This window comes from Entomohabitans teleogrylli, from assembly GCF_001484765.1.
Taxonomy (GTDB): Bacteria; Pseudomonadota; Gammaproteobacteria; order Enterobacterales; family Enterobacteriaceae; genus Entomohabitans; species Entomohabitans teleogrylli.
Map to the genome: position 1 here is coordinate 1 of NZ_KQ947379.1, position 57671 is coordinate 57671.

Annotated in this window: 53 protein-coding genes (1 of these 53 running past the window's edge); 16 read left to right on the plus strand and 37 right to left on the minus strand. The window is 56.0% G+C overall.

Features of this window, described 5'->3' with window-relative positions; translation table 11 throughout:
• Positions 1 to 102 precede the first annotated feature (102 nt).
• The 3 genes from lpxM to znuA all read right to left on the minus strand — a co-directional run bounded on the left by lpxM (position 103) and on the right by znuA (position 3653).
• Entirely contained in the window at positions 103 to 1077 is a 975-nt protein-coding gene (gene lpxM, locus AQ981_RS07225; protein ID WP_058911093.1) for a lauroyl-Kdo(2)-lipid IV(A) myristoyltransferase, read from the minus strand.
• A gap of 287 nt (positions 1078 to 1364) precedes the next feature.
• Positions 1365 to 2693 (minus strand): murein DD-endopeptidase MepM, encoded by a 1329-nt coding sequence (mepM, locus tag AQ981_RS07230; protein WP_071608828.1) that lies wholly within the window; start codon positions 2691 to 2693, stop codon positions 1365 to 1367.
• Positions 2694 to 2708: 15 nt separating this feature from the next.
• On the minus strand, positions 2709 to 3653 hold the full coding sequence (gene znuA, locus AQ981_RS07235; protein ID WP_058911358.1) for a zinc ABC transporter substrate-binding protein ZnuA: 945 nt from the start codon (positions 3651 to 3653) through the stop codon (positions 2709 to 2711).
• A 79-nt stretch (positions 3654 to 3732) separates the two neighbouring features.
• On the opposite strand from znuA, the gene znuC reads away from it, so the two are divergent.
• Positions 3733 to 4485 carry a zinc ABC transporter ATP-binding protein ZnuC gene (gene znuC, locus AQ981_RS07240; protein ID WP_058911359.1) on the plus strand — a complete coding sequence of 251 codons (753 nt, stop codon included), beginning with the start codon at positions 3733 to 3735 and terminating at the stop codon, positions 4483 to 4485.
• Positions 4485 to 5270: a zinc ABC transporter permease subunit ZnuB gene (znuB, locus tag AQ981_RS07245; RefSeq protein WP_058911095.1), complete on the plus strand. Its 786-nt coding sequence runs from the start codon at positions 4485 to 4487 to the stop codon at positions 5268 to 5270. The genes znuC and znuB overlap by 1 nt, the downstream gene beginning before the upstream one ends.
• Positions 5271 to 5400: 130 nt before the next feature.
• On the opposite strand, the gene ruvB is transcribed toward znuB, so the two are convergent.
• The 6 genes from ruvB to aspS form a co-directional block, all read right to left on the minus strand.
• A complete protein-coding gene (ruvB, locus tag AQ981_RS07250) occupies positions 5401 to 6411 on the minus strand; it encodes a Holliday junction branch migration DNA helicase RuvB (protein ID WP_058911096.1) in 1011 nt (336 codons plus the stop codon).
• Positions 6412 to 6419: 8 nt separating this feature from the next.
• Complete coding sequence (ruvA, locus tag AQ981_RS07255) at positions 6420 to 7031, minus strand: Holliday junction branch migration protein RuvA (protein ID WP_058911097.1); 612 nt, start codon at positions 7029 to 7031, stop codon at positions 6420 to 6422.
• Positions 7032 to 7251: 220 nt separating this feature from the next.
• Positions 7252 to 7773: a crossover junction endodeoxyribonuclease RuvC gene (gene ruvC / locus AQ981_RS07260; protein ID WP_058911098.1), complete on the minus strand. Its 522-nt coding sequence runs from the start codon at positions 7771 to 7773 to the stop codon at positions 7252 to 7254.
• A 40-nt stretch (positions 7774 to 7813) separates the two neighbouring features.
• The gene (locus AQ981_RS07265; RefSeq protein WP_058911099.1) at positions 7814 to 8554 is read right to left on the minus strand and encodes a YebC/PmpR family DNA-binding transcriptional regulator; all 741 of its coding nucleotides are present in this window, start codon (positions 8552 to 8554) and stop codon (positions 7814 to 7816) included.
• The gene (gene nudB / locus AQ981_RS07270) at positions 8541 to 9020 is read right to left on the minus strand and encodes a dihydroneopterin triphosphate diphosphatase (protein WP_058911100.1); all 480 of its coding nucleotides are present in this window, start codon (positions 9018 to 9020) and stop codon (positions 8541 to 8543) included. The genes AQ981_RS07265 and nudB overlap by 14 nt, the downstream gene beginning before the upstream one ends.
• A gap of 1 nt (position 9021) precedes the next feature.
• Positions 9022 to 10794, minus strand: a complete 1773-nt coding sequence (gene aspS / locus AQ981_RS07275) for an aspartate--tRNA ligase (RefSeq protein ID WP_058911101.1) — start codon at positions 10792 to 10794, stop codon at positions 9022 to 9024.
• A gap of 361 nt (positions 10795 to 11155) precedes the next feature.
• Here aspS and AQ981_RS07280 point away from each other — a divergent pair, with 361 nt between their 5' ends.
• The 5 genes from AQ981_RS07280 (at position 11156) to cmoB (ending at position 14768) form a co-directional block, all read left to right on the plus strand.
• On the plus strand, positions 11156 to 11722 hold the full coding sequence (locus AQ981_RS07280) for a hydrolase (protein WP_058911102.1): 567 nt from the start codon (positions 11156 to 11158) through the stop codon (positions 11720 to 11722).
• A gap of 10 nt (positions 11723 to 11732) precedes the next feature.
• Entirely contained in the window at positions 11733 to 12554 is an 822-nt protein-coding gene (locus AQ981_RS07285) for a DUF72 domain-containing protein (RefSeq protein WP_058911103.1), read from the plus strand.
• A 67-nt stretch (positions 12555 to 12621) separates the two neighbouring features.
• Positions 12622 to 13017 carry an MAPEG family protein gene (locus tag AQ981_RS07290; protein ID WP_058911104.1) on the plus strand — a complete coding sequence of 132 codons (396 nt, stop codon included), beginning with the start codon at positions 12622 to 12624 and terminating at the stop codon, positions 13015 to 13017.
• Positions 13018 to 13059: 42 nt separating this feature from the next.
• Positions 13060 to 13797: a carboxy-S-adenosyl-L-methionine synthase CmoA gene (gene cmoA, locus AQ981_RS07295; RefSeq protein ID WP_058911105.1), complete on the plus strand. Its 738-nt coding sequence runs from the start codon at positions 13060 to 13062 to the stop codon at positions 13795 to 13797.
• Entirely contained in the window at positions 13797 to 14768 is a 972-nt protein-coding gene (gene cmoB, locus AQ981_RS07300) for a tRNA 5-methoxyuridine(34)/uridine 5-oxyacetic acid(34) synthase CmoB (protein WP_058911106.1), read from the plus strand. The genes cmoA and cmoB overlap by 1 nt, the downstream gene beginning before the upstream one ends.
• 98 nt (positions 14769 to 14866) lie before the next feature.
• On the opposite strand, the gene cutC is transcribed toward cmoB, so the two are convergent.
• Complete coding sequence (gene cutC, locus AQ981_RS07305; RefSeq protein ID WP_058911107.1) at positions 14867 to 15601, minus strand: copper homeostasis protein CutC; 735 nt, start codon at positions 15599 to 15601, stop codon at positions 14867 to 14869.
• Between the two features lie 78 nt (positions 15602 to 15679).
• Entirely contained in the window at positions 15680 to 16249 is a 570-nt protein-coding gene (locus AQ981_RS07310; protein WP_058911108.1) for a VOC family protein, read from the minus strand.
• Positions 16250 to 16417: 168 nt separating this feature from the next.
• On the opposite strand from AQ981_RS07310, the gene argS reads away from it, so the two are divergent.
• Positions 16418 to 18151, plus strand: coding sequence for an arginine--tRNA ligase (gene argS / locus AQ981_RS07315; protein WP_058911109.1), 1734 nt, complete (start codon positions 16418 to 16420; stop codon positions 18149 to 18151).
• A gap of 165 nt (positions 18152 to 18316) precedes the next feature.
• Here the strand turns inward: argS and AQ981_RS07320 are convergent, their stop codons facing one another.
• Positions 18317 to 20458 (minus strand): TonB-dependent receptor domain-containing protein, encoded by a 2142-nt coding sequence (locus tag AQ981_RS07320; protein WP_249226283.1) that lies wholly within the window; start codon positions 20456 to 20458, stop codon positions 18317 to 18319.
• A gap of 173 nt (positions 20459 to 20631) precedes the next feature.
• Between AQ981_RS07320 and AQ981_RS27590 the strand changes: the two genes are divergently transcribed.
• Positions 20632 to 20886 (plus strand): hypothetical protein, encoded by a 255-nt coding sequence (locus tag AQ981_RS27590; protein WP_154675913.1) that lies wholly within the window; start codon positions 20632 to 20634, stop codon positions 20884 to 20886.
• Here AQ981_RS27590 and AQ981_RS07325 read toward each other — a convergent pair.
• From AQ981_RS07325 to flhD, 14 genes are all read right to left on the minus strand, one after another.
• Complete coding sequence (locus AQ981_RS07325; RefSeq protein WP_071608829.1) at positions 20848 to 21306, minus strand: flagellar protein FlhE; 459 nt, start codon at positions 21304 to 21306, stop codon at positions 20848 to 20850. The two genes, AQ981_RS27590 and AQ981_RS07325, sit on opposite strands and share 39 nt — an antisense overlap.
• Positions 21306 to 23384, minus strand: coding sequence for a flagellar biosynthesis protein FlhA (gene flhA / locus AQ981_RS07330; protein WP_058911111.1), 2079 nt, complete (start codon positions 23382 to 23384; stop codon positions 21306 to 21308). The genes AQ981_RS07325 and flhA overlap by 1 nt, the downstream gene beginning before the upstream one ends.
• Complete coding sequence (flhB, locus tag AQ981_RS07335) at positions 23377 to 24528, minus strand: flagellar biosynthesis protein FlhB (RefSeq protein WP_058911360.1); 1152 nt, start codon at positions 24526 to 24528, stop codon at positions 23377 to 23379. The genes flhA and flhB overlap by 8 nt, the downstream gene beginning before the upstream one ends.
• Before the next feature lie 98 nt (positions 24529 to 24626).
• Positions 24627 to 25271 (minus strand): protein phosphatase CheZ, encoded by a 645-nt coding sequence (cheZ, locus tag AQ981_RS07340; RefSeq protein ID WP_058911112.1) that lies wholly within the window; start codon positions 25269 to 25271, stop codon positions 24627 to 24629.
• A gap of 10 nt (positions 25272 to 25281) precedes the next feature.
• Positions 25282 to 25671, minus strand: coding sequence for a chemotaxis response regulator CheY (cheY, locus tag AQ981_RS07345; protein ID WP_058911113.1), 390 nt, complete (start codon positions 25669 to 25671; stop codon positions 25282 to 25284).
• 13 nt (positions 25672 to 25684) lie between these two features.
• Positions 25685 to 26731 carry a protein-glutamate methylesterase/protein-glutamine glutaminase gene (locus tag AQ981_RS07350; RefSeq protein ID WP_058911114.1) on the minus strand — a complete coding sequence of 349 codons (1047 nt, stop codon included), beginning with the start codon at positions 26729 to 26731 and terminating at the stop codon, positions 25685 to 25687.
• The gene (cheR, locus tag AQ981_RS07355) at positions 26728 to 27573 is read right to left on the minus strand and encodes a protein-glutamate O-methyltransferase CheR (RefSeq protein WP_058911115.1); all 846 of its coding nucleotides are present in this window, start codon (positions 27571 to 27573) and stop codon (positions 26728 to 26730) included. The genes AQ981_RS07350 and cheR overlap by 4 nt, the downstream gene beginning before the upstream one ends.
• A gap of 54 nt (positions 27574 to 27627) precedes the next feature.
• Complete coding sequence (locus tag AQ981_RS07360) at positions 27628 to 29286, minus strand: methyl-accepting chemotaxis protein (protein ID WP_058911116.1); 1659 nt, start codon at positions 29284 to 29286, stop codon at positions 27628 to 27630.
• A gap of 187 nt (positions 29287 to 29473) precedes the next feature.
• Complete coding sequence (gene cheW / locus AQ981_RS07365) at positions 29474 to 29980, minus strand: chemotaxis protein CheW (RefSeq protein ID WP_058911117.1); 507 nt, start codon at positions 29978 to 29980, stop codon at positions 29474 to 29476.
• Positions 29981 to 29983: 3 nt separating this feature from the next.
• Positions 29984 to 31939: a chemotaxis protein CheA gene (gene cheA / locus AQ981_RS07370; RefSeq protein WP_058911361.1), complete on the minus strand. Its 1956-nt coding sequence runs from the start codon at positions 31937 to 31939 to the stop codon at positions 29984 to 29986.
• A gap of 10 nt (positions 31940 to 31949) precedes the next feature.
• On the minus strand, positions 31950 to 32882 hold the full coding sequence (gene motB / locus AQ981_RS07375) for a flagellar motor protein MotB (RefSeq protein ID WP_058911118.1): 933 nt from the start codon (positions 32880 to 32882) through the stop codon (positions 31950 to 31952).
• The gene (gene motA, locus AQ981_RS07380) at positions 32879 to 33766 is read right to left on the minus strand and encodes a flagellar motor stator protein MotA (protein ID WP_058911119.1); all 888 of its coding nucleotides are present in this window, start codon (positions 33764 to 33766) and stop codon (positions 32879 to 32881) included. Before motA ends, motB begins: the two co-directional genes overlap by 4 nt.
• Before the next feature lie 113 nt (positions 33767 to 33879).
• Positions 33880 to 34464 (minus strand): flagellar transcriptional regulator FlhC, encoded by a 585-nt coding sequence (gene flhC, locus AQ981_RS07385; protein WP_058911120.1) that lies wholly within the window; start codon positions 34462 to 34464, stop codon positions 33880 to 33882.
• 3 nt (positions 34465 to 34467) lie between these two features.
• The gene (gene flhD, locus AQ981_RS07390) at positions 34468 to 34815 is read right to left on the minus strand and encodes a flagellar transcriptional regulator FlhD (RefSeq protein WP_249226284.1); all 348 of its coding nucleotides are present in this window, start codon (positions 34813 to 34815) and stop codon (positions 34468 to 34470) included.
• A gap of 906 nt (positions 34816 to 35721) precedes the next feature.
• Between flhD and uspC the strand changes: the two genes are divergently transcribed.
• The gene (uspC, locus tag AQ981_RS07395) at positions 35722 to 36153 is read left to right on the plus strand and encodes a universal stress protein UspC (RefSeq protein ID WP_058911122.1); all 432 of its coding nucleotides are present in this window, start codon (positions 35722 to 35724) and stop codon (positions 36151 to 36153) included.
• A gap of 29 nt (positions 36154 to 36182) precedes the next feature.
• Here uspC and otsA read toward each other — a convergent pair whose 3' ends face one another.
• From otsA to araF, 5 genes are all read right to left on the minus strand, one after another.
• Positions 36183 to 37607: an alpha,alpha-trehalose-phosphate synthase gene (gene otsA / locus AQ981_RS07400; protein WP_058911123.1), complete on the minus strand. Its 1425-nt coding sequence runs from the start codon at positions 37605 to 37607 to the stop codon at positions 36183 to 36185.
• Positions 37582 to 38388, minus strand: coding sequence for a trehalose-phosphatase (otsB, locus tag AQ981_RS07405; RefSeq protein WP_058911362.1), 807 nt, complete (start codon positions 38386 to 38388; stop codon positions 37582 to 37584). Before otsB ends, otsA begins: the two co-directional genes overlap by 26 nt.
• A 349-nt stretch (positions 38389 to 38737) precedes the next feature.
• The gene (gene araH / locus AQ981_RS07410; RefSeq protein WP_058911124.1) at positions 38738 to 39718 is read right to left on the minus strand and encodes an L-arabinose ABC transporter permease AraH; all 981 of its coding nucleotides are present in this window, start codon (positions 39716 to 39718) and stop codon (positions 38738 to 38740) included.
• A gap of 16 nt (positions 39719 to 39734) precedes the next feature.
• Positions 39735 to 41246 (minus strand): L-arabinose ABC transporter ATP-binding protein AraG, encoded by a 1512-nt coding sequence (araG, locus tag AQ981_RS07415; protein WP_058911125.1) that lies wholly within the window; start codon positions 41244 to 41246, stop codon positions 39735 to 39737.
• Positions 41247 to 41308: 62 nt separating this feature from the next.
• Positions 41309 to 42298 carry an arabinose ABC transporter substrate-binding protein AraF gene (araF, locus tag AQ981_RS07420; protein ID WP_058911126.1) on the minus strand — a complete coding sequence of 330 codons (990 nt, stop codon included), beginning with the start codon at positions 42296 to 42298 and terminating at the stop codon, positions 41309 to 41311.
• Positions 42299 to 43406: 1108 nt separating this feature from the next.
• Between araF and AQ981_RS07425 the strand changes: the two genes are divergently transcribed.
• The gene (locus tag AQ981_RS07425; RefSeq protein ID WP_058911127.1) at positions 43407 to 43898 is read left to right on the plus strand and encodes a non-heme ferritin-like protein; all 492 of its coding nucleotides are present in this window, start codon (positions 43407 to 43409) and stop codon (positions 43896 to 43898) included.
• A gap of 359 nt (positions 43899 to 44257) precedes the next feature.
• Positions 44258 to 45601 carry an anaerobic C4-dicarboxylate transporter gene (locus tag AQ981_RS07430; protein ID WP_058911128.1) on the plus strand — a complete coding sequence of 448 codons (1344 nt, stop codon included), beginning with the start codon at positions 44258 to 44260 and terminating at the stop codon, positions 45599 to 45601.
• A gap of 43 nt (positions 45602 to 45644) precedes the next feature.
• Here the strand turns inward: AQ981_RS07430 and AQ981_RS07435 are convergent, their stop codons facing one another.
• From AQ981_RS07435 to AQ981_RS07450, 5 genes are all read right to left on the minus strand, one after another.
• Positions 45645 to 45896 (minus strand): DUF2766 family protein, encoded by a 252-nt coding sequence (locus AQ981_RS07435; protein ID WP_058911129.1) that lies wholly within the window; start codon positions 45894 to 45896, stop codon positions 45645 to 45647.
• A gap of 65 nt (positions 45897 to 45961) precedes the next feature.
• The gene (locus tag AQ981_RS07440) at positions 45962 to 46822 is read right to left on the minus strand and encodes a D-amino-acid transaminase (protein ID WP_058911130.1); all 861 of its coding nucleotides are present in this window, start codon (positions 46820 to 46822) and stop codon (positions 45962 to 45964) included.
• A 396-nt stretch (positions 46823 to 47218) separates the two neighbouring features.
• The gene (azuC, locus tag AQ981_RS28500; RefSeq protein ID WP_121500628.1) at positions 47219 to 47302 is read right to left on the minus strand and encodes a stress response protein AzuC; all 84 of its coding nucleotides are present in this window, start codon (positions 47300 to 47302) and stop codon (positions 47219 to 47221) included.
• Between the two features lie 89 nt (positions 47303 to 47391).
• On the minus strand, positions 47392 to 47829 hold the full coding sequence (locus AQ981_RS07445; protein WP_058911131.1) for a GNAT family N-acetyltransferase: 438 nt from the start codon (positions 47827 to 47829) through the stop codon (positions 47392 to 47394).
• Positions 47830 to 48047: 218 nt separating this feature from the next.
• Complete coding sequence (locus tag AQ981_RS07450) at positions 48048 to 48686, minus strand: RpiB/LacA/LacB family sugar-phosphate isomerase (protein WP_058911132.1); 639 nt, start codon at positions 48684 to 48686, stop codon at positions 48048 to 48050.
• 262 nt (positions 48687 to 48948) lie between these two features.
• On the opposite strand from AQ981_RS07450, the gene AQ981_RS07455 reads away from it, so the two are divergent.
• From AQ981_RS07455 to AQ981_RS28505, 4 genes are all read left to right on the plus strand, one after another.
• Positions 48949 to 51144 carry an HD domain-containing phosphohydrolase gene (locus tag AQ981_RS07455; protein ID WP_249226285.1) on the plus strand — a complete coding sequence of 732 codons (2196 nt, stop codon included), beginning with the start codon at positions 48949 to 48951 and terminating at the stop codon, positions 51142 to 51144.
• Positions 51145 to 51229: 85 nt separating this feature from the next.
• Positions 51230 to 51553, plus strand: coding sequence for a YecR family lipoprotein (yecR, locus tag AQ981_RS07460; RefSeq protein WP_058911364.1), 324 nt, complete (start codon positions 51230 to 51232; stop codon positions 51551 to 51553).
• Positions 51554 to 51717: 164 nt separating this feature from the next.
• Complete coding sequence (tyrP, locus tag AQ981_RS07465) at positions 51718 to 52929, plus strand: tyrosine transporter TyrP (RefSeq protein WP_058911133.1); 1212 nt, start codon at positions 51718 to 51720, stop codon at positions 52927 to 52929.
• Between the two features lie 549 nt (positions 52930 to 53478).
• Entirely contained in the window at positions 53479 to 53691 is a 213-nt protein-coding gene (locus AQ981_RS28505) for a HEAT repeat domain-containing protein (RefSeq protein WP_058911134.1), read from the plus strand.
• A 101-nt stretch (positions 53692 to 53792) separates the two neighbouring features.
• On the opposite strand, the gene gpJ is transcribed toward AQ981_RS28505, so the two are convergent.
• A protein-coding gene (gpJ, locus tag AQ981_RS07475; protein WP_058911135.1) for a TipJ family phage tail tip protein crosses the window boundary here: on the minus strand, positions 53793 to 57671 show its final stretch. It continues 6858 nt past the right edge of the window; only the last 3879 of its 10737 coding nucleotides appear in the window; the start codon falls outside the window, past its right edge — the gene reads right to left on this strand; its stop codon occupies positions 53793 to 53795.

Below are 57671 nucleotides of genomic sequence, written 5' to 3' on the forward strand. Positions count from 1 at the left end.
TTCCGGAACCCCCAGCCTAGCTGGGGGTTTTCTGTGCACAAAAAACTGGCGCAATGAATATTGCGCCAGCGATTTTTTGCTAAAAACAAGTTATACAATCAGTTATGACTTGCGGTAGAGATCTTTTCGCTTGTAAGGCTCTGTCTCCCCGTCCCGGCGCGTCTTCAGTAGCTTGAGTATCCACGTATACTGCTCAGGATGTGGGCGTACAAAAATCTCGACTTCTTCATTCATACGCCGGGCGATTGTGCGATCGTCGGCGTCCAGCAGATCGTCCATGGGCGGACGAATGTAGATATCCAGGCGATGCGTCCTGGCATTATACACCGGGAATAGCGGGACCACCCGGGCGCGACAGACCTTCATCAGCCGACCAATCGCCGGCAATGTCGCTTTATAAGTGGCAAAAAAATCGACAAACTCGCTGTGCTCAGCGCCATGATCCTGGTCGGGCAAATAGTATCCCCAGTACCCCTGGCGCACCGAACTGATGAACGGCTTAATACCATCATTGCGAGCGTGCATACGGCCACCAAAACGCCGCCGTACAGTATTCCAGATATAATCAAAAACCGGATTTCCCTGATTATGAAACATTGCCGCCATCTTCTGGCCGCCGGAGGCCATCAGCATCGCCGGGATATCCACAGCCCAGCCATGGGGTACCAGAAAGATGACTTTTTCATCCCGGGCTTTCATCTCGTCAATAATGTCTTTGCCATGCCAGTCCACTCTGGCCATCACTTTCCGCGGGTCCCGTAACCCCAGCTCCGCCATCAGCACCATCGACTGGGGCGCAGTGGCGAACATCTCATCAATTATCACTTCCCGCTGCTGCTCCGACAGTTCAGGAAAACAGTACAGCAAATTAATCTGCGCCCGGCGCCGGGCGCTCTTCGCCAGCTTGCCGGTAAGCCGCCCCAGTTTGCCTAACAGCGGATCGCGCACCGCCGGCGGCGTTAGCGCCAGACCAATAAAAGCCGCGACCCCGAACCAGGCCCCCCAGTAACGGGGATGCAAAAATTCCCGCTTAAACTGCGGAATAAACTCAATATTTGATTTTTTCTCTTTTTCCATGCCTGCTCTCGGGCCCGTAGTACTTTATAAATCGAGTCATATAAGGCCTATTCTAACGGCCCTGTTGACCGCAGACAAAACAAAAAGCCGGCGTAGTCACACCGGATCAACCTGCTGACTAAGGAAGAATAAACGTGGTTTTTTCTCCTCAGGGGTGATTAGCAGAAAATCAATAAATTGATTTTCCTTATTTTTCAACGGGAGATTCAGGTACCCTGGCAATGAAATGAGATTTGCCATCAAACTTAGCCGGCGCAGTGTCACACCGGCTCTCTCATCAGAACAAATCAATCAAAGCGCAATTGCGGGACCACCTCTTTCACCTGCGCGAGGTAACTGCGGCGATCGTCGCCCATCAAACCTTCACTGCGCGGCAATCTGGCGGTCAGCGGGTTAACCGCCTGCTGGTTAATCCATACTTCATAATGCAGGTGCGGACCAGTAGAGCGGCCGGTATTCCCCGACAGCGCGATACGCTCACCACGTTTCACCTTTTGCCCCGGTTTAACCAACAGCTTTTTCAGATGCATATAACGCGTGGTGTAGGAGCGGCCATGGCGAATCGCGATGTAGTACCCGGCAGCGCCGCTGCGCGTCGCCGTCACCACTTCGCCATCCCCGACGGCCAGTACCGGCGTCCCCTGCGGCATGGCGAAGTCGACGCCTTTATGCGGCGCGACGCGACCAGTCACCGGGTTCACCCGCCGCGGGTTGAAATTAGAAGAGATGCGGAATTGCTTAACGGTCGGGAAACGCATAAACCCTTTCGCCAGCCCGGAGCCGCTCTTGTCGTAAAATTTCCCGTCCTCGGCGCGAATCGCATAGTAATCCTTACCGCCGGAACGAATTCGCACCCCGACCAGTTGGCTCTGCTCCCGTTTACCGTTGAGCATTTCGCGGGACATCAGCACTGAAAATTCGTCGCCTTTTTTCAGCTTGCGAAAATCCATCTGCCACTGCATCGCTTTGATAACCGAGCTCACTTCGTTACTGGTTAACCCTGCGGAACGGGCGCTGGCGACAAAGCTGCCGCCCACGGTTCCCTTCAGCACGCTGTTAACCCAGTCGCCCTGCTGGGTTTCACTGCTCATTTTAAAACCGTTGCCAGACCGGTCGTAAGTGCGGGTTTCGCGGCGCGACATCTCCCAGACCATCTGTTGCAGTTCGCCGTCGGCGTTCAGCGTCCAGGAGATCTGCTGGCCGATTTTCAGATTACGCAATTCTTTGTCGGACTGAGCGAGCAGCGAAATGTCGCTCATATCAATACCGTACTGGTTCAGGACGCTGCTCAGCGTATCGCCGGTAGAGACCACATATTCATGAATACCGTCGGCGCCGGTGGTTTTGTCATCCAGTTCGTCCTGAGGCAAATTCAGACTTTCGTCTTCTTCCGGCGTCGTCTGGTCGATAGGCTCACTGGCTTCCGGCAATAGCGAACGGCTTTCCAGCTTTTCCGGTTCAATCACTTTTACCAGCGGGACGCTGTTCGGGTGGTAAACATAGGGTCGCCAGACGGCGACCGCAAGAGTAAGAACTGTAAGGGACCCCAGCATCACACGGTGAGGGCGGGGCAAATTATTAAATGTCCTGGCGACAGAGCGGGCTATCTGTTGCACGTATCCACTTCCTCATTAATCTCCTTTCAGGCAGCTCGAATATTGGTCTGATAGCTGGGTCAGAAACTGCGTGTAGCTATCCGGACCCAGCTTAATGGCGGTGCCGAGAGGATCCAGCGTTCCCATTCGAACCTGCGTACCTCTGGCAACGGCTTCGATGACCGCTGGCCTGAATTGTGGCTCAGCAAATACGCACACGGCTTTTTGCTCAACCAACTGTGTTCTGATGTCATGCAGACGCTGCGCGCCGGGTTGGATCTCCGGGTTGACGGTAAAATGGCCGAGCGGCGTTAGACCGTAATGTTTTTCGAAGTACCCGTAAGCATCGTGGAAAACGAAATAACCTTTTCCTTTAAGTGGCGCGAGCGTGCTCGTCAACTGCTTATCTGCTGCGGCTAATTGTGCCTCAAAATGCTGCAGGTTGGCGTCTAGTTTGGCTTTACTTTGCGGCATAAGTTCCACTAATTTTTCGTGGATTGCAACAGCGGAGAGCCGCGCCACCTCTGGCGAGAGCCAAAGATGCATGTTGTATTCCCCATGATGGTGATCTTCGTCACGTTTTCCGCTATCGTGGTGATGCTCGTGATCATCATGTTCATCAGCATCGCTCCCCTTCATCAACAGAGGTTTAACGGCGCTAAGCTCTGCCAGCGCAATCTGCTTTTGGGAAGCGAACTGCGTGACGGGTTTGTGCATAAAAGCTTCCATTTCCGGGCCTATCCATACCACTAAGTCCGCGCTCTGTAAGCGTTTTATATCAGAAGGACGCAGCGAATAGTCATGCTCAGAGGCGCCGTCGGGAAGTAATACCTGAGTATCGGTCACCCCATCGGTAATGGCGGAGGCGATAAAACCGAGCGGTTTCAGGGAGGCCACCACGGCGGCTTGGGCGCTGGCACAGGATCCAAACAGCAGTGCTACGGACGTGGCAGCGCAAAGAAGCGTTTTTTTATGTAACATAATGCAACTTATCATCGTGAGGTTTGCAGGAATTGTGATATTATAACATTCGCCATTTCTTGCAATGTTTAATTTATTTATGACGAATCTGGTTTCCCTGGAGCATATCTCCGTTTCCTTTGGCCAGCGCCGCGTCCTGTCAGACATCTCGCTAATGCTGAAACCCGGGCGTATTCTCACGCTACTGGGGCCAAATGGAGCGGGTAAATCGACCCTGGTGCGCATCGTTCTGGGTCTGATCGCGCCTGATGAAGGCGTCATTACCCGCGAACCAAAACTGCGTATCGGCTATGTGCCGCAAAAATTACATCTCGATCCGACTCTACCGCTGACGGTAAGCCGTTTTATGCGCCTGCGCCCCGGGGTACGCAAAGCGGATCTCCTGCCGGCGCTCAGGCGCGTCCAGGCGACGCACTTGCTTGACGCGCCGATGCAGAAGCTGTCCGGAGGCGAAAACCAGCGCGTCTTGCTGGCTCGCGCCCTGCTCAATCAGCCTCAGTTGCTGGTGCTGGACGAGCCCACTCAGGGTGTGGACGTCAACGGCCAACTGGCGCTGTACGATCTCATCGATCAGCTACGCCACGAGTTACAGTGCGCGGTGCTAATGGTGTCGCATGACCTGCATCTGGTGATGGCCAAAACCGATGAAGTATTGTGCCTGAATCACCATATCTGCTGTTCCGGCGCGCCGGAAGTGGTCTCCACCCACCCGGAATTCATCTCCATGTTTGGCTCCCGCGGCGCCGAGCAACTGGGTATCTATCGCCATCGTCATAACCATCGCCACGATCTGCAGGGGCGAATTATTTTGCGCAAAGGAAATGGTCAGTAATGCTTGAACTTCTGTTTCCCGGCTGGCTGGCCGGCGTTTTGCTTTCCTGCGCGGCAGGCCCGCTCGGCTCATTCGTGGTCTGGCGCCGGATGTCCTATTTTGGCGATACCCTGGCCCATGCCTCTTTGCTGGGGGTCGCCTTCGGTCTGCTGCTGAACGTTAACCCCTTTTACGCGGTTATCGCCGTTACGTTGCTGCTGGCGCTCGGGCTGGTGTGGCTGGAGAAACGTCCCCATCTGGCCATCGACACACTGCTGGGCATTATGGCCCACAGCGCCCTGTCGCTGGGTCTGGTGGTGGTCAGTCTGATGTCCAATATTCGTATCGATCTGATGGCCTACCTGTTTGGCGACCTGCTGGCCGTCACTCCGGACGATTTGATCGCCATTACCATCGGCGTTGTCATCGTGGTCGGGGTTTTGTGCTGGCAGTGGCGCAATCTTCTGGCAATGACCATCAGCCCGGATCTGGCCTTCGTCGATGGCGTTGCGTTGCAGCGCACCAAATTATTGCTGATGCTGGTCACGGCACTGACCATTGGCGTGGCGATGAAATTTGTCGGGGCGCTGATCATCACTTCGCTGTTGATTATTCCTGCCGCCACCGCCCGCCGTTTCGCCACCACTCCGGAGCAGATGGCAGGGATCGCCGTGGTCGCCGGCATGGTTGCCGTCACTGGCGGGATGGCGTTTTCCGCAGGCTATGACACCCCAGCCGGCCCTTCCGTGGTACTGGCGGCAGCGCTGCTGTTTATCTTAAGCATGATGAAAAAGCAGCCTCAGTAATACGCATTACGGCCGGGCCAGGCAGTGCCCGGCTGGCATCGATGTCTTCAGCAGATTTTCAGGTAATCGATCGCGTCGCGCAACGGCGTTCTGGCGCCGCAGCAGGCCGCCAGAACACGCCATCAGGACATCAGGGCTGTTGCGGAGGGGTAATGCCGAAGTGGCTCCACGCGCGCGGCGTGGCGATACGCCCACGCGGTGTACGCTGCAGAAAACCCTGCTGGATCAGATACGGCTCAAGCACATCTTCAATGGTTTCCCGCTCTTCGCCGATCGCCGCGGCGAGGTTATCCAGCCCTACCGGGCCGCCGAGGAACTTATCAATCACCGCCAGCAGCAGCTTGCGGTCCATATAATCAAACCCTTCGGCGTCGACATTAAGCATATCCAGCGCCTGCGCCGCGATCTGCTGGCTGATATCGCCATCGTGACGTACTTCGGCAAAATCGCGCACCCGGCGCAGCAGGCGGTTGGCGATACGCGGTGTTCCGCGCGAACGACGCGCCACTTCCAGCGCCCCGGCATCATCCATCACCAGTCCCATATAGGCGGCGCTGCGGCCAACGATATGCTGCAGATCGGCCACCTGGTAAAACTCCAGCCGCTGCACAATACCAAAGCGATCGCGCAGTGGCGACGTCAAAGAACCGGCGCGCGTGGTGGCGCCAATCAGCGTAAAGGGAGGAAGATCGATTTTAATAGAACGCGCCGCTGGGCCTTCGCCGATCATAATATCCAGTTGATAGTCCTCCATCGCCGGGTAGAGGACCTCCTCCACCACCGGCGACAGACGATGGATCTCATCGATAAACAACACATCGTGGGGTTCAAGGTTGGTGAGCATCGCCGCCAGATCGCCGGCTTTTTCCAGCACCGGGCCGGAGGTGGTACGCAAATTCACCCCCATTTCATTAGCCACAATGTTGGCCAGAGTGGTTTTCCCCAGCCCCGGCGGGCCAAAAATCAGCAGGTGATCCAGCGCGTCGCCGCGTAGCTTCGCCGCCTTGATAAAGATCTCCATCTGCTCCCGCACCTGGGGCTGGCCGACATACTCACTCAGTAATTTCGGGCGAATCGCCCTGTCGACCTGCTCATCAATGGGCAGGTTTTCCGGGGATACCAGACGGTCTGCTTCAATCATCCTTTACCTCACAGCGCCGCACGCAGCGCTTCACGAATCAGGGTTTCACTATTGGCGTCCGTTCTGGCGACCTTACTGACCATGCGGCTCGCTTCCTGAGGTTTATAGCCCAGCGCCACCAGGGCGGCAACCGCTTCCTGCTCTGCGTCATCCGCCGTCGGCGCGCTCGGTGAAGTGAGCACCAGTTCGGCAGCCGGGGTGAACAAATCGCCGTGCAGGCCTTTAAAGCGGTCTTTCATTTCCACAATCAGGCGCTCGGCGGTTTTCTTGCCAATACCCGGCAGTTTCACCAGCGCGGCAGGCTCTTCGCGCTCCACGGCATTCACAAACTGCTGCGCCGACATGCCGGAAAGGATCGCCAGCGCCAGTTTCGGCCCCACGCCGTTAGTCTTGATCAGCTCGCGGAACAGAGTTCGCTCCTGCTTATTATTAAAACCGAACAGCAGTTGCGCGTCTTCGCGCACCACAAAGTGGGTGAACACCACCGCCTCTTTTCCGACATCCGGCAGTTCATAAAAACAGGTCATCGGCATATGGACTTCATAACCCACGCCGCCCGCCTCCAGCAACACCAGCGGTGGCTGTTTTTCCAGAACAATGCCTCTGAGTCTGCCTATCACATCGCACCCCCGGGTTTAAAGAATCAAAAGTGTGTTCATTATGATATAAAAAAGGCTGGATGCATATCCAGCCCGATAAAGAGATTAAACGTCGCCCGGTCGCAGGACGGACCCGGGCTGCCAGAAAAGCAACCGGAAAAACCATTTACTGATTTTCACCCTTTAACCACAACGCCCAAAAACCCTGCTTTCTGGACCTTGTCAGCCTCCTGCCGATGCCTCAGCCCAGCCGTCCACGGGCCAGATTCAGCCGCTTATCGCTAATCTGTACGGCGTTCTGGCTGACATGACAGTGCGTGATTGCAATGGCCAGCGCGTCCGCGGCGTCCGCCTGTGGGTTGGCGGACAATTTAAGCAAGGTACGCACCATATGCTGCACCTGGCTCTTTTCCGCGCTGCCAATGCCGACCACCGTCTGCTTCACCTGGCGCGCCGCGTACTCAAACACCGGCAGCGCATTATTCACCGCGGCGACAATCGCCGCGCCGCGCGCCTGCCCCAGCTTAAGGGCCGAGTCGGCGTTTTTGGCCATAAACACCCGCTCAATGGCGAAGTAATCCGGCTGAAACTGAGTGATTATTTCCGAAACACCGGCGTAAATCAGCTTCAGCCGGGTGGGTAAATCATCAACGCTGGTGCGAATACAGCCGCTGCCCAGGTAGGTTAACTGCCTACCGGTCTGGCGAATCACCCCGTAACCGGTGATGCGTGACCCCGGGTCAACGCCGAGAATAATCGCCATCACACACCTCCGGCAGGGTTAAGAGCGCGGAAACACCCCATCAGAGTGTTGCTGCCACCTCATCAGAGATCTCACCGTTGTGGTAAACCTCCTGGACATCATCACAGTCTTCCAGCATGTCGATAAGACGCAGCAGCTTCGGCGCGGTTTCCGCATCCATATCCGCTTTGGTGGAAGGGATCATCGATACTTCAGCGCTATCGGCTTTCAGGCCAGCCGCTTCCAGCGCGTCGCGTACCGCGCCCAGCTCTTCCCAGGCGGTATAAACGTCGATGGCGCCGTCATCGTAAGTCACCACATCTTCAGCGCCGGCTTCCAGCGCCGCTTCCATAATGGTGTCTTCATCGCCCGCTTCATAGGAGATAATGCCTTTCTTGCTGAACAGATAGGCGACGGAACCATCCGTACCCAGGTTGCCGCCGCATTTGGTAAAGGCGTGGCGAACTTCGGCAACGGTACGGTTGCGGTTATCGCTCAGACATTCCACCATCACGGCGGTACCGCCCGGACCATACCCCTCATAAATGATGGTTTCCATGTTGGCGTCGTCGTCACCGCCAACCCCGCGGGCGATAGCGCGATTAAGGGTATCGCGGGTCATGTTGTTGGACAGCGCTTTATCAATCGCCGCGCGCAGACGCGGGTTAGACGCCGCGTCGCCGCCGCCCAGACGGGCCGCCGTAACCAGCTCGCGAATAATTTTGGTAAAGATTTTACCGCGTTTAGCATCCTGTGCCGCTTTGCGGTGCTTTGTATTGGCCCATTTACTATGACCTGCCATAACTCTCTCCAAAAGCGCCTGTATCAGGCGCAGCAATAACAAATTCTTCAATCGCCTGCCGGTTGCTCCACGACTTGGTGAGGGACGCCGCCTGAGGGGCCTCTACCCACCGCCAGTCCAGATGTTCACTAATAACCACCTGGCGTTCATGGGGCAACGCAAGACAGAACCAGTATTCCGTGTTGCGCACCACTCCCGGCGCATAGCGATGACGCAAATGTGAAAAAATCTCAAACTCCACGCGGCGCTGGCAGTCCACCAGAGCCAACCGCTCAGCGGCCACATCAATGGCTATCTCTTCCATGACTTCACGCCGCGCAGCCTGCAGTGCGCTCTCTCCGGCTTCCAGACTGCCGGTGACCGACTGCCAGAAGTCCGGATCATCGCGCCGCTGCAGCATCAGCACCCGCTTCGTGTCCTGCGCGTAAATCACCACCAGCACCGAAACGGGTTGCTTCCAGGCCATCTCAGCTATTCTCGCCTTTTTTGACCACCGCGATGCCCAGTTCATTCAGTGCCGTCGGGTTCGCGAAGCTTGGCGCTTCGGTCATCAGACAGGCCGCCGCCGTGGTTTTCGGGAACGCGATAACATCGCGAATATTGTCAGTGCCAGTCAGCAGCATAGTCAGGCGATCCAGACCAAATGCCAGACCAGCGTGCGGCGGGGTGCCGAACTTCAGGGCATCAAGCAGGAAGCCAAACTTCTCGCGCTGCTCCTGCTCATTAATGCCCAGGATGCCGAACACTGTCTGCTGCATTTCACCGCTGTAAATACGCACTGAACCACCGCCCACTTCATAACCGTTAATCACCATATCATAGGCGTTAGCGATGGCCGTTTCCGGCGCGGCTTTCAGCTCCGCCGGGCTCATGTCGCGCGGCGAAGTGAACGGATGGTGCATCGCCGCCAGACCGCCTTCGCCGTCGTCTTCAAACATCGGGAAGTCTACCACCCACAGCGGCGCCCACTTTGTCTCATCCGTCAGGCTGAGATCTTTGCCCAGCCTGAGGCGCAGCGCCCCCAGCGCGTCGGCCACCACTTTTTTACTGTCAGCGCCGAAGAAAATCATATCGCCGTCGGCCGCGCCGGTGCGCTCAAGGATTTCGGCAACAATATCGGCATTGAGGAATTTAGCGACCGGACTGGTTATCCCTTCCAGCCCCTGCGCGCGCTCATTAACTTTAATGTACGCCAGACCTTTGGCGCCGTAGATTTCAACGAACTTGCCGTACTCATCGATCTGTTTACGACTCAGTTGCGCGCCGCCCGGCACCCGCAGCGCCGCCACACGCCCTTTCGGATCGTTGGCCGGGCCGGAGAACACTTTAAACTCAACGTTTTTCAGCAGGTCGGCGACATCCACCAGCTCCATCGGGTTACGCAGATCCGGTTTATCGGAACCAAAACGGCGCTCCGCTTCGGCAAAGGTCATCACCGGGAAATCCCCGAGATCGACGCCTTTAATCTCCAGCCACAGATTGCGGATCAGCGCCTCCATCACTTCACGCACCTGCGGCGCGGTCATAAAAGAGGTCTCAACGTCGATCTGGGTAAATTCCGGCTGGCGGTCGGCGCGCAGATCTTCGTCGCGGAAGCATTTCACAATCTGATAATAGCGGTCAAAGCCGGACATCATCAGCAGTTGTTTGAACAACTGCGGCGACTGCGGCAGCGCGTAAAATTTGCCTTTATGAACCCGGCTGGGCACCAGATAGTCGCGCGCCCCTTCCGGCGTGGCTTTCGTCAGCATCGGGGTCTCAATGTCCAGAAAGCCGTGATCGTCCATAAAGCGACGCACAAAGCTGGTGATTCTGGCGCGGGTTTTCAGACGCTGGGCCATTTCCGGGCGACGCAGGTCGAGGTAGCGGTACTTGAGGCGCGCCTCTTCGGTGTTAACCTGATTGGCATCCAGCGGCAGTGGTTCGGCGCGGTTGATAATGGTCAGTTCGGTGGCGAACAGCTCGACCTCGCCGGTGGCCATGTCGCGATTGACGTTACGCTCCTCGCGGGCGCGTACGGTACCGGTCACCTGAATACAAAATTCATTCCGCAGCTCAGAGGCCAGTTTGAATGCCTCCTGACGGTCGGGGTCGAAGAACACCTGAACGATGCCTTCGCGGTCACGCATATCAATAAAAATCAGGCTACCGAGGTCACGCCGACGATTGACCCAGCCACACAGCGTCACTTGCTGCCCTTCATGGGACAGGTTGAGCTGCCCGCAATATTTTGTACGCATGAGATATCCCTTAACTTAGCCGCAGGCCGCTGGCTACCTGATTCCAGGAGTCACTGTCGCAGCTATTTCTGAATGTCATAACTGAATGAAAAAAAGGCGGCTAGTATACTGGATATTCCCCGCATAGATAAGCCCACTGCCGTCTTCCTGTGCGTTTACTGAGCACTCCGGCCTCTATTACACAAAATCCTTTCGGCCGCGTCGAGGCGGCGCAGCAAAAAATTCCCCAACGGGCTGAATAGCCGGGCGGCATCGCGACGAATTCTCACAAAAACTAACAATAAAGAATACGCCACTGCGCCGGGGATATGCTTATGGTGTACAACCTGAGCCAGGATTTCCGTGATGAGAGGTACTCTTTATGCTACAACTAAACGCCGCTACGACAGCGCTGGTGATCATCGATCTTCAGGAAGGGATTCTGCCGTACGCCGGCGGCCCGTACAGCGCCGATAAAGTTGTGTCGCGCGCGGCGCTGCTGGCGGAAAAGTTTCGCGCCAGCGGTTCTGCGGTGGTGATGGTGCGGGTGGGCTGGTCCGCGGATTACGCCGATGCGCTGAAACAGCCGGTCGATGCCCCGGCGCCGACCGGCGGATTGCCGGCGCAATGGTGGCACTATCCGCTGGCGCTCGGTAAGCGGGACAGCGACATTGAAGTGATAAAGCGCCAGTGGGGCGCTTTTTATGGCACCGACCTGGAGCTCCAGTTGCGCCGCCGCGGTATTGAGACCATTGTGTTGTGCGGCATCGCGACCAATATTGGCGTCGAATCCACCGCCCGCAACGCCTGGGAGCTGGGTTTCGGGGTGGTGATCGCCGAAGACGCCTGTAGCGCCGCCAGCGGCGAGCAGCACCGCCACAGTATCGAACATATTTTCCCGCGTATCAGCCGGGTACGCAGCACAGAGGAGATCCTCGCGGCACTGTAGCCGCGGCGTTATGATTTACATAGGACTGCCGCAATGGTCGCACCCGAAATGGACGCGGTTAGGGATTTCCACCCTTGAGGATTATGCCCGCCACTTTAACTGTGTGGAGGGCAATACCACGCTGTACGCGCTGCCCGGCGCGGAAACCGTGCTGCGCTGGCGGGCCATGACCAGTGATGATTTCCGCTTCTGCTTTAAATTTCCGGCCACCATTTCCCATCAGGCCGCCCTGCGCCACTGCGACGATTTGACGCAGGAGTTCTTCACACGCATGGCGCCGCTGGCGGCGCGCATCGGTCAGTACTGGCTCCAGCTTCCCGCCGCCTTTGGGCCACGCGATCTCCCGGCGCTGTGGCAGTTCCTCGACGCCCTGCCCGACGACTTCACTTATGGCGTTGAAGTCCGTCACCGGCAATTTTTCGCCAAAGGGGACGATGAGCGCGACCTTAATCGCGGCCTGCATCAGCGCGGCGTCAATCGGGTGATTCTTGACAGCCGCCCGGTGCACGCGGCTATTCCATCCACCGCCGCCATCCGCGAGGCCCAGCGTAAAAAGCCGGTCGTGCCGGTACACGCGCTGATAACCGGTAAGTCGCCAATGGTACGCTTTATCGGCAGTGATAATATGGCGCAAAATGAGGCGTTGTTCGCGCCGTGGCTGGAAAAGTTGCCGCTCTGGGAACAACAGAGCGTGCCGTGGCTGTTTTTGCATACGCCGGATATCGCCCAGGCGCCGGAGCTGGTGCGCACCCTCTGGCCGGCGCTACAGCGCGTTTTTCCGACGCTCGGCGCGGCTCCGGCCATCCCCCACCAGGATTCGTTGTTTCTGTAATAGCGACACTGGCGCCAGAGCAGGCTATCATAAGCAGTGCCATCAAACAGGTTGACACGGAGTTCCTATGGTAAGCGCGCTTTATGCCGTGCTGGGTGCGTTGTTATTGATTAAGTTTTCTTTTGATGTCGCGCGTTTACGGATGCAGTACCGCGTCTCCTATGGGGACGGCGGATTCAGTGAATTACAAAGCGCGATCCGCATTCACGGCAACGCGGTGGAATATATTCCCATCGGCCTGTTGTTATTACTGTTGATGGAGATGAACGGCGCCGAAACCTGGATGGTGCATCTCTGCGGCCTGCTGCTGATTGCCGGGCGGTTGATGCACTATCACGGTTATCATCAGCGGCTGGTGCGCTGGCGGCGTTCCGGTATGAGCGCCACCTGGTGCGCGCTGTTGCTGATGGTACTGGCGAATTTGTGGTATATGCCGTGGGAGTTGGTTTTCGCGCTCCATTAACGCACAATACGCCCCTCTCGTTTTCCCCGGATTTAAAGAGTTATGTCTGACCGCGATACGCTGTTTTCCGCCCCGATAGCCAAACTGGGCGACTGGACCTTCGATGAACGTGTGGCTGAAGTCTTCCCGGACATGATCCAGCGTTCTGTGCCCGGTTACTCCAACATCATCTCCATGATTGGTATGCTGGCCGAACGCTTTGTCACCCCGGCCAGCCAGGTGTATGACCTCGGCTGTTCGCTGGGCGCCGCCACCCTGTCGGTACGGCGCAATATTCATCACGATGGGTGCCGGATTATCGCGGTGGACAACTCACCGGCAATGGTCGAACGCTGTCGGCGGCATATCACCGCGTTTCGCGGCCATACCCCGGTCGAGGTACTGGAAGACGATATCCGCCATATCGCCATCGAAAACGCCTCCATGGTGGTGCTCAATTTCACCATTCAGTTCCTCGACCCCGACGATCGCCAGCAATTGCTCAATAAGATCTACCGGGGTCTGAATCCCGGCGGCGCGCTGGTACTGTCGGAAAAATTCAGCTTTGAAGATGCCACCGTCGGCGAACTGCTGTTCAACATGCACCACGATTTCAAGCGCGCCAACGGCTACAGCGAACTGGAAATCAGCCAGAAGCGCAGCATGCTGGAAAACGTGATGCTTACCGATTCGGTGGAAACCCATAAAGCGCGGCTGCGCCAGGCCGGCTTCAGCCACAGCGAGCTGTGGTTCCAGTGCTTTAATTTCGGCTCCCTGATCGCACTCAAGGAGGGAGCGTAATGGTCGATTTCGGCAATTTTTATCAGTTGATCGCTAAAGGTCCGCTGGCCCCGTGGCTGGAAACCCTGCCGGCTCAGGTGGCGCAGTGGCAGCGCGAATCGCTGCACGGGCAGTTTAAGCAGTGGATGAATAGCGTCGAATTTCTGCCGGCCCTGCTGCCCTGGCGGCTCGATCTGTTACACAGCGTCACCGCTGAAGCGCAAACTCCGCTCGGGGAGGGCCAGAAAATCGGTATCGAAAAACTGCTGCGCAATCTGATGCCGTGGCGTAAAGGTCCCTTTGATCTCTACGGCATCCATATCGATACCGAATGGCGCTCGGATCTCAAATGGGAGCGGGTATTGCCCCATCTTTCGCCGCTCGCCGGACGAACTATCCTCGACGTGGGCTGCGGTAGCGGCTATCACCTGTGGCGCATGGTGGGAGCCGGCGCCCATCTGGCAGTCGGTATCGATCCGACACAGCTATTTCTCTGCCAGTTCGAAGCGGTGCGTAAACTGCTCGGCAACGATCAGCGCGCCCACCTGCTGCCGCTGGGCATTGAGCAGCTTCCGGCGCTTAACGCCTTCGATACGGTATTCTCCATGGGGGTGCTTTATCACCGCCGCTCGCCCCTTGATCACCTCTGGCAGTTAAAAGATCAACTGGTAAAGGACGGCGAACTGGTGCTGGAAACCCTGGTGGTGGAAGGCGATGCCAGTACCGTGCTGGTGCCCGGCGAGCGCTATGCGCAGATGCGCAACGTCTATTTTATTCCTTCCGCGCTGGCATTGAAGAACTGGCTGGAAAAATGCGGTTTCGTTGATGTGCGCATTGTCGATAGCTGCCCGACCACCAGCGAAGAGCAGCGCCGCACCACCTGGATGACCTCGGAATCGCTGGCGGATTTTCTCGACCCCGCCGACAGCCGCCGCACTTGCGAAGGTTACCCGGCGCCGCTGCGCGCCATCCTGATTGCCCGCAAACCCTGAACCATAAAAAAAGCCCCGGCAAAGCGACCGGGGCCTGGTACATGCAAACATCATATTGGGCGACATGATGCGCGGCAAAAAAGTTGATGGCGGGCAAACTATCGGGAAAGCATCGCTTTCATTGCCGCTACCGTGGGGCCATCCACACAATAGCGACTGAACTCATCGGCGCCAGTATCGGCTGACATAGAGACGCCGGATTTACGATAGCGCATCGGCGATGGCGCCAGACATCCCGCGGAGCTGTGCAGCTCTTCCACCCCTTGCGCTATAAAGCGCCCGAGGTTCGCCAGACGCACTCCGGCACCAGCCATAATAATTGGAGCACCGCAATGCGCTTTTAGTTCCGTAATTAATCTTAATCCTTGCTCCGCCGTTTGCTGTTGACCGGAAGTCAATATCCGCGCCACCCCTAAATCGGCCAATTGATCAACGGCCTGAAACGGGTCGCGACACATATCAAACGCCCGGTGAAACGTCACCTGCAACCCGCCGCAGCGCGCCATTAGCTGGCCCATACGCGCGACGTCAATATTGCCGTCTTCATCCAGCACGCCGACAACCAGCCCCGGGAAACCCAGGTCTCGCACGGTATCAATATCGTCGAGCATGGTCTGAAACTCGTTGGCGCTGTAGCAAAAATCCCCGCCGCGCGGACGCACAATCGGGTGAACGGGAATGGAAACCCGCTCTGTGACTTTTTTCAGCACCCCCAGCGACGGCGTTAACCCCCCCTCTGCCGGAGCGCTGCACAGCTCGATGCGATCGGCCCCGAACTGCTCAGCGGTAAGCGCTGCGTCCAGCCCATAACAACAAATTTCTAATAACGCCACACTGGCCTCCTGATATTTCGCTTTGCCATTGCGCTGTGTCCCGGGTTCGCCGCCAGCGCAGATATTGTCACTCGCCCCTCACGGCTGCTCGCTGGCGACAATCTCTTCAATTGAGTATGGATGAAATTTGATGGTCACCTTGCCGTCGGTCACCGCCAGCGTCGGGTTGGGCAGCCGCTCGGCCTCCCCTTTTGGGGCGCTGGTTTTCACAAAGATCCCCGGCTGCGCCAGCCCGTCATCCGACAGTAGCGCCAGCGCCCGGGCGCTAAGGGTTTGCGGATCCCCGGGCAGGACAATTTCGATATGCTCCCAGCCCTCATGGGGATAGCGTTTTTCACCCGGCCACGGCAGTTCGACCACCAGAAACCGCCAGTGACCGACAATCACCGGCTCGCGCAGGCGAAACAGGCAAATCGGGCGGCCATTAATCATCGTTTCCGACAACAGCGAGCCGCACTGTTCCAGGCCGCGCCGCCAGCGCTGCGCCGTGGCATTCTGATGACAGCGCAGAGAAATATGGTCGGCGGATAGCGGCGCGATATTCAGCCCCAGCCGTTCAGCCAGGGCGCTCAGGTCGGCAGAGAATCGCCCCAGGTCAGCCACTAAATCCGCCAGTTGATCACACGTTTGCCAGTTCACTCTCGCCATTCCTCGCTACCACAAAAGCGCCTAATCTACCCTGTCGCGCCGCGGGCCGCCAGCGCGGCGACAAGGGCTGACGACCCCGGGCAAATGCAGTATACTTCTCCTCTTATTTTTTCCACACCCGATACGCCGCCCGCCTTCGCGCCGCGGCGTTTTAATGTAAGGTAACCCGTGAATATTCAGGCTCTTCTCTCAGATAAAGTCAGTCAGGCACTGATTGCCGCAGGTGCCCCTGCGGATTGCGAACCTCAGGTTCGCCAGTCAGCAAAAGTGCAGTTTGGCGACTATCAGGCCAATGGCGTGATGGCTATCGCGAAAAAACTGGGCATGCCCCCGCGACAATTAGCTGAACAGGCGGTAGCTCACCTCGATCTCGCGGGAATTGCCGGCAAAGTCGAAATTGCGGGTCCGGGCTTTATCAATATTTTCCTCGATCCGGCCTTTCTGGCGCAGCACATCGATCGCGCGGTGCAATCCGATCGCGTCGGTATTGCCCCGGTCGCCCGGCCGCAGACCATTGTTATCGACTACTCCGCCCCCAACGTAGCCAAAGAGATGCACGTCGGCCACCTGCGTTCGACCATTATCGGCGATGCGTCGGTGCGTACCCAGGAGTTTCTCGGCCATAAAGTGATTCGCGCCAACCACGTTGGCGACTGGGGCACCCAGTTCGGTATGCTGATCGCTTACCTCGAAAAGCAGCAAAATGAAAACGCCGGCGACATGGCGCTGGCCGATCTGGAAGGCTTCTATCGCGAAGCGAAGAAAACCTATGATGAAGACCAATCCTTCGCTGAGCGCGCGCGCAGTTATGTCGTAAAACTGCAGGGCGGCGATGAGTACTGCCGCCAGATGTGGCGCAAACTGGTAGACATCACCATGTCCCAGAACCAAATCTCCTATCAGCGTCTGAATGTGACCCTGACCCGTGACGATGTTATGGGTGAAAGCCTCTACAACCCAATGTTGCCGGGGATTGTCGCCGACCTGAAAGCCAAAGGGCTGGCCGAGGAGAGCGAAGGCGCCATCGTGGTGTTCCTTGACGAGTTTAAAAACAAGGAAGGGGAACCGATGGGCGTCATCATCCAGAAAAAGGATGGCGGCTACCTCTATACCACCACCGATATTGCCTGCGCCAAATACCGTTATGAAACTCTGCATGCCGACCGGGTGCTCTACTACATCGATTCACGTCAGCATCAGCACCTGATGCAGGCGTGGACCATCGTACGTAAAGCCGGTTATGTGCCGGAATCCGTCGCGCTGGAGCACCATATGTTCGGTATGATGCTCGGCAAAGACGGTAAACCGTTTAAAACCCGCGCCGGCGGTACGGTTAAACTCGCCGACTTGCTGGATGAAGCGCTGGAACGCGCCCGCCGTCTGGTTAGTGAAAAAAACCCGGATATGGACCCGGCCGAGCTGGAAAAACTGGCCAATGCCGTGGGTATCGGGGCGGTGAAATATGCCGACCTGTCGAAGAACCGCACCACTGACTATGTCTTCGACTGGGATAATATGCTGGCCTTCGAAGGCAATACCGCGCCCTATATGCAGTACGCCTATACCCGGGTGCTGTCGGTATTCCGCAAAGCCGGCATTGCCGAAGCGGATCTGAGCGCAGTACCGGTGCTGGAAGCCAGCCATGAAATTCAACTTGCGGTACGCCTGCTGCAGTTTGAAGAGACGCTGGCCGTTGTCGCCCGGGACGGCACGCCGCACGTGATGTGCAGCTATCTCTACGACCTGGCCGGTCTGTTCTCCGGCTTTTATGAGCACTGTCCGATCCTTAATGCCGACAGCGATGCACAGCGCCAGAGCCGTCTGAAGCTGGCGCTACTGACCGCGAAAACCCTCAAACTGGGGCTGGATACTCTGGGGATTGAAACGGTTGAGCGGATGTAATTCACATCCCCTGACAAGGCCCGTCCATCGCGACGGGCTTTTTTATATCGCCATGCTGGCGATGGTCAGAGCGCAGCGCAGAGACAAAAAAAAGCCTGCGGCGCAGGCCACAGGCAACACAGCGACGGCAGAGAAATTACCCCCGTCGCCCAAAACGCGTCGCGATTAGAACGAGGCGGTCATTGAGGCATAGAAGGTACGCCCCGGCACATAATAGTTATTACCGCTGGTCGCACTGCCGGAAGGCTCCGACGACACCGGATCTTTATCGAACAGGTTATCGACCCCGACGTTGAACTTCAGGTTCTTTGTCGCTTTGTACTGCCCGGAGACCCCGTAAATGGTATAGGCATTACGGATCCGCGCCGTTGCGGTATTGCCGCGCGATTCCTGATCCGCTTTGCTGTTCAGCCCAAGCATTTTCCCGTAGTACTGGGCGGTCAATGACATGCTGACATCCTTATTAACCTGCCAGTCGAGCGAGGACCAGGTCGCCAGCTTCGGCGTGGTCACCAGCATCACCCCCAGCGAATCCTCGGCTTTAATCATCCGGGTAAAGTTGTTGCTCAGCGACAGGCGCTGCATCCACGGCCCCATCGGCTCCTGAATGAGCGGGATCGTCAGGTTACCTTCCACCCCCTGGGTACGTGCGGAGTCGAGGTTAACCCGTTCCAGCCAGAACGATCCTGAAGCATCGCCTGGAATATAGCCAATCGGCGCGGTGGCGATTTTATCTTTGAAGCGGCTGTCGAAGAAGGTCAGCCCGGCGCCCCAGCCCTCGTAGTCAAAGATCGCGCCGATTTCCCAGTTTTCCGACTTCTCCGGCTTCAGGTTATCGTTGCCCATGGTATAGCAGCCGCCGCCGGTATATTCCGCATAGCCGTTGCAGCCAGCGCCGCGGGAACTTTCAATAAAGCCGGTACTGGCCTGGCGAACGCTCGGGGCTTTGAACCCTTCGGAGTAGCCGCCTTTCAAAGTCAGATAATCGGTGGCCTGCCATACCAGATAGGCGCGCGGCGTGGTGCGATTACCGTAGTCAGTATGATCGCGACGCAGACCGAGCGTCAGGGTTAAGTCATCCACCAGGGTAATCTGATCTTCAATAAATACCCCTTTGCTGGTGGCTTTGGCGTAGTGGTTACCGTAAGTATCCGGAGAGTTGGCTTCAACGCCCAGCGAGCGCGGATTATCCAGCTCTTCTTTCTTCCACTGCCCGCCGAGAGTCAGGTTTTGCGCCAGCAGCAGGTCGAACGGCAGATTAATATCGCCTTCCACAATCCGCTCCCGACTCCACAATTTGGTGTCATGGTTACCAATGGCCACCCCGTTGGCAATCAGCGGCACATCTTTTACCGCGTTTTTATATTTGTTCTGGTAAGCGCTCAACTTCGCGCTGCCGAAATCGAAAATTCCCCGGTAATCCATGGCGTAGTTTTCGCGTTCCAGCTTACTGACGCCGCGCAGGTTAATAGTGTCGCCGTCAACGCTGCTGCCCTGGATACCTTCCTCGGTCCCCTGCTGGGTTGAAAGAGAGACCCGGTGGTTGCTGTTAATATCCCAGCCCAGTTCCGCCCCATAGCTGTAAACTTTTTTCCCTTCCAGACCGCTTCCCCAGCGCAGCGCGCTGGTATCACTCTTATCCGCGTTGCGCTTGTTCCAGGAACCGTTCATGCGCAGATCGAATCCGTAGCCCAGCGGACCGCCAATACTCCCGGTCCAGGTATTGGTATCGCCGCGATCGGAATCCTGCGGCTGGCGGGTGCCGGCGGTTAACGACCCGTGCCAGGCATCGCTATTCTTTTTGGTGATGATATTCACCACCCCGCCCATGGCATCAGAGCCATACAGCGCCGACATCGGTCCCCTGACAACTTCGATACGCTCAATGGTCTCTACCGGTATCCAGTTGATATCATCAAAATAGTTCTGCTGGGTACTCTTGATCCCGTTACTGGAGCCGACGCGTTTACCGTCCACCAGTAACAGCGTATAGGCTGCTGGCATGCCGCGGATCTGAATACCGGAACTGACGTCAGTGCCGATCGCTTTTGACACCCCGGCGACCCGCTCCAGCACATCGGCCAGATCGGTGGCAGATTTGCCAATGTTCTTCTCCAGTTCTGCGGCGGTAATCACCGATACGCTGGCCGGCGCGTCTTTCAGGCGTTGTTCAATTGCCGACGCCGTAACCACCATGACATCTTCATTGCTGTCGGTTATTTCTTCCGCCATTACCGGAGCAGCCATCCCGAGAGCCGGGATCATCAGACCCATTCTCATTCGGCGGGTTATTGTATTTAATTTCATCCATGTCTCCTGGAATTTGACGGCACTATCGCTGCGCATAAAGGAAATGAGAAACAACATCGTTATGAGGATGAGAATTTAACTTAATATGATAATTATTATCAATTCCTTACATAGACAAAACGCGATGGAGATCACTTTCATGGCAAAGGTTGTTAAGTAAATGAAAATAAATGGATAATAAAAATAACACCGCGGAGGCAAAAACAGAGCTGAAAATTCCGCAAGGCGCTATAAAACGCGGCAGGCACTTATTCGTTCAGAACTCCGCCAGGGCAGAAAAATTAAGCGTTCACTTTCAACCCGGAGAAATAATGATGACGATGGGTTATTTCCGTTACTCAACGGGATTATTTCGTCAGACAGGACGCGAGATAGTTCTTAAGGGGTTATTTCCTGCCATACCGCTCTTTACCGTCACGCCATAAACCGGATGCCGCCAGTTCCGGTCGCGGGGCATAATTAACAATCACCTGAATGCCGGTGATGCGCCACGGCTTTACCAGCCGCCCTGCCCCCGGCAAATACCAGACCAGCCGTAGAGGCTCCCCGGCCTCGGCGCCGGCCAGCTCACGGGTGGCGCCTGATGCGCCGTCGAGAGCAATACAGCGCCCAGCGGCGCACAGTTTTACTTCTCCTGCAACAGGCATAGGTGCGCTGCTACTGTATCGCCATGCCACCAGAGTAATGCTGCCACTCACCTTCTCCCGGGGTTTCAGCAGCGGCGATAGCACGCGAACACCGCGCTGCGCAACCACCGGCCCTACGGCGCTGGCGGTCCACATTGCCTGTCCACCCGCTGACGCATTACCGGCCCACATCGCCAGCAGTATTAACAGCAGCGGCATCACTGCCCGCCAATCATTGCCGTCATCCGCACCTGACGGTTATCCGGCAGTTCCAGATTAGACAACACCGCCATCTGTGGAATCGAGCGGCGCAGGAAGCGCGACAGCAGCGGGCGCAGGGCATGAGTGACCAGTAGTACCGGCGGCGCCCCAACCATCTCCTGGCGGGTGATAGCCTCGCGGGTCTGTTGCAGAAGTTTATCCGCCAACCCCGGCTCCAGCGCCCCACCGCTCTGCAGCGCCTGGAGCAGCAGCCGCTCCAGCGCCGCCTCAAGGCCAATAACCTGAATTTCGCCGTCGCCGGGGAACCACTGATGGGTAATCGCGCGCCCCAGTTTGACCCGCACCACCGCGGTCAGTTCATGGGCGTCGCTCTGAAGCGGGGCATGTTCGGCGAGAGTCTCAAGAATGGTGCGCATATCGCGAATCGCCACGTTTTCCGCCAGTAAATTCTGCAACACCTTGTGCAGCGTGGTGAGGGAAACAACGCCGGGCACCAGCTCTTCGGTCAACTTTGGCTGTTCACTGCTGATGCGATCGAGCAATTGCTGGGTCTCCTGGCGGCCAAACAGTTCGGCGGCATTCTGGCCGATCAGATGGTTCAGGTGAGTCGCCACCACCGTGCTGGCTTCCACCACCGTGAATCCCTGAATTTGCGCCTGCTCCTTGAGAGCATTGTCAATCCACACCGCCTCAAGACCAAACGCAGGATCGACGGTTTTCTCGCCAGGCAGTTCGCCGGCGGCGGTTCCCGGGTTAATCGCCAGCCAGCGTCCAGGCCAGGCCTCGCCGCCGCCAATCTCCACGCCTTTCATCAGAATACGGTAGCGCGCCGCCGCTAACTCGAGGTTGTCGCGAATATGCACCACCGGCGGCAGGAAACCCATCTCCTGGGCAAATTTCTTGCGGATACTGCGGATACGTCCGAGCAGCTCGCCATTTTGCTGAACGTCGACCATCGGGATCAGCCGATAGCCGACCTCCATGCCGAGTACATCTTCCATTTGAACATCATTCCACGACGCCTCCTGAACCGGCGGGCTTTCCACAGTTTTCGGCGCCGCCCGGGCCGCTGCCGGCTGCATCTGGCGACCGCGCAGCCACCAGGCCAGCGCCAGTAGCGCGGCGGTAAACAGCAGAAACACCAGGTTCGGCATCCCGGGGACCAGTCCCAGCAATCCGAGCACCGTGGCGCTCAGCAGCATAACTCGCGGATTATTAAACAGCTGAGTCACCATCTGCTCGCCAACGTCCTGTTCGGTACTAACCCGGGTCACGATCACCCCGGCGGCAGTGGAGATAACCAGCGCCGGGATCTGCGCCACCAGCCCATCGCCAATGGTCAGTAAGGTGTAGCTTTCCGCCGCCTGGCTAAGGGGCATGGCATGCTGAATCACCCCCACCAGCAGCCCGCCGACAATATTGATAACCATAATCATCAGCCCGGCCACCGCATCGCCGCGCACAAATTTACTGGCACCGTCCATCGAGCCGTAAAAATCAGCTTCCTGCGTCACTTCGGCGCGGCGCTTTTTCGCCTCTTCTTCGCCAATCAACCCGGCGTTAAGATCGGCATCGATGGCCATTTGCTTACCCGGCATCCCGTCCAGCACAAAGCGCGCGCCGACCTCGGCGATACGCCCGGCGCCTTTGGTAATCACCATGAAGTTGATGATCACCAGAATCACAAACACCACGATACCAATAGCGAAGTTGCCTCCCACCAGGAAGTGGCCAAACGCCTCTACCACCCGCCCCGCCGCCGCCGCGCCGGTATGGCCGTCCATCAGGATAATCCGCGTCGAGGCGACGTTAAGGGCCAGCCGCAGCAGCGTGGTGAACAGCAAAATCGTCGGAAAAGCGGCAAATTCGAGGGTACGCTGGGTAAACATCGCCACCAGCAGCACCATAATTGACAACGCAATATTAAAGGTAAACAGCAGATCCAGTACAAATGCCGGCAGCGGCAGTACCATCATCGACAGTATCAGCAGGATCAGAATCGGTCCGGCGAGTATCTGCCACTGGGTGGATTTCAGGTTGCCGGGCAGTCGCAGGCGTGCCGCCAGGTTAGTCATCAGTGTCCTTCTCCGTTAAAAAATCCAGCGCCGCCGGTACCGGAAGGTTAGCCGGCTTCGGCGGCTGCATTCCCCCCACCTGGCGCCAGCGGCGCAATTGCCAGACCCAGGCCAGTACCTCCGCCACCGCGGCATACAGTTGCGTGGGGATCTGCTGGCCGATTTCCGCATGGCGGTACAGCGCCCTGGCCAGCGCCGGCGCTTCCAGTTGCGCCACCCGGTGCCGGACGGCAAGTTCGCGGATATGCAATGCCACCAGGCCGGCGCCTTTCGCCACGACCTGCGGGGCGCTCATCTGGTTTTCCCGGTAGCGCAGCGCCACCGCATAATGGGTAGGGTTAGTCACGATCACGTCCGCGGTCGGTACGCTGGCCATCATGCGCCGTCGCGCCGCCGCACGCTGCTGCTGGCGAATACGACCCTTAACGTGCGGATCGCCCTCCTGTTCCTTAAATTCATCGCGGATATCCTGGCGGGTCATGCGCAGTTTTTTCAGGTGGCTGCGCACCTGCCAGAACACGTCAAACGCCACCATCGGCACCAGTCCCAGCACCACCAGCAGACTGCTGAACGCCACCAGATTCAGGGCGTCTTTCAACGCCAGCAGCGGCGGCTCGGCAATCAGGCGCAGCATTTCCGGCCAGTTGTGCCACAGCCAGATACCGGCGACCCAGCCGACCAGCGCCGCTTTGAGGAGAGTTTTGAGTAATTCCGCCGCCGTCTGGGCGGAAAACAGACGCTTTAACCCACTCAGCGGGTTAAGTTTGCTAAAGCTGAATTGCAGCGACTTACCGCTTAATACCACCCCGCCGAGCAGCATCGGAGCGCCAATCGCCACCAGCACCAGGCCGACAATGAGCGGAAGCAGCGCCCACGCCGCCCGGGAGAGCAATAACGCCATTTGCTGAACCAGGGCGGCGCTATCGCTCAGCAGCCGGTGATCAAAACGTAGCCCCCCGGCCAGCAGCGCAGCCAGACTGCGCGCCAGCCCTTCGCCGCCCACCCAGAGAATACTCAGCCCCGCCAGCAACATCAGCCAGCCGGTCAGTTCCCGGGAACGGGGGATCTGCCCCTCTTCTCGCGCTTTTTCCAGGCGATGGGGTGTGGGGTCTTCAGTTTTTTCCTGATCGCTGTGTTCTGACACCGGCATCCACTCGCGGGCAAAAATACTGCCCGATCATGCCAGAGCCGGCGGCGGCTAATGGTGAAAACAGGCCCACAAATGGCGGCTTTATTCGCGGTTCAGAACCCCAGGCTATCCAGCAGATCGTCCACCTGATCCTGACTGGCGACCACCCCGGCCGCCGCGCCATTGACCTGCGGTCCATTGAGCAACCCTTCGCCGGCGGCTTTGTGGCGCGTCGGCGTATCGGGCATATTTTCCAGCAGCACCAGCAACAGCTGACGCTCAATTTCCTGAATCACATCCAGCATGCGTTTAATCACCTGGCCGGTCAGGTCCTGAAAATCCTGGGCCATCATAATTTCCCGCAACTGCGCGCTGGTGACGCGGGTGTGGTCGGGCACCTGCGCCAGATACTGGCGGGTATCGCTGACCAGCGCCCGGGCATCGTCCAGCGTCAGCGGACTGGCGAACCAGGCATCCCAGCGCGTCTCCAGTCCCCGGGCGCCGGCCTCCAGGGCCGTCTGATGAGGCTGAGCCGCTTCCACGCCATTCAGGGCGCGCTCGGCGGCCTGGGCGGTCATCTGAGCCACATAGTCCAACCGATCCCGGGCATCCGGGATCGCTTCCGCCGCTTCGGCGATCGCCCGATCCAGCCCCAGCTCGCGCAGGCTTTCGCGCAGCATGCGGGTCAGACTGCCAATACGGACAATAATGTCGCCGGCGGCGTGGATATCCGCCCCGTCAGGGTTAGATGGATTCATGGCCGCCTCCTCAGATACCCAGTTTCTCGAAAATTTTATTCAGTTTTTCTTCCAGGATAGCCGCGGTGAACGGCTTCACCACATAGCCGCTGGCTCCCGCCTGGGCGGCGGCGATAATGTTTTCTTTGCGGGCTTCCGCCGTCACCATCAATACCGGCAACGCGGCGGTGGCGCTATCGGCGCGGATCGCTTTCAGCAACGCCAGACCATCCATATTCGGCATATTCCAGTCGGAAATCACAAAGCCAAACCCGCCGGCGTTCAGTTTATTCAGGGCATCGGCGCCGTCTTCCGCCTCTTCGACATTGCTGAACCCCAGCTCTTTAAGCAGGTTGCGTACGATGCGCCGCATGGTTGAAAAATCATCCACCACCAGAAACTTCAGTTCTTTATCCGCCATACTGTTTCCTTCGTTAAATACCTGACGCCGCAACGGCGCTGAGTTTTGCCAGCATGCGCTGGCTTATCTGCTGTAGATCGATCACCTCATCCACCGCGCCGAGGCGTACCGCCTCCCGGGGCATGCCATACACCACGCAACTGGCTTCGCTCTGGGCCAGCGTCCAGGCCCCCGCCTGGCGCATCGCCAGCAGCCCCGCCGCGCCATCATGTCCCATACCGGTGAGGATGACCCCCAGCGCATGGCGTCCGGCATGGCGCGCCACCGACTCGAATAGCACATCCACCGAGGGGCGATGGCGGTTAACCGCCGGCCCCTGATGCAGCGCCAGCTGATAACTTACGCCGCTGCGCGCCAGCTCCAGATGGCGATCCCCCGGAGCGATGTAGGCATGCCCCGGAAGTACCGGTTCGCCCTGCTCCGCCTCTTTCACACTAATCCGACACAGCTTATTCAGCCGGGCGGCAAAGGAGCGGGTAAACCCTGGCGGCATATGCTGCGCGATCAACAGCGCCGGGACATTGACCGGCAGCGGTTCCAGCAGATGGCGAATCGCCTCGGTGCCGCCGGTTGAAGCGCCGACGGCGATGATGTTTTCCGCGCCGATGGCCGGGCCGGTACGGGTTATTTGCGCCGCCGGCGCCGGGCGCAGCGCAATCCGCGCCCGGGAGGCGGTACGGATTTTCTCGGCAATCGCGTCGCTCCAGGCGAGCATCGCGTCGCGCAGACCCGACTGCGGTTTGGTCACAAAATCCACCGCCCCCAGTTCGAGAGCGCGCAACGTAGCTTCTGAACCGCGGGCGGTCAGAGATGACACCATCACCACCGGCATGGGACGCAGGCGCATCAGTTTCTCCAGAAAGTCCAGCCCGTCCATACGCGGCATTTCCACATCCAGCGTCAGGACGTCCGGGCGCCACTGTTTGATTAAATCCCGGGCCGCCAGCGGATCCGGCGCCGTCGCCACCATTTCCATATCCTGATGGCTATTAACGATTTCGGTCATCAACTGGCGCATCAGCGCGGAATCATCCACTGACAGGACTCTGATCTTGTTCATCTGCGCTCCTTATTCAGCCCGTACACCGTCTGGCCCTGCAGTCGCCATTGCGAGATCAGGTGGCTGAAGTTTTCCGAATGGCCGGCAAACAGCAGCCCATCCGCTTTGAGCAACGGTATAAAGCGGCGCAGAATCGCCTGCTGAGTGGCCCGGTCAAAGTAAATCATTACGTTGCGGCAAAATATGGCGTCAAACGGCCCGCTCAGCGGGTATTCCTTATCCAGCAGGTTGATGCGGCTGAAACTGGTGCGCTCCGCCAGCGCCGGGCGTACCCGCACCAGCCCGGTGTGGGGACCGGTCCCTTTCAGGAAATAGCGCTGGAGCTGCTGATGCGAGAGATTTTTTAGCTCAGACTGGCGATAGACACCGCGCTGCGCGGTTTCCAGTACCCCGGAATCAATATCGCTGGCCCATATTCGCCAGCCGCCGGGGGCGGTCCCCAGGGCATCGGCAAGGGTCATGGCGATAGACCAGGCCTCTTCGCCGCTGGAGGCGGCGGCGCACCACACCCGATACTCAGCGCCGCGCTGCCGGGCATGCCCGGCGAGGATCGGGAAATGATGCGCTTCGCGGAAAAATGCCGTCAGATTGGTGGTCAGGGCATTGATAAACGCCTGCCATTCGGCCCCGGCGCTATCGTTGTCCAGCAGGGCGAGATAGCGGTCGAAATCATCCAGTCCGAGGGTGCGCAGGCGGCGCACCAGGCGGTTGTAAACCATGTCGCGTTTGTTACCCGCCAGCACAATACCGGCGCTCTGGTAGATCATCTGGCTGATGCGCCGGAACTGGTTGTCGCTCAGGACAATCAGCGGGCCTGGCGGCGCTGAAGAAAATCGCGTCATTGGACGTTGTGTGCTCCCGGGTTACGAAACAGAAAATGCCGTCGACGCGGCGCTTCAGAAGGTCTCCCAGTTTTCTTCGGCACTGGTACGCGGGCCTGCTGGCGATGTCTCACCAGCGGTGGCGGTCGCCAGCGTCGGCTTACGCGGCGCGCTGGCCGGCGTGTGGATGGTGAAGACGGCGACAGCGTCGCTCAGGCGGCGCGCCTGCTCCTCCAGCGCGGCGGCAGCGGCGGCCGACTGTTCCACCAGCGCGGCATTCTGCTGGGTGACGCGATCCATTTCCGACACCGCCAGCGCTACCTGATCGATGCCTTTACTCTGTTCATCGGACGCTGAAGCGATTTCGCCCATGATGTCGGTGACCCGGGTAACGGCGCTGACAATCTCGCGCATTGTCTCCCCGGCGCTTTCCACCAGCGCCGAACCGGTATCCACCCGCGCCACGGAGTCCTCAATCAGCGCTTTAATCTCTTTCGCCGCCTGGGCGCTGCGCTGCGCCAGATTTCGCACCTCGCCGGCGACCACCGCGAAGCCGCGCCCCTGTTCCCCGGCTCGGGCCGCTTCAACGGCGGCGTTAAGCGCCAGGATATTGGTCTGGAAAGCAATACCGTCGATCACCCCGGTGATATCGGCAATTTTGCGTGAGCTACCGGAAATATCATGCATCGTGTTAACCACGCCCTCCACCACACGTCCGCCTTTGCGGGCGGTTTCCGAGGCGGCGTCGGCCAACTGTGACGCCTGGCGAGCGTTTCCGGCATTCTGTTTTACCGTGGCGGTGAGTTGTTCCATGCTGGCGGCGGTCTCCTCCAGAGAGGCCGCCTGCTGCTCGGTACGCGACGAGAGATCGTTGTTACCAGTGGCGATTTCGCTGGTGCCGCTGTAGATAGCGTCAGTCCCTTCACGCACGCTGGCCACGGTGCGGCTCAGGGCGGTCTGCATATCGCGCACGCTGGCGGCCAGTCCGGCAATTTCGTTGCGCCCGTCCACACTAATAGTTTCCGTGAGGTTACCGCCGGCAATAGCGCGAATATGGGCCATGACCCCCGCCAGCGGCAGCAGCAGAACCCGGCGCAGGCCGTACCATACCAGTATCAGTACCGCGACAATCACCACGACCAACGCGATCAGTTGCCATTTGGCATAACGATAATCGCGCTGGCTATCCTCGTAAGCCTGTTGCCAGAGGCGCTCGTTGTGCGCTTCATAATTCAGCCAGCTTTGTTCAAAGGCGTCCTGCATGCTCTGGGCCGGCTGGGCAAAAAACGCCGCCATATCGCCGCGGGTCAGGAAATCATTCTGTTCAGTCAGCACCTGGTGGAAATCGCGATAGCGGGCGTCAAGATCTTTCGCCGCCGCGGCCAGACCGCTGCCTGGCAGAGTGTTTTGCTTAACCCACTGGTAATAGCGCTCCGCCTCGGCCAGTAACTGACGGCCCCGATTAAGCAGTTCTGTCGGGGCGATGCCCCGGAAATGGTCGCCATCCAGTTGCATCTGTGAACTGGCGCGGTTCAGATTGATGCGGGTCTGTAGTAACAGCGTCCACGTCTTGTTGAGTTCCAGTTGCTGCATCCGCAACTCCCGGGACAACGAAAAACTTTGCTCACTACGCTGCAGCGATTTAAAAAACAAACCGCCGGAACACAACTGTAGTAACGCGAACACGCCCAGCACTATCATCAGCATGGTGACGATACGAACCCGATTTAACATTTCCCAATCCCCACTCTCTTCCTGGTGATGGCGTTATCGGCAAAGCGCGCGGGAACTTTAGGGTTACCCGCGCGCTGATGAGGGATATCTCACTGCCCGACTGCCGGCGGCGCATGAGCCGGGAACCTGGAGCGACAGGCATTGAGGGGATGGGCGGCGTCAGGCGCAACCACCCGAAGTGAAATAACTACGGCGCGCCCACGGCGGCGGCGCTGTCCACCAGCGCCATCTCTTCGCTGTTGAGCAATTTTTCAATATTCACCAGAATCAGCATTCGTTCGCCCACCGCCCCGAGACCAGTGAGGTACTCAGTGGACAGAGTGACGGCGAACTCCGGCGCCGGGCGGATCTGCTCAGCAGTCAGCGACAGGACGTCGGAGACGCCATCCACCACAATTCCCACCACCCGCTGGCCGAAACTGAGCACAATCACCACGGTATTGTCGTTATACTCCACCGCCTGCTGGGCGAACTTAATCCGCAGATCGACAATCGGCACAATCACCCCGCGCAGGTTGGTGACCCCTTTAATAAACGGCGGAGTGCTGGCGATGCGCGTCACCCGATCGTAGCCGCGAATCTCCTGGACCTTGAGAATATCAATACCGTACTCTTCGTTGCCGAGCGTAAAGACCAGAAACTCCTGCCCGGAGGGCTCACCGCCCAGGCGGGTCACATTGCTCATTCCTGTCATGATTTATCCTGCCACCAACGTTGACGCGCCGGCGTCGCTGGTCGCCAGGCGCAGTTCATGATTCAGCCCGGGTAGCGCGGCAACGTCGACAATCAGCGCCACACTGCCGTCGCCGAGGATCGTCGCCGCGGAGATACCCGCCACTTTGCGGTAATTGCTTTCGAGATTCTTAACCACTACCTGGTGCTGGCCGAGAAGCTGATCCACCAGCAGCGCGTAGCGGCGGCTGGCGCTCTGCAAAATCACCACGATGCCGCGGGTAGCCTCGGTTCTGGCGCCCTGCACATCGAACACTTTCCACAGTTCTATCAGCGGTAAATATTCGCCGCGTACTTCCAGCATCCGTTCCCCACCGGCCAGCGGATGCAGCGCCTGCGGACCGGGCTGCAGAGATTCCATTACCGCGCTAAGCGGCAGGATAAATATCTCATCCCCCACCTGCACCGACATACCGTCGAGAATCGCCAGCGTCAACGGCAACAGAATCCGCACCGCGGTTCCGCGACCGGGTCGTGAGGCGATTTCAACCTGGCCGCCCATCTGCTGGATATTGCGCTTCACCACATCCATCCCGACCCCGCGTCCGGAGACATCGGTCACCTGCTCGGCGGTAGAAAAGCCGGGGGCGAAAATCAGCATCGCCACATCGTCGTCGCTCATCGCTTCGTTGACCGCGATACCCTGCTCGCGGGCGCGCGCCAGAATGCGCTGGCGGTTCAGACCCGCGCCGTCATCGGCGACTTCAATACAGATATTGCCCCCCTGGTGGCTGGCGGAAAGGGCCAGTTGCCCACAGGCCGGTTTACCGGCAGCCAGCCGCTGATCCGCGGTCTCAATACCGTGATCGAGGCTGTTGCGCACCAGATGCGTTAACGGGTCGATGATACGTTCGATCAGGCTTTTATCCAGCTCGGTAGCAGTGCCCGCAAGGGTCAGTTCAACCTGTTTGTCGAGCCTGGCGGCTAAATCGCGCACCAGACGCGGAAAACGACTGAACACATACTCCATCGGCATCATACGAATCGACATCACCGACTCCTGCAAATCCCGGGCGTTGCGCTCCAGTTGCCCCATGCTGGTCATCAGTTCGCTGTGCGTCACCGGATCGAGCTGCCCGGAAAGCTGGGCCAGCATCGACTGGGTAATCACCATCTCGCCGACCAGATTGATCAACTGATCCACTTTCTCCACCGCCACCCGGATACTGGTGGACTCCGGCGCGCGCGCGGTCTTTTCCGCAGCGTCGCGGACGGGCGTCGGCGCGATCCGGGGCGCAGGCGGTTCACTGGCCGGTTGCGGTGATTCCTCCAGCGCGGCGAAAACAATTTGCTGCGGTTCGATAACAAAGCACAGTACCGCGGCGATATCCTCCTGGCTGACGCTGCTTTCCAGTACCACATCCAGCTTAGCGGCGTCTTGTTGCAGTATCTGCGTCACCTGCCCGAGATTGCCCAGCTCTTCGAGTAACAGCTCGCACTCCCGGCCCTGCAACTGGCTCAGCACCACCCGCAGTAATGGCGCGTCGCGGGTGGCGTCAACTACCGTCAGCGGCGCGCTGGCCGACGCCGTCCCGGCCGCTTCCAGCGCCAGTTGACGCAGCGCGTCGCAGATACCGGCAAAACTGTCTATATCGGGATCCTGGGCGTTTTTACAGGCGTTAAGTTGGTCCTGCATGATGTCTTTAGTTTCCAGAAACAGGCTGATGATCGCGGCGTTCAACCGCAGCTCGCCGCGCCGGGCAAAATCCAGCAGATTTTCCAGCAGATGGGTGGTCTCCTGTAGCGTCTGGAAACCGAAAGTGCCGGCGCCCCCCTTGATGGAGTGGGCGGCGCGAAATATCGCATTCAGCCGTTCCGGGTCCGGCGCCTCCGGCTCCAGCGCCAACAGATGGCGCTCCATATCCGCTAACAGCTCATCCGCCTCGTCAAAAAAGGTTTGCCAGAAATCACTGATATCGATACTCACGCGATCACCTCTTACCGGTTGACGTTGGCGCACTTTGCGCTGGCGCGACGCTGTTTTCCTCCGGGAGCAGATCGGGCAGCGGCACATTCTGGCTCTCGGCATTCTCGTGGACAATGATCTGTTCCGCCTGCTTATTCAGTACCAGCAGGCTGATGCGCCGGTTAACCGCATCGCCAGGGTGGCGGTCCGCCAGCTTCATGGTGGCGGCCATCCCCACCACGCGCAGGACTTTGCCGTCATCCAGCCCCCCGGCCACCAGCTCGCGGCGCGATGCGTTGGCCCGATCGGCGGAGAGCTCCCAGTTGCTGTATCCCCGCTCGCCGCTGGCATAAGGGAAATCATCGGTATGTCCGGCGATACTCACCCGGTTCGGCACCTCGTTGAGCAACGGCGCAATAGCGCGCAGAATGTCGCGCAGCCACGGGCTTACCTGCGCGCTGCCGGTGGTAAACATCGGTCGGTTCTGGCTGTCGAGGATCTGGATCCGCAGCCCCTCCTGCACCAGGTCCAGCCGTAAATAGGGCCGCAGCTCGCGCAGTTTCGGATCGGCTTGCGTCAACTGATCCAGGTCGCCGCGCAGTTTCTTCAGGCGCTGCCGCTCCTGCTGGCGCCGGTTATCAACGTCGGTGGGCTGTTGTTTCTTCACCACGCCGTCCTGTTGGGTGTAATCATCACCGCCGCCGGGAACCGGACTTTCACTGTCGGCCAACTGGCGTCCGCCGCTGATAGCTACCGACAGCGGCGTGCGGAAATAATCGGCGATTTGCGCCAGCTCGCGAGGGCTGGCGATAGAAATCAGCCACATCACCAGAAAGAATGCCATCATGGCGGTCATAAAATCGGCGTAGGCGATTTTCCACGAGCCATGACCACCGCCGCCGTGCCCCTTTGGCCGACGACGTTTGACAATCACCACCGGGCGGTTCTGGTGTTTCATGCGTCTTCCGTCACCTGCGGCTGCGCTGGCGTTTTCACCGCCCGGACATGCTCTTCCAGCTCAATAAACGAGGGTCGCTCGCTGGAATACAGCGTCTTACGGCCAAACTCGACGGCTATCGACGGCGCGTAGCCGTTGAGGCTGGAGAGCAGCGTCACCCGAACGCATTGCATCATTTTGGTGGTTTCCGCGCATTTCTGGCGCAGCACCGTGGCCAGCGGCGAAACAAACCCGTAGGCCAGCAAAATACCGAGAAACGTGCCGACCATCGCATGGGCGATCAGTGCCCCCAGTTCTCCTGCCGGGCGATCCGCCGACGCCAGGGCGTGTACGACCCCCATCACCGCCGCCACAATACCAAATGCCGGTAGCGAATCCCCCATCAGCGCTAAACTGTTCGCCGGAATTTCGCATTCGCTTTCATGGGTTTCAATTTCTTCATCCATTAATGCCTCAATTTCGAAGGCATTCATATTTCCGCTGATCATCAGACGTAAATAGTCGACGATAAAATCGCGCATTACCGCATCGGCGAGAATTCGCGGATAGCTGCTAAAAATTTCACTTTGGTGAGGATTTTCGATGTCGTTTTCCAGTGAAAACATTCCCTGCTGGCGTGATTTGGCCATCAGGCGATATAGCAGCGCCATTAAATCCATATACATGACTTTAGTGTAGCGGGAGCGGCGAAATAATAACGGCAGCGCTTTGACAGTACTTTTAATCGCTTTACCATTATTGCCGACAATAAATGCGCCAATGCCGGCGCCGCCGATGATGATAAATTCAGCAGGCTGGTATAATGCCCCGGGGTGGCCGCCCGACAGCATATATCCACCGAATACGGTGCCAAGCACCACCAGATAACCCACTAAAATCAACACAACGCTACCCCCGGCTATAAATGGCTACAGGAATCACACCGCGGAGGGAGAACAGGGTAAAAAAAAGCAGCGGCACGCGCGCCGCTGCTGGTGAAAACCTCTGTGCCAGGCAATCAGATCGCCCGTCCCACCTGTTCATCCAGCAGTTGTGGGATAATATCGGCAGCGTCGCCGGAAAGTTTACGCCTTTTTACCGCCCGGGAAGGCGGCTGGCATAAACTGCAGACAAAACTACTCGCCGGCTGATGAGCATGAGTAATAAAATTGCCGCCGCAGCAGTGGCAGGGCGTCAATTGCAGCATGCCGCTCTCCACGAAGCGCACCAGCGTCCAGGCGCGGGTCAGGGCCAGCAGCGGCCCCTGTTGGTGCTCCTGCTGGGGACACTGTTCCAGATACAGGCGGTAAGCTTTGATCACCGCTTCCACCCCATTGCACAGGCCGCTGCGCAGCAGAAACTGCCAGGCATTGCAGAACATCGAAGCGTGAATGTTCTGCTCCCAGGTCATAAACCAGTCGGTGGAGAAAGGTAGCATCCCTTTCGGGGGCGGGCTGCCGCGCAGCTCTTTGTACAGTTTAATTAGCCGCCCGCGGCTTAACTGTGTTTCGCTCTCCAGCATCTGCAGTCGCGCGCCCAGGGCTATCAGCTCCATCGCCAGTTGAATATCCCGCGCTTCCTGAATAATACTTTTCTCCCCCATCGCTCAGGCCCTCTTCTTGCGCGCTGATTCGCCCGACGCAGCGCCGGACAGCAGCCGGGTGGAGAGCAGAATACCGGTATGGACCTGCTGTAAATCATCCACCCGCGAATCCTGAGTCAAACGCTGAATAGTCTGGCGATCGGAAAATCGAAACTGGCATATTAACTGGTTAGTTTCCGCCAGTTTTACCATTTGCGGCAGGGTTAATTCACTCAACGTCAGCGCCATTTCATCATTAATTCCCAGACGAAACATCGCAGAGGCTTTATCCTGACTAATTAATCGTTGTGCCAGAAGTAGCCAGGAGAGATTTATATCATATATATGTTTAAGCAACTCGGTGGTATGCATGTTTCCCATCCCGAATAACCAACGACTGTTTTATGCGGTAATACCGCACCCCGTGATATAAAAATAAAAGCGATCAGGCAAATCCCCGTTAACCGGGATAGATTCCTGTCCGTAACGCAAAAAACATTCTGCCTGTTATCAAATATTATGGCAGTTCATACTCAGGTTATACCCGTTATGGTTCAGATTGCAGACGCGATGGTGTATTACCCGGCTCCTCCATGATCCCCGCACTGCAGGAACAGCAGCCAGCGCTGTTCAAAAACGCCTGGTACGTTTTATCCCGATTTATCCTGAGCTCGAAGTGTGTAGAGTATATGACAATTGACTAAGATTTTTCCTGGTGCGAAGAGACTCTACCCGCCCCCTCAGGGACATACAATCCGCCTTGCGGCTTTGCATCCCTATTATGTGACATGCATCACATAATTAATATGAATTTTTATAAGGGAAAGTATCAGCTAAACTTTTTATTTGTTGATTTAATCATCAACGCTGAACAACGGGTTGTTTTATCACCGCTTACCGCCAGCGCACACTTTATATCCAGCGTTGCTCTTCACTACCTGACTCGTAGGCCATCGGATTTTTATGTTAACCCGGTCACAGGTTAACCCTGAAATTTGTAATAGTATATATTTTTCAAAAGGTTAACTTTTAAAGCATGTTAATAGTTAACCGCATCAATTAATAAAATAAATTAATTCATAAAACCAATACTCATTTAAAATAAAATCAGCCTGTATCACAGCGATAAAGTAAGCATTAACAAATTTGTCAGACCATCAGAAATAATTGTTGTTAAGCAGGATTAATGTTTTATCACGTTTTCCAGCCGCAGCCGGATCGCCTGTGGTGAAGGCCCCGGAAAACCAGACAGTCTGAGCGGGTGAAGGAGGAGGCTCTGTGAATTACACGCATATTCTGGTCGCGGTGGCCGTGACGCCGGAAAGTCATCAGTTACTGGAGAAGGCGGTATCTATTGCCCGCCCCTCCGGCGCCCGGGTGTCGCTGATTACCCTGGCGTCCGACCCTGAACTCTATAATCAGATGGCCGCCCCGATGATGGAGAACCTGCGCGAGCTGATGCATGAAGAAACGCGACTATTTATGGATGAGTTGCAGGCGCGCTGCCAGTATCCGATTCACCAGACTATTATCGCCAGCGGCGAGCTGAGCAACCATATTCTGGCGGCCTGCAAGCGGGAACACATTGATCTGGTGATTTGCGGCAACCATAACCAGACCTTCCTCAGCAAAGCCACCTGCTCCGCAAAAGCGATTGTCAGCGCCAGTAAAGTGGATGTGTTGCTGGTCCCCCTCACCCCCAATGCCTGAACCGGGGCAGCCATCGCTGCCCCCGAGCATCAGGCCAGCTTAGGAAAAGTAACCACCTTTTTTTGCATAATGCTTCCCGCGCTGCGCTGCGCCACCTGGCGTAAATCGCGAATAAAATTCTGCTGCCAGCTGTCAATATCATTACGCGTCAGCACCTCCATGCTGTCGCTGTGGCGGGAGATACGCTCGGCAAGGGGCATTTTCAGCGCGCGGTGCAGCGCATCAGCCACTTCGTCGCGATCGTACGGATTCACCAGTAGTGCCGAGGTGAGCTCATGGGCGGCGCCGGCGAACTGCGACAGCACCAGTACCCCGGGGTTAGCCGGATCCTGGGCGGCAAGATACTCTTTAGCCACCAGATTCATCCCGTCGCGCAGCGGCGTCACCAGCCCGACCTCCGCGTAGCGAAACACCTTCATAAGGATTTTGCGATCGAAGTGCTGGTTGAGATAGTAAAGCGGCGTCCAGCCCAGTTGCCCGAACTTCCCGTTGATACGCCCGGCCTCGGTTTCCAGTTGATGACGGATATCCTGATAGGCCTGTACTTCGCCCCGCGAAGTGGGCGCAATCTGGGTGTAGCGAATTTTACCGTGATGCTCCGGGTATTTTTCCAGCAGGGTTTCGAAGGCCAGAAAGCGTTCCGGCAGCCCTTTTGAATAGTCCAGGCGCTCCACCGAAAAGATATTGTTGATATTACGCAGCTCTTCTTTGATCTGCGCCATACGCGGCGGTAGCGGCCCTTCGGCCTGGCGGCGAATTTCCTGCGGCTCGATGCCTATCGGGTAAACACCAGCGCGAAATGATTTGCCCCACGCCTGCCAGCAGCCATCAGCCACTGAGTCCAGCCGCGTATGAGTAGCAACCGCATCCAGAAACGCCTGCTTATCGCTCCCGGTCTGAAAACCGAGCAGGTCATAATCACAGAGTTGTTCAAGCAGTTCTGCATGGGGCGGCAGGGAATTGAAAATTTCCGGCGAGGGAAACGGAATATGCAAAAAGAAGCCGATGCGATTCATACAACCGCGCTTGCGCAGTTCAGCGGCAAAAGGCAGCAGGTGATAATCGTGGATCCACAGAATATCGTCAGGCTCGATCAGTGGCAGCAATTTGTCCGCCAGCAGCGCATTCACCCGGCAATACCCCTCCCAGGCTTCACGTTGAAAATTGACCAGATCCAGCCGGTAATGGAAAGCGGGCCACAGCACGGCATTGGAAAACTGGCTGTAATACTGTTCGTAATCGTCTTCGCTGAGATTAAAGGACGCCCAGGTAATATTGCCCCGGGTCACCGTCTTTAGCGGTTCCCCGGCATTCCCTACCTCCCCGCTCCAGCCGAACCATAATCCCCCGGCATTCTTCAGCGCCCCGAGCACCCCGACAGCCAGCCCGCCGGCGCTGGTCTGTTTATCATCCGGTTGCGCAATACGATTAGAGACTACGACTAAACGACTCATCTGTTTCCCCCTTAAATAGTGGCAAATTCTTGTTCTCCTCCAGACTCTGGACGGTGCTTTTCAACCAGCGGTGGACCTCGCTGACGTCACTCAGGCGCCAGCGGGCATCGGTGTCACCCGGCCCGACCTTGACGCTCACGCCCTGGCGCCGGTTCACCGCCAGAAATCCGCTCTCATCGGTCAGGTCATCCCCTAAAAAAACCGGCTTACGTCCGGCAAATGGCGCTTCGTGCATGAATGCCTCAATGGCGGCGCCCTTGCTCACCCCCGCCGGACGGATTTCCACCACGCATTTCCCCGGCTGTAGCGCCAGTTGTGGATGCTGCGCCACCAGCCGACGGGCCAGCGCAGCAATAGCGCGCTCATGCTGCGGCGCCTGGCGATAGTGGAGCGCAAACGCCGAGCCTTTTTCTTCCAGCAGACTGCCGGGTAACGCCTGTAACGCAACGCTCAGCGCCTCACGCAGTTGCTGCATCAAGGCCGCCGGCAGCGCAGTGCGATGGGTTTGGCCGCGCGCGTCGCGGCGTTCAGCGCCGTGAACCCCGGCCAGCGCGACGCGCAACGGCTGAGTCAATGCGTCCAGTTCAACCATTGAGCGCCCGGAGACCAGCGCCAGCGCGCCGTTGCTGATCTCCGACAGCCGCTGTAGCAGCAGTCGGACATTTTCCGCCAGCGCCACCTGGTCCGGATGCGGTTTGAGTTCGGCCAGGGTGCCGTCAAAATCGAAAAAGAAAGCGTAGTTTCCGGTCAGTAATGGTGGTACAGACAACCTTTCAGCCACCCGCATTCCCCCCTTTAGCAGCATGTAAGAACATCACAAAACAATTACTGGAAATTATCATTAGCCGTATAAGTATAGTCAGACACCCGCAGCGCGCCACGTAACAAACCGTTCACAACCCCAGGCGCGGCGGGAAAACCGCCCAGGAATGGTCCGAATTCGCACCCGGACAACGGCTTACTTTCATAAGAAAAAAGAATATATCCTTACCGGCATCACGCTCAGAAGAGAACAAAAAAGGCGAACCCGTAGGTTCGCCTCAGCGTGCTGACAAAGGAGCAAAAAGCGTGACTTTTCCTGCTTTGCGGTTATCGGTGGCGCCGGGTATCCGGCGCCATAATCGACAGGGTTACAGGGTGCTTTTAGCCTTTTGCTTGTAGCGGTCGAAAATCACCGCCGCCAGCAGGATCAGGCCGCGCACCACATACTGGGAGAACGGAGAAATGTTAAGCAAGTTCATGGCGTTTTCCACGGTGCCGAGAATCAGAATACCGGCCACCACGTAGGAGATCTTACCAATACCCCCTTTCATCGACACGCCGCCCAGCACGCAGGCGGAGATGACAATCAGCTCATAGCCGATAGAGGTCATCGGCTGGCCGCTGGTCATACGCGAGGCGAGAATAATCCCGGCCGCCGCGGATACCAGACCGGACAGAATAAAGATAATGATCTTGGTACGCACCACCGGTACCCCGGCGAGACGCGCCGCTTCTTCATTACCGCCAATCGCCAGGGTATTGCGCCCAAAGGTGGTTTTATTCAGCAGGAAGCCGAATATCGCCAGGCAGATCACCGTCAGCCAGATAGGCGCCGGCAAACCCAGCCAGTTAGCGTAGCCGAGGGCGAAGAAGCGCTCATCTTCAATCCCCACCGCTTTACCATCGGAGATGATATAGGCGAGGCCGCGGACAATTTGCATGGTCGCCAGGGTGGTGATCAGCGCGTTAATCTTCAGGCGGGCAATGACAAACCCGTTGACCAGGCCGCAGGCCGCCCCGAGCAACAGCCCGGCGCCAACGCCAATCCACAGGCTTTCACTGAGGTTGATGACCACCGCGGTAGTAACCCCGGCGCAGGCGATCACCGACGCCACGGACAGATCGAAATCCCCGGAAGCCAGACAGAACAACATGCCACAGGCCACCATTCCGGACATCGAGATAGCCAGCCCCAGCCCTTTCATATTCACAAATGACGCAAAGTTGGGCACAAAAATCGAACAGGCAATAAATAACACTGCAAACACCACCAACATTCCGTACTGATCCCAGATACGGGCAAATGATAGCGATGACTTCGCGGTACCTGGTGTAGTTAACGACGACATATCTGCATCCTCTTACTTATGCCACGGCCTGGCTGACTTTCGGCATCGCCAGGCTCAGGGCCTGCTGCTCTGTCGCCTGGTCGTGTAACAGTTCTCCGGCTATTTCCCCTTCGCGCATCACGACAATCCGGTCAGCCACGCCCAACACCTCCGGTAAATCGCTGGAGGCAAACAGCACCGCCACCCCCTGGGAAGCCAGGGCGTAGATGACGTTATAGATTTCATGCTTTGCCCCGACGTCGATACCGCGGGTCGGTTCATCAAGCAGAATCACTTTCATCTCTTCGGACAGCCAGCGTCCGAGAATCGCTTTCTGCTGATTGCCGCCGGAAAGATTCATAATGAGCTGGCCGGCGCCAGGGGTTTTAATATTCAGAGAACGAATATGCTTGCGGGCATTTTCATTTTCCCACGGCTGGTTTATCAGGCAGCCGGCCTTGATGTATTTGCGGCGGGCGCTGATATTGATGTTTTCCTGTACCGAATGGACGGGGATGATACCATCCGCCTTGCGGTCTTCCGGGCACAGCATGATACCGGCGCGGATCGCATCCGCGGGCTGGCCGATGTTGACCGTCTGACCGTCCACCAGCATCCGGCCTTCTGTCGCTGTTGTGGCGCCAAACAGACCTTTCATGAGTTCAGTACGACCGGCGCCGACCAGACCGAACAGGCCGACAATCTCCCCGCTGCGTACCGACAGCGAAACCGGCTTTTTCACCCCGGGCGCTTTCACCCCCTCCAGGCGCAGACGCTCCGCGCCATAAGCGCGCGGCTGCCAGCCGTAAATATCCCCCAGTTCGCGGCCCACCATGGCTTTAACCAGCACATCATGGTTGACCTTGTGCATATCATCGAAGGTGCACACGTAGCGGCCATCCTTAAAGACGGTAATGGCATCGCTGAGGGCGAAAATCTCCTCCATACGATGGGAGACGTAGAGGATCACCCGTCCTTCCGCGCGCAGTTCGCGGATCACCCGAAACAGATGTTCTATTTCGCGGGCTGACAGAGAGCTGGTAGGTTCATCAAAAGCGATAATTTTCGCATTACGCGCCAGCGCTTTGGCGATCTCCACCATCTGCCACTGGCCGATGGAGAGATATTTCAGAGGGGTTCGCGGGTCGATATCCAGCCCGAGATGTTCCAGTTGCAGTTTTGCCTCATAGTTGAGCAGCGACTGGTTGACGATGCCCGCCCGATGCGGCAACTGACCCAGCCAGATGTTTTCCGCCACCGTCATTTCCGGCACCAGGTGGAGCTCCTGGTAGATGATGGCGACCCCGGCGTCCAGCGCCGCGGCGGTGTTGCTGAACGAGACGTCCTTACCCTGAATAGCGATCGTGCCCGTCGTCGGTGTGTAGTTACCGCTAAGGATCTTCAGCAGGGTCGATTTCCCTGCGCCGTTTTCCCCCATTAATGCATGAACCTGCCCGGCGTGGCAGTCAAAGCTAATATCCTGCAGCGCCTTAACGCCGGGGAACGATTTCCCGATACCGCGAAAAGATAGCCAGGGTGTCTGCTGCATAAACCCTCCTGAATCCTCAGAACCAGCGGGCGCCAGGCGCCCGCAGTAATAAAAGGAGGCAATTACTTACCGCCCAGCCCTTTCTTAGCCAACTCCTCTTTAAAGTTGTCGCGGGTAATCAACACCACATCGGTCACTTCGGTAAACTTCGGCGGTTCAACATCTTTGGTCACCCAGTTGTAGAGCATCTCGCTGGATTTGTAGCCGTGGACATCCGGGCTCGGCAGCAGTGAACCAAAGAAACCGGTCGGCGCGGATTTGGAAAGTTCGCTGACCGCATCCACCCCATTGATGCCGATACCAATCACATCCGGCGCTTTGAAGCCCTGCCCTTCGGTGGCGCGCACCCCGCCGAGAACGGTGTTATCGTTCATACCGACGATCAGCCAGTGTTTCACTTCCGGATGCTGAACCAGCATGGAGTTGGCGGCGTCAAACGCCCCCGGGATATCATTGGATTTGGTGGGCACCTGGTAGATTTGCTTTTCCGGGAAACCGGCCGCTTTCAGGGCCTCCATAGAACCGCTGGTACGGCGACGCGCGGTGTCCAGTTCATTGGCGGTAATCGCCATCACCGCGGTGTTCTGGACATCCCAGCCGCGCTTTTGCATCTCTTTATACAGTTCCTGCCCCTGACGCTCGCCAATTTTAGTGGCCGCCATCATGACCAGCGGTACGGTATCCATCGGCTGGCCTTTGGCGTTAACGAACTGGTCGTCCACAGCGATCACTTTCATATCGTAACCGCGCGCTTTAGCGGCAATCGCCGCCCCCAGCTTGGGATCCGGCGTACAGATAACAAAACCCTTCGCGCCGCTGGCGGCCAGGCTATCAATCGCATTGAGGGTTTTCTCGCCGTCCGGCACGGCGATTTTGATAACATCAAAACCCAAATCTTTGCCGGCTTTGTCAGCAAATTTCCATTCCGTCTGGAACCAGGGCTCCTCTGGCTGCTTTACCAGAAAACCTAATTTTAAATTCTCCGCCATAGCGGAATGTGACATAACCGCAGCGAGGCCAATTGCGGCAAGCGCCTTAGTGAATTTGTGCATGGTCAACTCCAGCTTTCGCTTTGTTTTATTCAGGGTACAAACTGCTGATACTCGGTTAATCAGTAATAAAACAACGTATTAGCATTCATGTTCCGGGGAATGCAATTGACAGGGATAGTTTTAGCGGGAAATCGATAATCCATAGGAGAGCAAAATCACATCGCAGAATTACAGTGGTTGAGTACATATATTTAGCGATTTAAGGCATAAAAATCGGCCTTTTTGTCAGACAATTCCACAGAGGAACAGCAGAATATTCCATACTGTCAGCCATGTAATCCACAATGCTGACAAGACCGACAACTTCTGTTTCCCGGCTTTCAACATTTCGTACACACCCGCCATCGTCAATTTAACATTTCCCGCTGAATAAAATCAGCCAAATCATATGATATATCATATATATTAACATCCGCTGTTATTCGCGACGCCCGGGTCGGCGAACATTGTCTGATTGTGCAGCACCAAAACATGAAATATCCGAGTTCGCTCCTCAGGCTGAATATCCTGTTATTCAACAGATGTAATCTGATGCGCATTTTTCACAATAATGAGACAATTTCTCCTCAGAGAAACGCCTGAAAAATAAATTTAACATTTCCTGCGATTATCCTGCCAATTATTTACCTCGTACGTTTTCCACACCAAAAAACACTTCTAAAAGTCAGCCATATAATTCTATAAACCCCTTATAAAAAGAATATAAAATTTACATTACTAAAAATATAAATCATTTAAAATCAATGAAATAGAAAGCAAACTAAGATTAATCGCTGGTAAATATCTCAAGGTGTAAAAAATGGTAAATCAAACTACCCAGGAGTTTTCTTAATGACATAAAGAGAGTATGCTTATTTTCGTTCGAAATAAGACTCCTGGTGATCTGTTTTATTATCCCGTTAAATAACGGGCAGGTTTCTTTCGTACATTATTTATCGCGCCATATTAATTCCACCAGCATCTCTGGTGGCCTGACAGTGAATCAGATATGCACATCCGGGATTGCTGCTGCCAATCCGCCGTTTACGGCTGGCTGACGCCTGCGCATCCTGAAAACCACTGTAATGCCTGGCGCTCTTATCACTCTCCGTCAGAAAAGGATATTTCCATGACCGTCGCAGGAATGGTTCAGAAACTTAACGTGGAAATGAATCGCGCGTTTTATTCTTCCAACCTTTATATTCAGCTCAGTTTATGGTGTACCGAGCATAGTCTGAATGAAACGGCGAACTTTCTGCGCCACCAGGCGCGGGAGAATGTCACCCAGATGATGCGCGTTTTTGATTTTATGAAACAGGCCGGCGCGACGCCGATCATTAGCCCTATCGAAGCGCCTGACGGGGAATGCCGCTGCCTGGAAGATCTGTTTGAAAAAACCCTCAACGATCAGGATAACCGCAGACATACTCTGTCGGCACTGGCCAGCGAAGCAAAAGCCGCTGAGGACTATCCGACGCTGCGCTTTTTGCAGGAAATCGAACAGCAAGGTCAACAGGGTAGCGCGCTGCTGCAAACCATGCTCGCGGAAGTGCGCAATGCGCGCAGCGCCGGACTCTGCATGGCCCAGACCGACAGGCAGTTGTACGCCAGCGTGGCGTAAACCCACGCCAAACCACCCGCTTCCTGGTGCAGCCTGGTCATTCCCGGGTTTCACTGACCCGTCTGCCCGCAGGCTGGATTTCCGGCGTCGCTCAGCGCGCCGGATAAACCCGCTGATTCCCACACCGCCAGCGCGCTGATTTTCCTGCTCACCGGATGATGCCGCGAAAATCCTCAAGCGGGTTAATTGTTTCAAACTCCCAACTATTGATGTCGCATCAATATCAATTTTTTGTTATTCAAATGTTATAAGTTACTGTTTTTATTCTTCTTTAACAAATCTGATCTATGTCCCATCGTTAATCCACACAATCTGTAATCCTTATATTGAAGTGCGATAAATAACGTTAAGGGATTATTATGATTACCGTAGAGTTTCTCGTCATTATCCTCTGCCTGCTGGTAGGGACGCGTTTTGGAGGGATGGGGCTCGGCCTGATTAGCGGCATCGGCCTGTTCATTCTGACTTTTGTTTTCGGGCTGATGCCGGGCAAACCACCCGTCGACGTTATGCTCACCATCCTGGCGGTCATCGGCTGTGCGGCGACCCTGCAAACCGCTGGCGGTCTCAATGTGATGATGCAGTTTGCCGAACGCCTGCTGCGCCGCCATCCGCAGCACATCACCATTCTGGCGCCGCTGACCACCTGGACGCTGACTTTTCTGTGCGGTACCGGCCACGTGGTATACACCATGTTCCCGATTATCGGCGATATTGCCCTGAAAAAAGGAATCCGCCCTGAGCGCCCGATGGCGGTGGCCTCTGTTGCGTCACAGATGGCGATTACCGCGTCGCCGGTCTCCGTGGCCGTGGTCTCGCTGGTATCCATTCTCGGCGCTCAGCACGGCGTCGGTCGCGCGTGGGGTATCCTCGAAATCCTGGCGATTTCCGTACCCGCCTCACTGTGCGGCGTATTGATTGCCGCCCTCTGGAGCCTGCGCCGCGGTAAAGACCTGAATGACGATGAGGAATTCCAGGAGAAACTCAAAGATCCGAAACAAAAAGAGTTTATTTATGGCGGTACCGATACCCTGTTGAACCAGCGCTTCTCCCCGCAGGCCTACTGGTCCACCTGGATTTTCTTCGCCGGCATCCTGGTGGTGGTTCTGCTCGGAGCCTTCCCGGATCTGCGCCCGGCCTTTGAAATCAAAGGGAAAATGAGCTCCCTGTCGATGAACCTGGTTATCCAGATGATGATGCTGATCGCCGGCGCAATCATGCTGATTGTCTGTAAGGTTAACCCGTCGGCTATCTCTAACGGCGCGGTGTTTAAAGCCGGGATGGTGGCGATATTCTCGGTCTTCGGGGTAGCATGGATGAGCGATACCTTCTTCCAGGCACATCTTGATGAGCTAAAAGTGGCGCTGGAAGACGTCGTAAAAAGTCACCCCTGGACTTACGCGCTGGTGCTGTTCCTGGTCTCAAAACTGGTAAACAGCCAGGCGGCGGCGCTGACCGCGGTTGCCCCCATGGGACTGATGCTCGGCGTGGAGCCAAAGATGCTGATTGCGTTCTTCCCGGCGGCTTACGGCTACTTTATTCTGCCCACCTACCCCAGCGACCTGGCCTGTATCGGTTTTGACCGTTCCGGCACCACGCGTATCGGGAAATTCATCATAAACCACAGCTTTATCATTCCGGGGCTGATTGGCGTTGCCAGCGCCTGCTGCATCAGCTATCTGTTGGTAGAAATGTTCTTCTAATCCCTTACTGGCCGGCGCGCATTGCGCGTGCCGGCCCGCTTGTTCAATGCGCCGCTTCCTGAGGCGTGAATTTCAATTCGATTAAAGCAATCGCCTTCTGGATCGCCCGCCGGGTGACCGGGTCGGCTGCCGCCGGATGAGTACTGAAATCAATGTTCCGCAATTGACTGGCCATCTTATCGCGCACCTCAACCGGGGCAATAACGTCAATCACATCAAGCATCTGTTTAATCACCAGTTGGCAGGCCACCAGATCGGATACCAGTTCCTGGTCGGCAGATAGCGTTTCTGACATGTTATTCTCCGCTGCAATGTTGGATAGCCCATACTACCTGCCCGGGAGGCAGAACGATACCGGCGTTAGCCGATTTGCTCGTCAATCATCTCCAGGTATAGCGCTCTCAGGCGCCGGGTCACCGGTCCGGGTTTACCGTCCGCAATGGTGAGACCATCAATTTCCACCACCGGCCAGATAAAACTGGTCGCCGAACTGACGAAAACTTCCCGGGCATTGCGCGCCTGTTCCGGGGTAAACGCCCGCTCGATAATATGCTGCCCGGACTGCTGCGCCAGACGTAACAGCGCCCGGCGTGTAATACCGTGCAGAATGCCGTGGCTCAGCGGGCGGGTAATAATGGCGTTATCATCCGTCACCATGAACACATTGAACGATGTACCCTCGGTGATAAAGCCCTCTTCCACCAGCAGCGCGTCATCCACGCCGTGGCGCAGCGCCCAGGTTTTTGCCAGACAGGCGGCCAGCAGCCCAACGGTTTTAATGTCGCGACGCTGCCAGCGAATATCCGGGCAAGTCACCACCCGAATCCCCTCCAGCGCTTTGGCGTTGTCAATCAGCGACTTCTGCTGAGTAAACAGCACCAGCGTCGGCGTCACGCTATCCGGTGGAAAGGCGAAATCCCGGTCGCCGGGATTGCCGCGCGATAGTTGCAGGTAAATCGCCCCCTCCTGCAACGCATTTTCCGTTATCAGCCGCTGATGAATCTCGTGCAGTTGATCGCTACTCCACGGGCAGGCGAGCGACAGTTCGCCGCAGGATCGCGCCAGGCGCGCCATATGCGCATCAAAATCCACCAGTTTGCCGCCCACCACGGCACACACTTCATAAACCGCATCGGCAAACAGAAATCCGCGGTCGAAAACCGACACCTTCGCCTGCGATTCCGGGACATAATCACCGTTGACATAGACAATCCGCGCCATACCCACTCCTGTAAATAATCGTTTTTCAATGCAATTATCCAGCATAGACGACAGTAGCGCTTTTGTGCGCGATCCCGGTGCCAGTTCACTAACACCGCCGCCATGTTCTGCGTGTGCTGTAAAGCGCGTTACGCGTTCTTATTCCCGGACAGCACAATCGCCGCTGGCGTGTCGCAGTACGCAGAGCATGATAAAAAGAGCTCATCGCTATGTCGGATACCGGAAGAGTACACGGGAGGGGGAACAGCCAGGGATTATTTGGTGGGGGAATTTGCGCCGCAGCCGCGGGCTTAATAACAAAACCCGGGAAAACGCGGTTTCCCGGGCCGGATCGTCAGCGGGTGAAATTGGGCCGTTAGTTTGCCGACAGCCCGCGGTGACAATGCGCAGGTTATCTCAATGCAGAGCGCCCGGCGGGACATCTTTGAAGGTATTGCAGTAACTTTCAAACATGCTTTTCAGGATGTTGCGTAATTTCATGATGGTCTCCGGTTTTTGTTATGCAGGTGAAACACCTGCCACCCATGATATGACCACCATCACGAAAATCAACATTTATGTGACAAAAATCACACAAACTGGCGCCGATAGATAACAAATGGCGCCCGCTGCCCGAGCGTATCGTACAGTGCCCGGGCGCTGTCATTATGTTCTTCGGTAAACCAGTAGACCCGATCGCACTGCCGCTGGTCCGCCAGTTGCCAGGCATGTTCAAACAGGGCTTTCGCCACGCCCTGACGCCGGGCGGCAGGAGTGACCAGTAGATCTTCTACATAGCAATAGCCGCTGCGACTCCAGGTCGAGGGATGAAAAACCAGATTCATCAGCCCCAGTAGTTGACCATCCCGTTCCGCAACCAGCCCCACCAGCGCGTCGCCTGCGCACAGGCGCGTAAAGACCTCTTCGGTGACATCAGGCGGCAAAGCGTGGCGATAAAAATCAAGGTATTGCTGCCACAACGGCAGCCAAAGGGAACGATCGTTAAGAGTGAGTGTTCTGACGTGCACGGCAGCCTCCGCGTAAAGTCCGCAGAGTGGCACAGAAGAGAGGAAAAATGAAGTGTCGCCAGAGTGACCTGTGGCGAAGAGGAGTGGTATCAGACAACCGAATGGGTAAATCTGCCGATCGGCTTAGCGTCTGGCCGCTGACGGGAGAGCCGGCAAAAGTTCTCCTCGCCTGTCGTTGGCTGCCCGGGCCGTTATGTGGCCCGGGCGGCTAGATAGGATCAAGCAAGAACTTCGCGGACAAAGGCTTCAATCTCTTTATCCTGGCCGTTTTCAAAGAAGCACTGCTGGAAGCGCTCGCCGGACACCGCGGTTTTCACCAGCGAACGGTCAATCGCCCGCAGGGTATCCAGATAGTTATCTTTCACTACCGCGGCTTTCACCTGGTTGAGGATCCCGGCATTGCGTACCTGCGGCTCTTTGCGCTCTGGCGGATAGCCTTCGCCGTTGCGACCGGTAAACGCTTTTTCAAAGATATAACGCACATTCAGCTCGGCGCCCCAGCCAAAGCCTTTTGCGAAAGGCAGCGACAGCGCGTTGCCGTTGTTGATCTGGGCAAACAGGAAAGCGTCCGCCGGATCGATGCAATAGCCGCACACCACGCCCGGGTGGATATTCAGCGACATCAGCGCCCCCTGGCCGGTACCACAACCGGTTATCACAAAATCAACCGCTCTGGCATTGAGCAGAATGCTGGCCATAATGCCCAGGTGGATGTAGGTCAGGTGGTGATCCTGCTCATCGCACATACCGACGTTGTAAACCGGGTACGCTTTTTCATCAGCAACCGCTTTCAGTTCATTGAGGATGATGGCGTTTTTACCTGCCTGACTGTTTTCCATCATCAGCGCAATTTTCATTCTTTCGTCTCCTGATTGAGTGCGGGCTTTCCGGTTATGGAGAGCACCAGGTCAGGGATACCATACCCATCCACAAACACACTTTCAATAAAAATGAAAAAATGTTTTATATTTTTAAGATGCGCTCACATTTTTACCAGCACACCAAAATAGTGGCTGTATTTGACAATCAGCGATAAAGCTCTGGCGAACATTGCCGAAAAATAGATTACCTGAATACACTTTATAGACCACGGTGCTTACTGCTTGCGGAAAGGTTACATTGAAACACCTGACGGCTTCTTGCTTTGCCCTGCGCCGCGGCGCCCTCTTGCTGCTCCTTATCGTGATGCAGCTCGCCAGTACGTCGCACGCCGGAACGCCCCTTCCCTATAGCGCTTTGCGTACCAGGCCGATTCCGGTATGGATTTATGAGGAGAACAGCTTTGCCTGCTACCGGGATGAACAGGGCGTCCTGCGCGGTTTTTATCCGGCGCTAATCGCGGCGTTTAACCGCCAGTATGGCTTCAACCTGCGTCTGATGCCCATTGATGGCGAGCAGGTAAGCCAGCGTTTTGCCGCCAATCAATGGGGACTTTACGCCGGCGTGGCGCGCACCGCAGAGCGTACCCGCACACATCTGCTGAGCGCCAAATTACTCGATGCTGATGTGGTGGCCGCCAGCCTCAATACTCAGGCATGGGAGATCGAGGATCTACAAAACACCCGCGTAGCCTTCCGGCGCCATGACATTACCCGCGACCAGATTCACCGCCGCTATCCGGAGCTGAAATTCAAAGAACAGCGCCTGGTGGCCAGCAGTGAAGAGGCCTTCGCGCTGTTAAATCGCGACAGCATCGATTTCTACATTAATGATGCCGGCGAGATGGATGATATGCAGCGCAACTATCTCATTTCCCACCCTTTCCCGGAGCTGAAAATTCAGGAGGTGATAGCCCTGAGCCCGCAACTGGCGCAGCTGCGCGAACCGCTGAATAACTTTATCGCCAACTGGCGGCAGAACAACCGCCTGCTGCAATTGCAGGATACCAGCAAGCGTCAGTACCTGATCTCCCGGTTGCGGTTAACGGCGGACGAAAAAGCCTGGATTGCCAATAACACCCTCGAACTCTGGCTGCCGCAAAACGAGAACTTCGCCCCGTTTATCTGGCATGACAAGGGGGTACTGCGCGGTACGGTCATCGATCTGATCAACGATCTGCGCGACCTGCTGCATATGAAGATAGACGTTCACTATATCGACAATTATACCGCCGCGCTGCGCAATGCCCACTGGCCGGTGCGGCTCATCAACATCAGCAGCGCCGGAGATAAAAATGCCCTGGAAGACGCCATCAGCCCCGCGGTGCCCTACCATAACGTCTATTACAACGCCATCGGGCAAAGTTTTCTCTGGGATGAGAACCGCCTGCGCCACCACCGGGTCGGGGTATTGCAGGGCTCTTTTTCCGACATCTATCTGCAGGAAAATTTCGCCCCGGATGTGGAGATTATCAGTAAGCCTGACCTACAGGCCCTGACCAGCGCGGTGGAAAACCGGCAGGTGGACTACATCCTCGGCGACCTGAGCTCACTGGAGACCTCGCTGCGAGGGGATGAGGTGTTTCGCGACGTACTGAAAGTGGCGGGGATGACCCACTCAAACTACGTGCTCAGCACCTGGGTGGCGGCGGATCATCCGCTACACGATCTGCTGGCCAGAGTGAGCGTTATTTCGCGCCATCAGGCGCAGATGGAGCATAGCTATCAGCCCGAAAATCCGCCGCAGGTCACCCGCAATACCCTGAAAATCTTGGGTTTGCTAATGCTGCTGGCGGCCCTTTTCGCCATCATGCTGATGCTGGTACTCTGGCGCCAGAAGCGGCAAAGCCGGGTCGTCAATCACCGTATTGTGGTGGCGATGGAGCAGGTTAACCGCGCCCACGATGATGAGACCGGTAGCCATATCAGGCGGGTGTCGCTCTACTGTGGTCTGATGGCCAGGGAGTTGAAGCTGCCCAAAAAACTGACCCGGGATATCCAGACCTACGCCTCTTTACATGATGTGGGGAAAATCGCCGTCCCCGATCGGGTGCTGCGCAAGCAGGGGCCGCTGACCCCTGAAGAATTTGCTGAAATGAAGCTCCATACCACCAAAGGCTGGCTGATCATCAGGCAACTGGAACTGGGCAGCGTAGCGGAAAATATTGTCCACTATCACCACGAGAAATGGGACGGCAGCGGTTACCCACAGGGCCTGAAAGGGAGCGACATTCCCCTGGAGGCGCGCATTCTGGCGGTTGCCGATGTCTATGACGCCCTGCGCCAGAAGCGAGTCTATAAACCGGGTTTCAGCCACGAAAATGCCTGCGCTATTATTACCCAGGGCGCAGGGCACCACTTTGATCCCGAACTGGTACGGCTGTTTACCCTCGAGCAACAAAAATTCCGCGCCATCTTTGATAGCCATGCCGACTAATGGCCCCCTGAAGCCGGCGTTATCCGGCGATTACCCCTGCGGCCTGCCGGTTACCCTGACCTGTCGCCATTTCAGGATTTTTATCATGAAGCACAGCTTTCTTGCCGTCGCCATTATGCTACTGAGCGCCTGCAGCGTGGAAAAAACCCCGGTGTACGCTGACGGCAGCCCACTCACCGGCGTGGTACGCCTGCAATACAGTCGTTCACCGCTACAGCGCCCACAGGTGGACGAGTATCTTGCCCGCTCGACCGCTGCCCTGCAGTGCCACAAATGGGGTTTTGCCGACGCCCGGGATTACGGCCGACCACTGACTACCTGCTCGACCACCAGCGGTAGTCTGTGCCTGACAGAGATCATCACCCTCGAATATCAGTGTCTGGGGATAGGCGCGCCTGCGATCCGCTGAACCACCGTCACTGGCACGACGCGCGGCGAATTTACCCCGTGGCCGCGCCGGAAATGTAAACATTATCATACAGCTATCGTAACGCCCATTTGACGACCTGGACCTTTTTTCGTACTCTGCGCCGCACAATTGATTGCTGAAAAGCCCTGTTACGAGAACAAAGCGTGAAGAATCGCACTCTGGGGAGTATTTTTATCGTTGCCGGCACCACTATTGGCGCAGGTATGCTGGCAATGCCGCTGGCCGCCGCGGGCGTCGGTTTTGGCGTGACGCTGTTGTTATTGATCGGACTGTGGAGCCTGATGTGCTATACCGCCCTGCTGCTGGTGGAAGTCTACCAGCACCAGCCTGCGGATATGGGGCTGGGTAGCCTGGCGCGCTACTATCTCGGGCGACCCGGACAGTGGCTGACGGGATGCAGCATGCTGTTTCTGATGTACGCCCTGACTGCCGCCTATATCAGCGGCGCCGGGGAGTTAATCGCCGCCAGCCTGAGCCAGTGGTCAGGAACAGAGATTCCGGCCTCCCGGGGTGTGCTGTTGTTCACGCTGGTTGCCGGCGGGGTGGTATGCATTGGTACTCAGGCAGTGGATTTTTTTAACCGTTTCCTGTTCAGCGCCAAGATTATTATGCTGGTCGTTATGCTGGCGCTGCTACTGCCGCATATTCGCCAGACTAATCTGCTGACGCTGCCGCTGGAAAAAGGCTTGTCGCTGTCGGCCATTCCGGTGATTTTCACCTCCTTCGGCTTTCACGGCAGTGTGCCGAGTATCGTCAGTTATATGAATGGCGATCGCCGTAAACTGCGCTGGATTTTTATCACCGGTAGCGCCATTCCCCTGCTGGCCTATATTTTCTGGCAACTGGCCACGCTCGGCGCCATTAGTTCACACACTTTTGTCGGTCTGCTGGCTGACCATTCGGGCCTCAACGGTTTGCTGCAGGCGATCCGCGCCGTAGTGGCCACGCCGCATGTGGAACTGGCGGTACATCTGTTCGCCGATCTGGCGCTGGCCACCTCATTTCTCGGGGTTTCCCTCGGGTTGTTCGATTATTTACGCGATCTGTTTCAGAGGAGCCACGGCGTCGCCGGACGCCTGCAGAGCGGTTTGTTGACCTTTTTACCACCGCTGGCCTTCGCGCTGTTCTATCCACGGGGATTTGTGCTGGCGCTGGGCTACGCGGGCGTGGCGCTGGCAGTGCTGGCCCTGCTGCTCCCTGCCTTACTGGTCTGGCAAAGCCGCAAACGGCACCGTGGAGATCACTACCAGGTAGCAGGCGGTCAGCCCCTGCTGATACTGGTATTCCTTTGCGGACTGGCGGTAATCGCTATTCAGTTATTAATCAGCGCCGGCCTGCTGCCGTCGGTGGGCTGAACATCCCTTCCCTGCTCCTCATGACAGGTTGTCCCCCTGCCCGCCGGTTAGTGCCGGCGGATGTCATACCCGGTTGATTCGCCTCTCAATACCTTACCAGCGTTCTGACGAGAAACAGATCATTTCTGGCCCGGGAAAATAACCGACCAAAAGCATCACTTATATCGATAATTACCAACCGGTATTTTTGTCAGGCATAAAATATCACCTCCGGCAACCCGGTATTAAACCAGAAAAAACCTGCCCGCTTCTGCGATATTCTTTTATGTTAAAAATGGATTTTTAAGACATAAATATCGTGACCGCCATTAAAATCTTAACCATTAAAGGGGCCGAATCTGAATTGCTAATGCTCCATAATTTCCTCCTTGTCAGCATTGCTTTAAAGCCAGTAATATTAGTTCTTTAATCATTTCAGAGACTTCACGGCTTTCAGCCTATGCTGTGCCGTGAGTAATATCTGAAAACTGGGTGTTTCACTGAAGCCTTATTGCTAATACTCTACAGCAACGAGTATAGTAGCCGCGCTTCGTCCGGAGGTGTTGTACTATGTTGTCCCATATTACCGAAAAGTTACTGGAGCTCACCTACCACAGTAATCCCCAAATACGTATTGCATCACTACACGCGCTGGGTGAAAGTGCCAAACCGCTGACTCACGTCGTTAATCGGTTAATAGAACTGACAGACGATCAGTCCCCCGATGTGGCGATCGCCGCGATTGAGGCACTTAAGAGTATTTATGGGAAGAAGGGGCGGTGATATAGTATTTTAAATAAAAACCTCAACGCCCTGAATAAAAATTCACTATAACTAATTTACATATTAAATCATGTATATTTAACTCCAACTGACATGATTAATTATACCAGTGAAATTGAATCTCCAGCCTTATACAAAAGAGCCACACCGGTAAACTTCAGATAGGCATAATCATTACGATTTGGGAATTGAATGGTAATCTTGTGTTGTCTATCGTATCCGGAGGGGGGTATTTGCAGCACAAAGTTATCAAATGTACGATTCATTCCATTATTACCACAATCCCACTCCCACAAGATACTCTCATCACATCTTATTGTGATAAACTGCCTCCACCTCGCGTACATATAAGAACTCCCTAAAAAGAGCAGAACTCGCTTAAATGGAGCCCCATTCACTGTCGCTATATGATAACGAACTTCCTTGTCAGAAAAAGAATTATTACCCCAAACTTTATCACTAAAATAATCCGTCGCAGATATAATATCCCCGTAAATCTTCTCAGCATAAAGGCGGTTAACCGTACATGTCTCATCAATAACAACATTGCTCAACTTACCGCTGATTGCCTGGACATTTCCTCGAACGGTGACATTATTAAATTCAGCATTTCCCGACTTAGGCAATTTCCATCCATTATTCCCGGCAATATAATTCGTCGATTGCAATGAATCAGAAATCTTACCAAACGAAATACTGGCATCCTTAATAAACGCCGAATTAATAAACGTCTGACCATTTTCAACCGCAAACGGCGTACTGACCGTGCCATTATTAGCCGTAATCAGTGCAAAGCGCTGGGCGTTGACCAGGAACTGACTGTTACCTTGACTATCTGCCCCAAGAGCGATACCGCTAACAATTTTATTTTTATTACTATCGACCTCAACTTTCATGGTCCAGGAAGCTGAAACTGTTCCATCAAGAGATGCGATTGCTTTTGCATTCTCCTGAATTTGAGCCGTGTTCTCCCCGGCTGTCGTACTAAGCAGGTCAACCTTTTTGGCCTGTGCGGTTAAAGTCTTCCCCTGCTCTTCAACTGTCGTTTCCAGCAATGAAAGAGCGGACGCACTGGCCTTACCATCAAGTGCAAGGGTATCGGTCACATCATAAACGGCAAACGTAGATACAATAATCGTCTTATTTCCTGATGTTGCGCCCATTGCAAAAATCTGGAATTTAGCCGACAGCGTTGTATCTGAAGCGGCGACAAAGTCATGGGTAAATGTGCCCCACGATGTTGTCAAATTTCGGTCAGTATCCCGATTCGTGATCGTACCACCAGAATACGTCGTACCATTAACTTGTCGAAGTTTAAGAACGGTATTGCTGCCACTTACCAGTTTAGCTCTGATAATAAAGCGATAGCGTCGCCCCGGAGAGACAGGAATAAAGCCGGTGCCAATCCAGGCGTTATAACCAGCCGGACTGGTGATTTGTACCCCTGAGCCTCCATCACCAATAGCGGCTCCCCAGGTGAAAGTTCCGTTTCCACTTTGCCATCCCCCTAAACCATTTATAAAATTTGGATTGGGCGTAAGGCTATCGCCTGTTGAGCCGATACTTTTCACATCATCAGCAAGACGGCTGACACTGCTATTCAACTGGGTGATACTACTACTCTGACTGCTAATTGAACCTTCAACATTATCAACACGAGTTCTCAGGCTAGTTAAAGCTGAAGCATCCGCTTTGGTATTTATAGCGATTTCATTGGTGATATCAGAAACAGAGACATCATCAAAATACATGTAGCCCGATGATAATGAGCCAAATAAGCCAATGGTATAGATGCCTGTCGTCGAGCAAACGTAATCAAAAGACGTAAAAGTCCAGGTAGCGACAGTGCTTACACTGGAGGAAGTCCATTCCACAGCCTTGAGTAATGTCCCGGCGCTATTTCCAAGACGCAACTTATTATTGTTGGCATCTCTGACAGCCATGTCATTCGAACGACGAGCATAGACGCCAATTCGGTATGTTCTGCCTTCAACAAAGACAACATTTTGCTGAATTGTGCTATTCCCTGCGCTCGCAGACAGACGTGCTATTCTGGCCCCGGAACGCGGGTTTGTGGCAGCGATGGTATCCCACGCTGAGCCAGTTAATGTCCATGCATCCAGACCTCGTTCAAAGGAACAGTTAGCGACCATTGTTTCAGGAGTATTTGTCGCCGCATTCATATCAGCAATCACAGCGCTCAGGCCTGACGACAGGGAAGTCGTCTGCAAGGACTGAGAGGTAATTTTCCCCTCAGCGCTGGTGACGCGACTATCCAGTGATGAGATAGCACCAGCGTTAGACGAAATTCCCAGCTCATTTGTCACATCGCGCAAATAGACGCTGCTAACGGTTAATGTGCCATAATTATTACCATTTCCATCATATGCAAAGATATTCAGGTTAGCGGAATCACATGCTGTCGTTGTAGATAACGTGACTTCATAGGTCGCAAAAGACGTTGATGTTGGCGTGACATAAACATCGTTGAGGCTTTGAGAGCCATTAAGACTACTCACCAGACGCACAAGGAATCGGGATAGCGACGTTTTAGCTACAATCGTTGCCCGGTATTTTCTCTGTGGGGCTGCCGGGAACCATGTCTGTTTACCGCTCAAATCAGCCGGAGTGCGAATGCTCGGGTTTGACGCCTGACCTTTTGTGATGATCACCCCCGGGCCGCTATTACCAGACGAAGATCCCCAGACAATGGTGTTACCCACGCCACCGGTTGTCAGATTCCACATATCCGTTCCACTTGTAAAAAGCGGATTCGGGACAATATTGTCGCCCTGGCCAGTCATACTGGACAGAGTATTAGACAAACTGACAAGGTTATTCGACTGACTGGTGATATTATTTTCAGCTACGGTAACGCGACTCGACAAAGATGTAACAGCGCTGGCGTCAGCTTTTGTTTCCAGTGCTAAAGCGTCGGTCACATCAAACACAGTAACATTGTCGATAATCAGCGTTGAGTTAATGCTCGCATTAATAATATCAAAGCGAACAAATGCCGCTGTACCGGATGTCGCCGGAAAATCATAACTATACGATGTCCAGGTGGTGGAAATTCCCTGAGTTGGCGCATCCACAACAACATCAGCAGCAGTGAGATTTAAATTTTTAGTCCGACGACGCAAAATCATCTGTACGGTACCAGAGTTAGCTTTGACTCTGATATTTATCCGATAACGTCTTGAACCATTGACAGGAATATAGACCGTATAAAGAGTGGCGTTACCACTGCTACCAACTTTCAGCTTACACGCAGCGCTATTATTTTCCCCCTCATTGCCGCTCCAGAAAACATTCGTTGAACTGGACTGAAGCCAACCACTAAGGCCATTTATAAATCGCGTGTTAGAGATGATAGAGTCACCAGTACTCGCTAAATCCTGAATGGCACCGTTCAGACCACTGATAGAGGTGTTCAGACTGGTGATACTGCTCGCCTGGTTCTCTATTCTACCCTCAGCGTTAGAAACCCGGGTATCAAGACTATTGATAGCGGAAGCATTAGCATTAATATTCAACGCATCGGTAATATCAACCAGTCGCACGTTGCTAACAGCAACAGAGCCTAAAGATGTTGTCGTGCCGGAATAGGGAAAAAGATACAACTTGGCCATTGTTGCAACCGATGTAGCACTCAATGTCCCGGTGAAATCCTCCCAGTCATCCCCCAGAACTTTACGAACCTCGTTGTAAGATTCAGTTTTATCTTTAGCAATACTCACTAAACGCATCAACAAAGTCTTATGACCGCTAATTCCTTTCGCCCTGACCTGAATCTGATATTTGCGACCTGCCTGCGTCGGGAACGGAGCAAGAGTACCATCGGTTTTTGCCGGAGCTCTGAACGAAGGATTGGACGTTGCACTTCCTTTGGTTAAAACCACCCCAGCGCCGCCATCACCGAAGGATGCTCCCCAGATAAACGAATTATTTGTGTCACCAGTGGCTTTTTGCCACAGTTC

Coding starts and splice junctions, on each gene's coding strand:
- AQ981_RS07425 (WP_058911127.1), top strand. CDS start 43,407: ATGACCGTCGCAGGAATGGTTCAGAAACTTAACGTGGAAATGAATCGC.
- cmoA (WP_058911105.1), top strand. CDS start 13,060: ATGTCTGACCGCGATACGCTGTTTTCCGCCCCGATAGCCAAACTGGGC.
- AQ981_RS07290 (WP_058911104.1), top strand. CDS start 12,622: ATGGTAAGCGCGCTTTATGCCGTGCTGGGTGCGTTGTTATTGATTAAG.
- nudB (WP_058911100.1), bottom strand. CDS start 9,020: ATGGCCTGGAAGCAACCCGTTTCGGTGCTGGTGGTGATTTACGCGCAG.
- flhD (WP_249226284.1), bottom strand. CDS start 34,815: ATGCATACCACCGAGTTGCTTAAACATATATATGATATAAATCTCTCC.
- yecR (WP_058911364.1), top strand. CDS start 51,230: ATGAAGCACAGCTTTCTTGCCGTCGCCATTATGCTACTGAGCGCCTGC.
- AQ981_RS07280 (WP_058911102.1), top strand. CDS start 11,156: ATGCTACAACTAAACGCCGCTACGACAGCGCTGGTGATCATCGATCTT.
- ruvB (WP_058911096.1), bottom strand. CDS start 6,411: ATGATTGAAGCAGACCGTCTGGTATCCCCGGAAAACCTGCCCATTGAT.
- lpxM (WP_058911093.1), bottom strand. CDS start 1,077: ATGGAAAAAGAGAAAAAATCAAATATTGAGTTTATTCCGCAGTTTAAG.
- AQ981_RS07320 (WP_249226283.1), bottom strand. CDS start 20,458: ATGAAATTAAATACAATAACCCGCCGAATGAGAATGGGTCTGATGATC.
- cheY (WP_058911113.1), bottom strand. CDS start 25,671: ATGGCGGATAAAGAACTGAAGTTTCTGGTGGTGGATGATTTTTCAACC.
- AQ981_RS07285 (WP_058911103.1), top strand. CDS start 11,733: ATGATTTACATAGGACTGCCGCAATGGTCGCACCCGAAATGGACGCGG.
- azuC (WP_121500628.1), bottom strand. CDS start 47,302: ATGAAATTACGCAACATCCTGAAAAGCATGTTTGAAAGTTACTGCAAT.
- znuC (WP_058911359.1), top strand. CDS start 3,733: ATGACGAATCTGGTTTCCCTGGAGCATATCTCCGTTTCCTTTGGCCAG.
- AQ981_RS07360 (WP_058911116.1), bottom strand. CDS start 29,286: ATGTTAAATCGGGTTCGTATCGTCACCATGCTGATGATAGTGCTGGGC.
- araH (WP_058911124.1), bottom strand. CDS start 39,718: ATGTCGTCGTTAACTACACCAGGTACCGCGAAGTCATCGCTATCATTT.
- AQ981_RS07350 (WP_058911114.1), bottom strand. CDS start 26,731: ATGAACAAGATCAGAGTCCTGTCAGTGGATGATTCCGCGCTGATGCGC.
- znuB (WP_058911095.1), top strand. CDS start 4,485: ATGCTTGAACTTCTGTTTCCCGGCTGGCTGGCCGGCGTTTTGCTTTCC.
- ruvC (WP_058911098.1), bottom strand. CDS start 7,773: ATGGCGATTATTCTCGGCGTTGACCCGGGGTCACGCATCACCGGTTAC.
- AQ981_RS28505 (WP_058911134.1), top strand. CDS start 53,479: ATGTTGTCCCATATTACCGAAAAGTTACTGGAGCTCACCTACCACAGT.
- cheZ (WP_058911112.1), bottom strand. CDS start 25,271: ATGAATCCATCTAACCCTGACGGGGCGGATATCCACGCCGCCGGCGAC.
- AQ981_RS27590 (WP_154675913.1), top strand. CDS start 20,632: ATGGATAATAAAAATAACACCGCGGAGGCAAAAACAGAGCTGAAAATT.
- araG (WP_058911125.1), bottom strand. CDS start 41,246: ATGCAGCAGACACCCTGGCTATCTTTTCGCGGTATCGGGAAATCGTTC.
- aspS (WP_058911101.1), bottom strand. CDS start 10,794: ATGCGTACAAAATATTGCGGGCAGCTCAACCTGTCCCATGAAGGGCAG.
- flhA (WP_058911111.1), bottom strand. CDS start 23,384: ATGACTAACCTGGCGGCACGCCTGCGACTGCCCGGCAACCTGAAATCC.
- AQ981_RS07310 (WP_058911108.1), bottom strand. CDS start 16,249: ATGGCGAGAGTGAACTGGCAAACGTGTGATCAACTGGCGGATTTAGTG.
- znuA (WP_058911358.1), bottom strand. CDS start 3,653: ATGTTACATAAAAAAACGCTTCTTTGCGCTGCCACGTCCGTAGCACTG.
- araF (WP_058911126.1), bottom strand. CDS start 42,298: ATGCACAAATTCACTAAGGCGCTTGCCGCAATTGGCCTCGCTGCGGTT.
- AQ981_RS07435 (WP_058911129.1), bottom strand. CDS start 45,896: ATGTCAGAAACGCTATCTGCCGACCAGGAACTGGTATCCGATCTGGTG.
- cheW (WP_058911117.1), bottom strand. CDS start 29,980: ATGACAGGAATGAGCAATGTGACCCGCCTGGGCGGTGAGCCCTCCGGG.
- otsA (WP_058911123.1), bottom strand. CDS start 37,607: ATGAGTCGTTTAGTCGTAGTCTCTAATCGTATTGCGCAACCGGATGAT.
- AQ981_RS07450 (WP_058911132.1), bottom strand. CDS start 48,686: ATGAAAATTGCGCTGATGATGGAAAACAGTCAGGCAGGTAAAAACGCC.
- AQ981_RS07440 (WP_058911130.1), bottom strand. CDS start 46,822: ATGGCGCGGATTGTCTATGTCAACGGTGATTATGTCCCGGAATCGCAG.
- AQ981_RS07265 (WP_058911099.1), bottom strand. CDS start 8,554: ATGGCAGGTCATAGTAAATGGGCCAATACAAAGCACCGCAAAGCGGCA.
- AQ981_RS07325 (WP_071608829.1), bottom strand. CDS start 21,306: ATGCCGCTGCTGTTAATACTGCTGGCGATGTGGGCCGGTAATGCGTCA.
- flhC (WP_058911120.1), bottom strand. CDS start 34,464: ATGGGGGAGAAAAGTATTATTCAGGAAGCGCGGGATATTCAACTGGCG.
- motB (WP_058911118.1), bottom strand. CDS start 32,882: ATGAAACACCAGAACCGCCCGGTGGTGATTGTCAAACGTCGTCGGCCA.
- cmoB (WP_058911106.1), top strand. CDS start 13,797: ATGGTCGATTTCGGCAATTTTTATCAGTTGATCGCTAAAGGTCCGCTG.
- cheR (WP_058911115.1), bottom strand. CDS start 27,573: ATGACGCGATTTTCTTCAGCGCCGCCAGGCCCGCTGATTGTCCTGAGC.
- AQ981_RS07430 (WP_058911128.1), top strand. CDS start 44,258: ATGATTACCGTAGAGTTTCTCGTCATTATCCTCTGCCTGCTGGTAGGG.